The sequence below is a fragment of the Clostridia bacterium genome, from assembly GCA_026414765.1.
Classification (GTDB): Bacteria; Bacillota; Clostridia; order Acetivibrionales; family DSM-27016; genus SKW86.
Genome location: JAOAIJ010000014.1, coordinates 1 through 43,982, shown reverse-complemented (window position 1 = coordinate 43,982; position 43,982 = coordinate 1). Strand labels below are relative to the sequence as shown.

Below are 43,982 nucleotides of genomic sequence, written 5' to 3'. Positions count from 1 at the left end.
ACACCCGTTCCCATACCGAACACGGCAGTTAAGCTTCTCAGTGCCAATGATACTTGGGTGGAAGCGCCCCGGGAAAGTAGGTCTCTGCCAGATTTATATGAAAGCCTCATGGATATACCATGAGGCTTTCTTTTTATTTATTTAGGCATAAAATACCAGAATATAAATCAGTTGTCTTTTGGAATAGTAATATTGCAAATTGAGCGCAAATGTGGAAAGAGTTGATTATGAGTATTGAGGAGGCTCCAATGGCTGCTTTACAACTGGATATTAAGGGATTGTTAAAGAAAAATACAATAAGCTTTGTGGGTGATTACTTCTGGCACTATACACTTATCTCAATCTTTGTAAAAAGTGTATTCTTCATAGGAATAATATACAGTGAAAGCCGCGAAAAAATTGACTTGATAAGAGCGGTAAGACTAATCTGGTCTTTTCCCATATACCTGTCTTTCATTACAGCAATACTGTCGTTTGCATTTCTCTTCAGGTCCAGGCTTAAGATGATATTCAGCATGGCTGTAAATATCTTAGTTACATTTATTATTTTAGTAGACATATGGAACTACCGTGCCTTTGAAGCTTTTATCTCTATACACTCCAAAGATAACCTTGTAAATATAGGCAATCTGGGGGACAGTATATTATCTATGGTACGTTTTGCAGATGCTATATTTGTTGCAGATATTCTACTGATCCCTTTATTTGCTAAGATAATAAGAAAGAAAATAAATCTGGCGGACAATTCAAGAAGGAGTATACTGGCTTTTGTTCTACTGTTTGTTTTATCAACAGCATTCATTTCATATAGTCACTACAATGTCGATATTAAAAGAAAATACAAAGGGAAATTTCTTTTTACCGTATGCTGGACGCCCAGAACGACAATGTTGAACTTATCCCCTATCGGATATCATATTTTCGATATATATGTTTACTGGCGTGATTGCCAGCCGGTAAAGTTAAGTACAGCCGAAGTGGAAAGCATAGAAAAATGGTTTCGTGATAAACAAGAAGTCCTTCCGGATAACAAGTATAAGGGGATATTTGAAGGTAAAAATCTTATATTTATTGAAACGGAGTCACTTGAAAATTGTGTTGTAAACCAAAAGATCAACGGGCAGGAAATAACACCAGCTTTAAACAAACTGCTTGGAAACAGCATATACTTTCCCAATTTTTATGAACAGACACTAGGAGGTACAAGCTCGGATGCCATGCTTCTGGGAAATACTTCAGTCTATCCTATCAGGAGAGGGACTACATTTTTCAGGTATCCAAATAATACATACAATTCTCTTCCCAGTCTATTGGAAGCGAGAGGGTATTCAACGCTGGCAATAGAACCGGACAGGGGCTCCTACTGGAACTGGATGAATGCCTTAACTTCTTTCGGGTTTGATCAGTGCATGGATTCTTCTTATTTCTACTTGGATGAGAAAATCGGTCTTGGGCTAAGCGACGGTTCCTTTCTAAGACAGATCGGGCCTGTTGTTTTAAAGCAAAAGCAGCCATTCTATCTGTTTTTGGTAACCCAGACTACACATACACCATATGATTTACCTGGAAAATACAGGGAGCTGACGATAGATGAAAAGATAAACAATACAAAATTGGGGGGCTATCTCCAGAGCCTGCATTATACAGATAAGCACATAGGTGTGTTCCTAGCAAACCTGGACAAGAATGGAATTCTGGATGATACCGTGGTTGTCATATATGGAGATCATGGTGGTGTGCATAAATTTTACCCCAATGAAATACCTGATGCACAACTCCAGGAAAAATGGTGGTTAGAGAATAACTATAAAGTTCCTTTTGTTATTTATAGTAAGGGGATGAAGGGAGAGATAGTAAAAACCATAGGATCACAGATTGATATTCTGCCTACTGTTGCCTACCTGATGGGTGTTGATGAAAAAGAGTATATATATACTGCTTTGGGGCGCAATTTGTTAAAGACGAATAAAAGCTTTGCAGTACTATCGAATAAGAATTATATCGGAAAGGCCGGCAGTGAAAGCGAAAAGAATGAGGCTGTCAGAGGTGTTGATATATCTGATATTATAATAAAAAGTAATTACTTTAAGGTTTACAGAAAATGAACGGGTTATTAAGCTGTATTTAGGAGTTGTAAAAATCTTGACATTGACATTTTTTTATAATACGATATATAAGTGCCCGGAATATTGGAAATATTTTGACTATTTCTATATAGACACTAATCCGGTATATGGGTAAAATTATTCTATGCATATAATATATGCTGTACGAAGTGAGGCGACTTATTCTATGTTCGAAGACAAAACCCTGGTTTGCAAGGATTGCTCAAAAGATTTTATTTTTACTGCGCGTGAGCAGGAATTTTACGCATCAAAAGGTTTTCAGAATGAGCCTTTGAGATGTAAAGAATGCAGAGACCTGAAGAAATCCCAATTTAACAGGGATTCTGGTGCAAAAAGAAACAGAGAAATGTACGAAGCTGTTTGTGCTGAATGTGGAAAGGAAACAAAAGTACCCTTCAAGCCACACCTTGATAAGCCAGTATATTGCAGTGAGTGTTTCTCAAACGGTAAATAAGAATAATCTATTAATATCAGAAAGTCCTGTATGAATATACAGGGCTTTTATTAATATATACGAATTTATACATAAGGTACAAGCAGTATTGATAAACCACCTTGTGGATAGGTTATAGAAAAAAATACATATTACCATAAAATGTAAGTGGAATAAATGTTTAGGGTAATCAGCCCTGACTTAACTTTCCTATTAGACTCCAGAACCTGCCAATTTTACAGGATATATCAATAATATGAAGATAAGTATATTTTGTTTATCTAGTATACATAAAATAGTAATTTTGTACATTCATATTGTAATAATATCCACACCTGAAATTAGCCTGAATAAGTTATTCACAGATTTATCCACATTATCCACAGAATTTATATACACAAAACAGGTGTTTTGTGGAAGTAATGTGCATAATTTTGTTAATATAGTTACGGGTATATTTACTACAATTTACGAGGGTTCAACCTGGGTATAATGGAATAAAATATGCATTTTTTCGATAAGTTTGGTTTTTGAATAATAAAATAGAAGGATTTATTATCTGAATGTAGAATAATAATATAATAGAATATTCTTACTTGGAATCAAATATATCCTTGTTTAAAATGTCGCATAAGCAGTGTTTTATAATTTTTGTTTTGGGTAAGAATATTAAAGAATTCTACGAATTTTGTAAGTAGTATTCTCTAAATTGACAGTATTTATTTGTAACATGAAAGGGGCTGTGACGTATATGAAATTCATAGTAAGCGGAAAAAATATTGAAGTAACCGAGGCATTAAAGGAAAAAGTAATCTCAAAAATGGGGAAGCTGGAGAAATTTTTCAATCCGGGTACAGAAGTTCATGTAACAATGAGTGTTCAAAAAAACAGACAGATTTTAGAGGTTACCATCCCCTTCAATGGAGTTGTTTTAAGGGCTGAAGAAGCAAATGATGATATGTATGCTTCTATTGATAAAGTAATTGATGTTCTAGAAAGGCAAATAAGGAAAAACAAAACCAGGCTTGAGAAGAAACTCCACGAAACAGCTTTTGTGATTGATAACTTTGCTATTAAAGAGGATATAGCTGAAGAGCATGAATTCAAGGTTGTACGTTCAAAAAGGTTTGCAATAAAACCAATGGATGTAGAAGAAGCTGTTTTACAGATGAATCTTCTGGGGCATGAATTCTTTGTATTCTCAAATGCGGATACTAACGCAGTAAATGTTGTTTATAAGAGAAAAGACGGAAATTACGGTTTGATTGAGCCGGAATTCTAAACTGCCAAAAAAACTGCAACCTCGGTTGCAGTTTTTTTATCCCATTATAACGGAAGCCTTTAATGAGGAGAATAGACATATATGATTGAAATGTAAGGAGTATTGTGTGTGGACTTGAAGCAGAAAATCAAGAATTTACCGGAAGAACCCGGTGTTTACCTGATGAAAGATACTTCTAGCAATATTATTTATGTCGGTAAAGCAAAGAACTTAAAAAGAAGGGTTTCGCAATACTTTCAAAAGTCTAAAAACCATGCCCCTAAAATAAAGAATATGATTCCCAGAATATATGACTTTGATATAGTCGTCACAGATACAGAGCTGGAAGCGTTTTTGACAGAATGTAAACTTATTAAAGAATTTAAACCTGTTTATAACAGTCAGATGAAAAATGAAAAAAACTACAGGTACATTAAACTGAGTCTGAGCGAGGAGTTCCCCAGAATTTTTATCTCTACAGAGGTTTCTGATGACGGATCACAGTATTTCGGTCCTTACACGAGTGTATACCTGGTTGAGCAGGCTGTGGAGTTTATTAAGGAATATTTTCAGATACGAAAGTGCACTACTGCATCATTTGGGAAAAGGCTATCGGGGTGTATGAACCATGAATTAAAGCTTTGTCTCGGAGTTTGCTGTAATGGTGGCACATATGAGGAATACAAGGATTGCATAAAAAGGATCATATCCTTTCTGGAAGGCTATGATAAAAAGCCGGTGATCGATTTAGAACAGAAAATGAATGCTGCGGCTCAAAGACTTGATTTTGAAAAAGCAGCCAGGTACAGGGAATATATCAATGGTGTAAGGCATGTCCTGTATAAGCAAGGTTTGATTTATTCTTCACAAAGGGGCAGGAATGTAATTTGTGTGGAAAATATGGATAATATGTCTGTAAAGGTCTTTTTTATAAAAGGCAACAAAATGATGAGTATGGAAACTATAACGCTTGCGGATAGACAAGTAGGTGATATAAGTGAACTGCTTAAAAAATCGCTGCTTGCACACTTTCGTAATACCAATATAAAATCTTCCGGGAGGATTGGACAACAGGAAATGGATGAGGTACAAATAATCTACTCATATCTTAAAAAGAACAAGGAAAAAATCTATTGTTTCTGGATTCCGCAAAACTGGATTGAAAGTAATAGCTGCAAGTTGGGTAATGCCATTGCCAAAATAGCTGACAAGATAATAACCGGATAGGAAGAAGAATTAATTTTTTTCATTTGCGAAAAAGTAAATAATCTACTATAATGATAAATGCCGCGAACATATATTCCCGGTATTTAATTTTTACATTGGAGATGTATATATGGATTTGTTGAAGGGTTTAAATGAACCACAGCAGGAAGCTGTATTACATACAGAGGGTCCGCTTCTGATACTTGCAGGTGCCGGATCAGGCAAGACCCGTGTACTTACACACAGAATTGCTTATTTGATACGGGAAAAGGGTGTGCATCCTGCCAGTATTCTTGCAATCACTTTTACAAATAAAGCAGCAAGAGAGATGAAAGAAAGAATTGAAAAGCTGGTAGAGGATGCGGGTGACAGTATATGGGTAAGTACATTCCACTCCATGTGTGTCAGAATGCTAAGGCGTGATATAGATAAAATCGGCTTTGACAAGAGTTTTGTTATTTATGATTCAGCAGATCAGCAGACTGTTGTTAAAGATTGTCTTAAAGAACTTAACCTTAATGATAAAAATTTTCCGCCAAGGTCTGTTCTTGATATGATAGGTAGAGCAAAGGATGAACTGATAGAACCCAAAACCTATACTCAGATGTACGCATCAGACTTTAAAATGAGTAAGGTTGCTGCTATATATGAGCTCTATCAGAAGAAGCTGCGGCTGAATAATGCGTTGGATTTTGATGATATTATTATGTGTACAATAAAGCTTTTCCTGGACAACCCTGCTGTATTGGAATTTTATCAGAGAAAATTCAGATATGTACTTGTAGATGAGTATCAGGATACAAATACTGCCCAGTATTCTTTGGTCAGCCTTCTGGCACAGGGAAGCAAAAATCTTTGTGTCGTGGGAGATGATGATCAGTCCATCTACGGATGGAGAGGGGCTAACATACGGAATATTCTTGACTTTGAAAAGGAATTTAAAGGATGTAAAACCATAAAACTCGAGCAGAATTACCGTTCTACCCAGACTATACTTGATGCGGCAAATAGTGTGATAAAGAACAATACAGGCAGAAAGACCAAGAGTCTGTGGACTGATAATACCGAAGGAAACAAAATCCAGCTATACCAGGGAAATAACGAGCATGATGAAGCGTTCTTTGTAGGCAATGAGATCCAAAAACTCAGCAGGCTTGATAACAAGTCATATAAGGATTTTGCCATACTTTACAGGGTGAACGCCCAGTCCCGTGTTATAGAAGATACGCTTATGAAGGAAGGCATCCCTTACAAAATAGTCGGAGGCCTGAGATTCTATGATAGAAAAGAAATCAAGGATGTAATAGCATACCTCAGGGTAATACAAAATCCTGCGGATAACATAAGCCTGAAGAGAATCATCAATGTTCCAAAGAGGGGAATAGGTGATGCTACTCTGGGTAAAGCTGAGGATATAGCAAACAAACGTGGCTGCAGTATATTTGCAATTATTTCGTCTGCTGATGAAATTCCGGACTTACAGAGAGCGGCAGGAAAATTGCAGAACTTTGTATTGCTTATATCAAAATTCAGAGCTTTGAAAGAGAGTATGAAGGTATCGGAACTGATTAGTGAGGTGATTGGACAATCAGGCATACTGAAAGAATTGGAAGATGAAGATACACCTGAATCCCGTACGAGAATAGAAAACATTAAGGAATTAATTTCCGGAGCGCTGGAATTTGAGGCAAGAGGAGATATGGAAAACACCCTGGAGGGCTTCCTGGAAAATGTATCTCTTGTAGCAGATATTGATAATGTTGATCCGGATGCAGACAATGTAATCCTTATGACACTGCATAGTGCAAAAGGTCTTGAATTTCCTGTAGTATTCCTGGTCGGTCTTGAGGAAGGGGTTTTTCCCGGATATAGATCCATGCTGGACGAAAATGAAGTCGAAGAGGAGAGAAGACTTTGCTATGTGGGAATTACCCGTGCAAGGGAAAAGCTCTTTTTGACAAATGCATTCAGCAGGACTCTGTTTGGTAACACGACTTATAACAAGGCTTCCAGATTTCTGAAGGAAATTCCTGCTGAACTTGTAGATGACCTTAATAAAATAAAAGAAAACAGAGTAGAAACCGGCTTTGGCAGCAGGCCGGGAAGTAGCCAGATGGGTGGTTTGGGGGCTGCAAAGCCAGTCTTCGGAAGAAGTGTTGACAGCATAATCAATACAGGAGCTGGTATCGGTAATCAGGCTCAGATGAAATCCTTCAGACCTTCAATTGTAGCAAGCCCTGTTTCAAAGCCAACGCCGGCCGGTTTGAGTTTTGCTGCAGGGGATAAGGTTGAGCATAAAAAATTTGGTGTAGGAGAAATAACTTCAGTTGAAAAAGAAGGAGACGACTTCAAGCTTGAAATCCAATTTGAGAAGGCTGGAATGAAAAGGCTTATGGCTGCTTTTGCGAATTTAAACAAGATAGGTTGAGTAAGGGGTATAGATGCTCATGCAGTGGTAAATTGCATGAGCATTTATTGTATAAGTTTACAATTAATCCCAATGGTGATATAATGCTTAAGAATATTGATATGAACAAGATGACTATGAAGTTTGCTACCCAAGAAAAGAGAGATGGAAATGCTGGCTGGTTTTACTGGAAAAATATACTTTGACGGCTATAAAGCTTCTATAGACGATGCTAAAGTGCTGCTGCAGAACATGCATATGCCTGAAGGCTTATATACTGAACTGAAGATATGTGGTGCGCTTGCTCTTGCGGCAGCTATCCCTGTCAGTACAAAAAATGCAGGATTGGATATGATTACTATCGGGAGAGAGGATATGATTTTGGCAGGAGCCGGCTCGCTTTACAACAGGGAAGAGCTGATAGAAGAACTGGCTTGCAGTCATAATGCAACAGATTTGCAACTCATGTGGGCTGCCTGGCAGAAGTGGGGTGCAGATGCACCGGTGCGTATTGAAGGGGATTGGATGCTTGCAGCTTATGACAGCTCAAGCATGGAGCTGCTGCTGGCCAGATCATGGGGACATTCTTCCCTCTACTTTTTTCGTGGAGATGAGTTTCTGGCCTTTGCAACACACCCGGGCTCGCTTGCTGGGTTACCCGGCATACCGCATGAACCGGATATACAGGTTATTACCCAGATGTTATGCGCTGTACCGCTGGCTCCGGAGGCTACCTGCTGGAAGGGTATAAGCCAGCTCCTACCTGCTTCCCGAATTGATGTAAAACATAGAAGGATACATGAACATGTCTGGTGGAGGCCCTCACAAGTAAGGCAAATCAGGATAAAGGATAAAAGGGAAGCTGTTGATAGATTTTCAGTACTTTATAGCGAGGCTGTCAAAAAACGTTTGAGGAGTCAGTCGGAAGTTGGTGCTACGCTTAGTGCAGGATTGGATTCGTCTTCAGTATGTGTATTGGCGGCACGAGGACTAATTCCTTATGGAAAGGTTCTGCATACATGGACGGCGGCACCACGTTACCCTGATGAGGCATGCTCCTTTGGCTCCTGGCTTACTGATGAGAGAACTCTGGCTTCCAAAGCCATATCAGCGGAAGGAAATGTCCGGCATACAATAGTAGATGCTGCAGGCGTAAGTCCTATTGAGTCGATCAGGATGCAGATACTTCGTACTGGAAGACCTCAGGTGTCAGCTGCAAATCAATATTGGATAGATAAAATACTTACACTGGCTGCAGAATCTGGTTGCAGTGTACTACTGACAGGCCAGTTTGGAAATAGTACAGTTTCATGGTCTCCCCACAAAATAACACTTTTACCGAAGTGGAAGTACTATCCCCACACCCCGTGGAAGGATTATTTAAGACTTGTTAGGCAGAAGAGCGGAAGAACCATGAGAAAGATAAGGAAAACTATACACGACTGTAGATATAGTGTAAAACAGGAATATCCTCTTTTGAATCTCCAGTTTGTATCCAGTGAGTTATTCAGGTCTTGTACAGGCTGTGTACAGGATACAAACAGTGTTGATCACGCCAGTATAGCAGAGGTAAATATGAACCTCTTTGATATATGGTATCACAACAGTTACTGGAATGGAGTAGAGGTGCGTGATCCTACAATGGATATAAAGCTGACGGAATTTCTTCTTTCCCTGCCTGACAGTATGTTTTTTCAGGATGGTATGGACAGGCGTATGATGAGAATCGGAATGGAAGGGATATTGCCTGATGAGGTGAGGCTGAATAAGCACAGGGGACAGCAGTCTTCAGATATTGTTCCGAGGGTACGGAATTTCAGACACCATGTTTTGCAGGCGATAGCGTGTATAGAATCCTCCCTACTTGCATGCGGGCTGCTAAATATAGCTAACATGCGTCTTATACTTCAAAGGATAATAAAAGGAGAAACCGGATTTGATATAATGAAAGACTGCTCGAGAATCCTTCTCCCAGGATTGTCGGCAGGACTTTTTCTCGCTTCCTTTGATACAGACTTTGACATGACAGTTCCTTTGGAGTTTGGAAAAGTATATTACTAAGCTAAAACTGCATTCAGGAGCAGTTCCAAAAAGCTTTCCATCATGCAGTAATCGGCAGGTCTATAAATACGCATGGCAATCGCATTGGCTGAAACGGCAGAGCATTGACTGAATTGCAACGAAGGAGGCGCTATAAGCTTATAAATCAAAGGGCGGTAAATATGGCGGGATAATAATGAAAGGCGCTCGACGCCACTTACCTTCCGAATCGCCGGCTTATCCACAGCAGCTTCCAGAACACAAATCGCATGCAGAGGAGATGGCTTCATACAGCTTCCGAAGGAAACACCATACTTCTTCAATACAGGAGACAAGGGGGATTCAGCAGGCTCGTACCCTTTAATATGGGAGTAGCTGTCTATGGATAACTTTGCCCGTGAGAGGCCTGGGTAAAGAATAGGTTTACCGTCTTCTATATATACAGCGCATACATCGTCGGACATAAAATCCAGTCCCTTTGCATTTAAGGCAGCAGCTGTTGTAGACTTGCCTGCGCCTTTTTCACCCGTGAATATAACAGCACCTTTTGGAGTCAGGACAGCACTGCCATGAAAGGCTAATATTCCGCGTTGGTATAAAAGTGTACCCAAAGCGGAGCCGAAAGCAAAAGTCGCTACATCACCTTCCCTAGCATCAGGCTCAACTTGTATAATAATTTCTTTCCCATCACGAATAAGATAACGGGCAATCCCCTCTATTTTTAGCAGAATACACCCGCTAGATGCCGATATGAACTTGTCTTTATAAAATACATTTTCCAGATCAACAGGTACATCTGAAACACGTATGGTAACGTCAGGAACTGATTGTCCCGCACAGGCCATACCAAAGGTATGTGCTGATGGCAGTTCACATTGTATGTTGAGTCCGAATGCACGGTAGATAGGAATTTTATATCCATTTTTTTGCATAGTACCCCTCCATGGTTGGATATGTACAGCTTTCAAATCAGTATAGTGAGCTATATGTCCCGTTTTTAAGCACTTCCAGGTTGCAGCATTCCAGCCACGCATGGGCAGACAGATTGCCTTGTATGCGGCAGACCCCGATTCTGATAGTTGAATCTATACCATGTGCAGCCAGTGAATCATGTAATGCAATTGCTTTTCGCAAGCAAGTGGGAATCCATGGAAGGTTCCTGCATACCATGTCCAATAATCTTAAATGGCAGTTCAGAGTATGCAGCGGTTCAGGAGAAGAGGGGCGGCGTAAAGGCTTTTTTGTAAAGACAATTTTTTGCACAGTGGCATAAGGAATAAACCGGAGAATAAATTCAGCACGGATAATATACCATAAAAGCCTTAAAGCGACTAAACGTTGAGGATGTGAAAGTTTAAGGAAGCCTGTAATGGCTTTCAAGACAGCACCACCAGTTCTGCTTTCAACATTTGAGACATAATATTGTCAAAGTCGCGTCTTAATAGACTTTCGTCTATGCTATACTCATCAAGCATTATATTAATGACTTTTTCCGTCTCTCCGCATTCCTGCAGAAGTTCAAATATACGTATTCCGGTTTTGTTCAGACTGAAATACTTTCCATTCTTTTGGTTGAGTATTGCCATTTCATCATCCAAACGTGTCTTAATGATCTCCTTTTCGACAACAATCTTCATTTGTATACTCCTTTAACTGATTTCATTTATATAGCAGAAGCAGGGAAATAAATTATATTACTGCGCGTACTAGACAATGGGAATTCTCGTATATATAATATAACATATATGGAATTATTTGTAAATAATAGTGAATTCCAAGAAATAAGTAATTCCAAAAAGTTTAGGTGAAAGGAGTATTAGTATGCAAAAGAAAGAGTATGAAGTTCCGGTTCTGAAAGAATTGGGGAAATTCGAGGATTTTACCCAAAATGGGTGGGTTGGAGAGAATTTTGATGGGGCATACCCCGAATACGGACCGGAAATATACGGGTCGTGAAAATTGGAAAGGAGGCTTGTTCAGTGAGGTATAGGGCAATAAGAAAAATTTTGGTCAGTCTTTTGGTTTTTATTTTGATGACAACTGTTTTTTTACCCGGCAATATTTTGTTTGCCAGTGATTTGGGAATAGATTCAGATTCTGTTCCGAATATTCAACCTGAGCTTAATTTTTCATACTTTAGTGTGACTGGGAATAACGCCCCGTTCAATGGACCGACAGATTCGGCTGTCGACTCGAACGGAAACCTGTACATATCGGACTTTGGCAATAACCGTATTGTTAAGTTTGATAAGTCGGGTAAGTTTTTGACAGCTTACGGAACTTATGGCTCTGAAGTAGGGAAGTTTTACAAGCCAAGTGGTATAGCAACTGATGGACAAGACCGTGTTTATGTTGCTGATACGTACAACAACCGGGTTGTAAGGTTCAAGGATGATAATGCCAATGGAACCATAGAAGCAGATGAATGGCAGGTATGGGGCGGCATTTCAGGAAATGGTCCGCTTCAGTTCAACAAGCCGATGGGTGTGTACGTAAAAGGAAATGTAGTTTATGTAGCAGATACTTATAATCATCGTATTAGTGTGTTTGACAACTCTGATGCTTCTGCAACATGGAAAGCCTTTGGAATGAACGGATCAGCAGAAGGACAATTTAAAGCTCCCTATGATGTGGCTATTGATAATGAGGATAATATATGGGTAAGTGATACCTTCAATAACCGTGTACAGAGTTTTGATAAAGATTTTTCGTATTTAAGTAGTTTTTCTGCAAATTATCCGTATGGATTGGGTGTAGACAGCTTAGGAAATGTTTTTGCCGCTGAACGGCAATCAGGTTATATAAAGTGTGTAAACAATAATTTCACATTTGCTGGAAAAGGTACTACAGCAGGATTGTTTACAAGCCCTGTAGGGGTAAATATTGATAAATCGGATACAATATGGGTCGTTGATGCTACCGCAGCTAAAATCCAGTATGCAGCTGATACTCTGATACCGGTCACGGGAACAGCTACAGTTATCACTAAACTTCCTGATAATACCGTTCTGAACGGCTCAAGTGTTACACTCACGGTTGTAAGCACCGGGGCAACCTACCAGGGGACCACAAACGAATCAGGAGCTGTCATTTTTGATAACTTACCAGTAAACGAAAATTTCGTAATTACTGCAACTAATGAAAATTATTCAGGTTCAATAGACGGTTTTATCAATGAATCGGAGCTCAAAGCTGACTTTGTTTTAATTATGACCACTCCCGGTGCCGGAAATGTAACGGGAAATGTAAAATTTGATACGGGAGAAACAGCAGCCAATGTTGTAGTTACTCTCCAATTTGCAGAAAGCAATGCAAAGTCTACAACAACTACTAATGAAAATGGGGATTTCAGCCTCCTGGGACTGCCTACAGACGGTTCTTGCATGGTAACTGCATTTGACCCGGTTTCAGCTGCTTCCGGAACGGAGATATCCTATATCACTCCATATGTAACTCATAATTCTGTACAGATTACTATAAAAAAACCGATAGTTATCCAGGAAAAGCTGACAAATGGGGATTTCTCATCCGGGACTCTGGATGGTTGGGAAGCGTCAAGCAATGTTATCATCGTACCTAAAGAGCAGGTATTTCCGGAAGAGTATCCTCCTGTCATTGATGAAGATACTCCGCCGGAACCACAGGTAGATGAGAAACAGGAAGAAGTACCGGACCCTGCATTTTTTACAAGTGTAATACCGCAGGCTGAAAGCACTTCTGATGAAGGCACAATTACCAGGTCAGAATTTGCGGCTGAACAAAACGAAAGCTTTAAGGCAGCAGAATCTGTCCAGTCTTTTGCTGCTGCAGAAGAACCGGTCCAGGCGTTAGCTGCTGCCACTCCAGGGTATTCGGCCATAGTAACTACTGCAGGGAATTCTGTTGCTGACGGTACACTACAGCAGACTTTTAAGGTTGAAAAAGATGCAGCGAAGCTTGTAGGCAGGATAAAGTTTGTTTCCAATGAATGGCCTACATGGTACGGCTCACAGTTTAATGATTCTTACATAGTGAAGCTCATTACCCCCGGAGGCGCTAAAGTACTGGCTAAGGGCAATCTGAACACATCGGTATGGAAGGCTGGTGTAGCCGGGTTTAACGGATCCACAGATGAAATAAAGGTCGAAGTTGATGTTTCTGCCTATGAAGGTAAAGCTGTTACATTAAGCGTCCTTGTTTCTGATGTAGGAGATATGATCGTTGATTCAGGAGTAGTAGTTTCTGATTTCAAAATCATCAAGCAGCCTACGGTTGCAATATTGGTAGAGCAGCCCGTACCGGGAACCAGGACTGTTATTGATTTTAACAGTGCGCGTTCTGTAGGTCATACATTTATTCGGGTGGATTTTGGTGACGGACGTATATACTATAAGGGTTTCTGGCCTAAAAATGCTCTATCCCAAAAAGAAATTCTTTTAAAGACAGACGTGGATGGAGAAGTAAGAGATGATAATACAAGCTTGTGGGATATAGGCAAAAAGTATAAAATAACTACAGAAGAGGCAGAAAAAGTATACAATTTCATGATAAATTATAACGGCGACTATAATATGGTGACAAACAACTGTACGACAGTTGCGGTACAAGCTCTGCAGAGTATTGGTATTGCTTCGCCTACGTCGCAGCACAACTGGACACTGCCTCCAAACACCAAATCCATTGTTGAGAACGGACTGCCAAAGCTCGTACCGGGCAAGGGAACAATAGCAGATTATCTTTTGAAGGATCTGAACGGGTATACACCGGCTGATGCGGGTGAGGATATCAGAGCAACAGGTGACTTCATTACACCCGGCAGCGAATAAGATCCGCATAGCCTGGATTGAACGGAGATGTTAAGTTGAAAAAGAGAGTACTATTAGCTATAATCCTCATAGTTTCAATTGCCGGAGGTATTTTGTTTATGAATTTTAGTGGCTTGTTCAAGCCTAAAAACGAAATGAAAATTGGCAAGCACTTTCGCCTGGAGGTAAAAAGCGGTGAGACAGCAGATTATAGAACGGTCGAAAAAATTGATCTGCTGGATAAGAAAGAAAGGGAATCACTAGCGAAATATATGAAGGAAAACGGTTTGAAAATCAAAGCCGGCATATATGATCTAAACCAGGCAACTACTTTTAAAAGGGCATTGGAGATTTTGCAGTTTGAAAGTATAAAGTAAACGGCAATATCCAATAACTTTGATTGAATGTTTCTGTAACTCTACGATTAACAGCTGCACGTGCGGTTAAACCTGCATATGCAGTTGTTTTTTATTATTTTAAGGATGTAATAATTTCTTAACATGACTTTACGGAACAAATAGCCTTACTATAAGTCTAATAAACAAAGAGAATAAATAGAGAGAATTAAAGTACAGAATTCTCTTTAACCATTTAATATCAGGCGCGCTTAAAGATTTTAAATGATGAACTTGCTTTTAGAATAAAACACTGGTTTCTGATAACAAGATATGTGGTTTACTTATTGATTGGAGGTATTTATATGAAGAAAATTATTATCGCATTCATACTGATCTTAGCAGTTATTTCTTCCAGTACTTTAGCATTTGCAAAGGAAGCTGGGGACAGCAAGGCGACTGATAAGAAGTTTACCGACATCGACAAGCATTGGGCAGAGGAAGCAATAAACCAGGTAGCCGACAAAAGCATTTTTGCCGACAAAAGCGGTAAATTCACTCCAGGTAAAGCTATTACGAGAAGTGAATTCGTGATGATGCTTCATAAGGCGCTCGGAATCCAGATTATGTATTTTAAAGCTCCAGATGTCAAAGACTACTTCGAAGACGTGAAGAATGAGGATATTTACGCATCTGCACTGATTGACCTGGTAACAGCGAATATAATCGACTACAAGGGTAAGTTCAGGCCCAATGATACTTTGCCCCGAGATGAGATGGTTCACTACATTATTAATGCACTGGAGTATAAGACAGGAGGAAACTATTCGCTCATTAAAATGATGCCTGAGCCTTTTGCTGATGCAGATAAAATAAATCCTGCATATAAAAACGATTTTATTAAGGCTCAGCTACTGAAGCTTGTATTGGGAAAAGGAAAAAACATGTTCCATCCGGAACATAAAACTACAAGGTCTGAAGCTGTAATGGTAACTTACAGATTGCTAAACGTATTGAAGTCGCTCAGTGAGGAAGTACAGGTAGTACCTGTAGCAGAAAAAGGCGAGGACAGCTTAAAGCTGAAGCTTATGATTGTAAACAATTCAGAAACCCCTGTTACCATCAAGCATTCCTCGGGACAAAAGTTTGACTTTGCTTTGCTTGATTCAAATAAAGAGGTTCTATACAGATGGTCTTCAGATAAACTTTTCATAATGGCTTTGACGGAGACTGTCATTGAGCCGGGAAAATCAATAGAATTCAGTTGGGATGTCGAGGAGAGCATACTGGATAGTGTAAAGGGCAAGGCTGCATATATGAAAGGTTTCATAACAGGTGAATCCGATGATTTCAGAATTAATCCCGATGGGTATGAAGCGCAAATCAGGTGACAGTTTATAGCATTAAAGGATATTGCAGGTATAATTGCTGCCGGAAAGGACGCTTGCACCTGGAATAGTATTATAAAGAGGTTATGATATAAAAGATGATTCCTGTATCAAAACGGGGGTCATTTTTTTTATTCATTTTTGTGGTATATTATTGACAAGGGAAAAAAATCACATTATAATTATTTTAATTCATTAATTTACTACTTTAACATGATAAAGCGATAAAGTGAGGTGCTCGTTTTGGGTAAGTGGAAGATATATACGCCTGAGGGTGTACAGGATATATTGTTTGAAGAATGTTTTATAAAAAGGAATCTTGAGGAGAGCATCAGAAGATATTTCAGAAGCTGCGGATATTGTGAGGTGGAAACCCCCACGCTGGAGTTTTATGACGTTTTCTCTTCTGATACTGAACTTACGCCACAGGAAACAATGTTCAAATTTTTTGACCAGCAGGGCAGAATACTGGTACTGAGACCGGATATAACTGTTCCCATAGCAAGAATGGTTGCGACCAAATACAAAGAAGCGCAATTCCCCATGAAAATCTTCTATTTGGGTAATGCATTCAAATATAACGAGCTTGGAGGCGGTAAACAGAAGGAGTTTACACAAGCAGGGCTGGAAATATTAGGAGCAAGTAATCCGGAGGCTGACGCTGAGGTTATAGCTTCAGCCATAAAAGCCGTTAGGTCAACCGGACTCGAAAGCTTCCAGATAGACATCGGCCAGGTGGAATTCTTCAAGGGACTTATGGAAGAGACGGGGCTTTCCGCACAGGACATAGAGCAGATGAGAATTCTCATAGACAAGAAGGATTATCTCGGTATTGAAGAACTGGTAAAGGCGCATAATATCAGGGATGACCTCAAAGAGTTGATATTAAGCCTTCCGAGGTTGTTTGGTTCGATCGATGTCATTGACAGGGTTGAAAAGATAAACATAAATAAAAGATCGCTGGATGCTCTTGAAAATCTGAGGCAGGTATTGAAAATCCTTGATGATTATGGACTCAGTAAGTACGTATCTGTAGACCTGGGCATGGTTCAAAGTTTGAATTACTATACGGGCATTATTTTTAGAGGGTTCACCTATGGGGTAGGATTTCCTATCCTGAGCGGAGGAAGATATGACAGTCTTGTTGACAAATTTGGCATGAAATGTCCTGCAACAGGATTTTCATTAGGAATAAACATGGTTATGATGGCTATAGACAGGCAGAAGATTGAAACAGAGAGGCCTCAGATAGACAGTATGATAAGCTATAAGGAGGATGGAAGGAAAACTGCGTTTGAGGTTTGTGAAGAGCTTCGTGCACAAGGCCTGAAGGTAGAAATGAGCATAACAAATGGTGATATACTTAATGTGAAAGAATATGCAAAAAGTAAGGGAATAGGCGGGATAATATATATACTGGATAAAGACAACATCGAGGTACACAATATAGAAACCGGGGAAGTGGACCGTACAAGCGTAACCGAGCTGACAAGCAAATGACAGGCTGCGGTACAGTTTGGAAATAGAACTGGAGGGGAATCATGAGGTATTTAACTATTGCACTTTCTAAAGGAAGGCTGACTGACTTATCTATAGAGCTTTTCGAGGCCATAGGCATTGATTGTTCAGAACTGAAGGATTCATCAAGAAAGCTTATACTTACCGATGAAAAGAACAAGATCAAGTTTTTTCTCGCGAAACCTGCGGATGTACCTACATATGTAGAATACGGGGCTGCGGATATCGGTATAGTAGGAAAGGATACCTTGCTTGAAGAAGGAAGACATCTGTACGAGGTGCTAAACCTTGGTTTTGCTGCGTGCAGGATGGTGGTCGCAGGACCGGCAGCACTGCAGGGACGGCTGGATCAACTGAATAATAAAAGGGTCGCTACAAAATACCCCAGAATAGCGCGTGAGTATTTTGAACATAAAAGACGTGAATCCATTGAAGTTATCAAGCTTAACGGTTCTGTGGAGCTTGCGCCCCTTGTAGGGCTGTCAGAGGTAATTGTAGACCTTGTTGAAAGTGGAAGGACCCTAAAGGAAAACGGACTTGTCGTACTGGATACTATAGCCGACATAAGCGCAAGAATGGTTGTAAACAGGGTAAGCCTGAAGATGGAAAGCGAGAGAATAAACAGAATTATCGACGGCGTAAGAACGCAGCTGGAAAAGACGAAGGAACAGGCATAAAAACAGCGGCCCTACACACAGGATTTGTTCTACAGCTTGTGTCCTGAGAGTTATGAAAGGAATGGTAGTAATGATAGAGAAAATTGATTTGAGAAACAGCGATGGAAGCGTTTTATATAAAAAATTGAGTGAAAGAAGCCAGTTTGAGCTTGGAGATATACTAAAACGTGTTGAAGATATAGTAAACAATGTGAAGGCTAATGGAGACAAAGCTCTGCTTGACTACACCGGTATGTTTGATAAGGTTGATATGACACCGGATATGCTTAAGGTTACGGAACAGGAGATTGATGAGGCGTATAAGCGTGTAGATAAGGAGCTTATCGGAGTTATAAGAAGAGCTAAAGAGAATATCCGTAGTTTTCATGAAAAGCAGAAAGAAAACTCATGGTTTACAACTGAAGGTGATGGTGTCATACTGGGGCAGCTGTACAGACCTCTAAGTGTGGTGGGAGTATACGTGCCGGGAGGGACAGCAGCATATCCTTCCTCTGTTTTGATGAATATAGTTCCTGCCAAGGTCGCGGGTGTAGAGAAAATAGTAATGATTACACCTCCCAAGACAAACGGCATAAATCCTGCGGTACTGGTTGCCGCCAGGGAAGCAGGAGTAGATGAAATATACAAGGCAGGCGGAGCTCAGGGAATTGCAGCTTTGGCTTTTGGTACGGACACAGTTCCAAAGGTTGACAAAATAGTAGGTCCGGGGAATGCTTATGTTACTATGGCAAAAAGGATTGTTTACGGGTATTGCGATATTGATGCTATTGCAGGCCCAAGTGAAATAGCTGTAGTTGCAGATGAAAGTGCCAACCCTGCGTTTGTAGCGGCAGACCTTCTGTCACAGGCAGAGCATGATACACTGGCCTCTTCTATTCTTGTAACAACATCTGAGAAAACTGCAAATGAAGTGATTTACGAGCTGGAAAGACAGGTAGCGGTGCTTCCCAGAAAAGAGATTGCTATGCAATCTCTGAGAAAATATGGTGCCATAGTAATCGTTGAAAATCTTGATGAAGCGGCGGAAATAGTCAACGATATTGCACCCGAACATCTGGAGTTATGCGTAGAAGAACCTTTTAACATGCTTGGAAGTATAAAAAATGCAGGGGCTATCTTTCTGGGACATTATGCCTCAGAGCCTTTGGGAGATTATTTTGCAGGACCGAATCATGTATTGCCTACAAACGGGACAGCAAGATTCTTTTCACCGCTGAATGTAGGCGATTTTATTAAAAAGTCGAGTGTGATATCATATACAAGGAAAGCATTGGAAAAGGTAAGGGATGATGTAATACTGTTTGCGGAAGCTGAGGGGTTGACGGCACACGCCAACGCCATAAGAGTGAGGTTTGAAAAATAAATGGACGAACACACCCGTGAAACCCATTTGAAGGGTCCCAGAGGAGATGTCAGTGTAATACTTGGTAATATTTCACCAACTGATGTTAAGGACTGTATGGGCGCAATACTGATTCCTTATTATAAAGACGGCTTTATCTTGTCCTTTCATAAACGCCGGAAGTCATGGGAGTTTCCTGGCGGAAAGAGAGAAGCCGACGAAACACCAGAACAGTGCATTGAAAGAGAAGCATATGAGGAAGCAGGTATCATACTTGAGAAAATGAAGCTTATAGGGTACTATACTATAAAAAAACCAGGGAAGAAGAAGAAAGCAGCTATTTTTACCGCCAGAGTCGAAAACCTGGTTGAAAAGCCTGAGTGGAGTGAAATGGGAAAGGTTGAGTGTTTTAAACAACTGCCTGAAAACTTATCATATAAAGACAAAGTATACGAGACAATACTGGAGTATTTGAGTGAAAATCCCAATTGTTAAAATATATTGAGAAAATCAGTGAATTTGAGAGGTGATATACCTATGAGTAAATACTGGAGTGAGCTTGTAAAGCGTATAGAACCATATGTTCCCGGGGAACAGCCAAAGGATAAAAAATATATCAAGCTTAATACGAACGAAAATCCTTATCCGCCGTCACCAAAAGTCATCGAAAGTATAAAGAGAGCTGCGGATGAAAGTCTGCGCCTGTATCCTGATCCGGATTGCAACGGGCTGCGCGAAACAATAGCGGAGTATCATAAGCTGAAGAAAGAGCAGGTTTTTGTAGGCAATGGCTCCGATGAAGTGCTAGCATTTGCATATATGGCGTTTTTTAACCCAGGCAAGCCCATACTTTTTCCGGATATTACATATACTTTTTATCCTGTGTATTCGGACTTGTTCAATATAGATTATAAAACCGTGGAGTTGGATGAGGACTTTAGTATTCCGGAAGATAAATTCTTCCAGGATAACGGCGGCATAATAATATCCAACCCCAAATCCCCTACGGCACAGTGTATGGACATATCATCCATAAAGAATATACTGAATAGAAATACTGACAGGGTAGTCATTATAGATGAAGCATATATCGACTTCGGAGGGCAGTCAGCAGTAAGTATGATTGATGAATATCCTAACCTGCTGGTCGTACAGACACTGTCAAAATCACGTTCTCTTGCAGGACTCCGTATAGGATTTGCATTAGGACACAGAGACCTGATAGAAGCCCTTGACCGGATAAAGAACTCATTCAATTCCTATACTCTGGACCGCATAGCACTGATCGCAGCAACTGAGGCCTTCAGGGATGAGGAGTATTTCAGGAAGACGGTATCCAAAATAGTAAACACCAGGGAAAGGGTTTCTAAAGAACTTAATTCTATAGGATTCAGAGTAACGGATTCAAAGGCAAATTTTATTTTCATCAGTCATCCTGAGATACATGCTGGTGTTATTTTCAAGGAACTAAGGGATAAGGGAATACTAGTGAGACATTTTAAAAAACCCAGAATAGATAATTTCTTAAGAGTGAGTATAGGAACTGATGAAGATATGAATAAGGTGGTAGAAGCTTTAAAGGAAATAATCAAATAAATTTGTAGAATTGTGCAGGATATGTCTGGTATAATTAAAGCGGACAAAAAGCTGCAAAGCGCAATACAGGAGGTTGCTATGGGCAGAATTGCTGAGGTTGGACGAAAAACAGGAGAAACTGATATTGTATTATCGCTTAATATTGACGGCCGTGGAAAGACTGATATCGGAACAGGTGTAGGTTTCCTCGATCATATGCTGAACCTGTTTGCCAGGCACGGACTTTTTGACTTGAATGTCAAAGCTGCCGGTGATTTGTATGTGGATGCGCACCATACGGTGGAAGATGTAGGAATAGTACTGGGTCAGGCACTAAAAGAAGCTTTGGGCGATAAAAAATCCATTAAAAGGTATGGGACTGTTTTTGTACCTATGGATGAATCTCTGGCAATGGTTTCAATAGACCTCGGAGGAAGACCGTTTCTCGTATTTGATGCGCAATTTACCCAGGACAAGGTAGGGGACATGGATACAGAGCTTGTGGAGGAATTTTTTAGAGCAGTAGCATTTAATGCCGGACTAAACTTGCATATAAAGGTATTGTACGGTAGCAATAACCACCACATGATAGAAGCTGTTTATAAGGCTTTCGGCAGAGCTCTGGATGAGGCGACAAAGGTAGATGAGAGGATAGAAGGAGTCATGTCCACAAAAGGTGTAATATAAATTATATATAAAAACAATTTACGAAAGGATGAAAATGATGCTGATCAACGACACAAGCTTTATTAACCTTCCTTTGTTTATAAAAGGCAAGGTAAGGAATGTTTATGATCTGGAAGACAAACTGCTCGTTGTAGTGACGGACAGAATTTCTGCATTTGATGTTGTTTTCTCGAATCTTATCCCTAATAAAGGGAATGTACTTAACATGATTTCTGAGTTTTGGTTTGACTATACAAAGGATATAATCGGAAATCACGTTATTACTTCAGATGTAAGCCAGTATCCCGCGGGACTTTCGGAGTATAAGAAGGAGCTTCAGGGAAGATCAATGCTGGTTAAGAAGCTTGAGATGGTACCGGCTGAATGCATAGTGAGGGGGTATCTTGAGGGCTCAGGTCTGAAAGACTACCAGAAAAGCGGAAGTATCTGTGGAATAAAACTGCCTGAAGGACTCAAGCAGGGAGACAGGCTTCCTGAGCCTATATTTACGCCGTCAACTAAGGCTCTTGAGGGGCATGACGAAAATATCAGTTTTGACGAGCTGGTTAAGAAAATCGGAAGTGAGCTGGCCAACAAGCTTAAAGATATAAGCATTGCCTTATATAATAAGGCAAGTAAGCATGCTGAAAGCAAAGGCCTCATTTTGGCGGATACAAAGTTTGAATTCGGTATGCTGGATGGAGAGCTTGTAATAGCAGATGAAATATTTACACCTGACAATTCAAGGTTCTGGGCTATGGATGAGTATGAACCCGGAAGACCGCAAAAAAGCTTTGACAAGCAGTACTTAAGGGATTATCTTGAAGCTGTCAAATGGGATAAAAAGCCGCCTGCGCCTGAATTGCCTGAAGATGTGGTAAAGAAGACAGAGGCGAAGTATGTAGAGGCATATGAAAGGATAACCGGCAGGAAGCTGGATTAAATGGATGGAAGTAGGCAGAATGAGTGGAATGGGCTAAAACCTGTTCCACCTGTTCTGCCTATAACCATCGTGGCACAGGAGCGATATTTATGATAGCAATAATAGATTATGGTGTTGGTAATCTGAGAAGTGTTGAAAAGGCTTTCCACTTTATTGGTGCTGAGGCTGTAGTAACATCGGACAGGGAATATATTATGGCTGCGGATGCAGTTGTACTTCCGGGAGTAGGCGCTTTTGCAGATGCAATGGAGAGTCTTGAAAAGTATGGTATGGTTGATGTGGTAAGAAATGTTATAAACAGCAATAAGCCCTTCCTGGGAATATGCCTTGGCATGCAGCTGTTGTTTGACTATAGTGAGGAAGGCGGAGAAAGGGTTCCCGGACTGGGTGTACTAAGGGGCGCAATCCGGCAGCTTCCCCAGAATATGGGTCTAAAGGTTCCCCACATGGGATGGAATTCCATAAAGATTAATGGTGGATCTCCTTTGTTCAAAGAGTTACCTGAGAAATCTTATGTTTATTTTGTACACTCCTATTATCTGAAAGCAGAGGATAGGAGTATTGTGGCTGCAACTACCGATTATGGAATTCAATTTGATGTGGCAGTGGCTGAGGGAAATGTATTTGCAACCCAATTTCACCCGGAAAAAAGCGGGGATTTAGGTTTGCAGATTCTGAAAAATTGGATAACAAGGTTAGGGGACACGGCTTTTTAGAACACGAAGCATTTCTTTACGTTAAGGAATGTCCCTTTTAATTTACATAAAGTTAATAGTGCAAACATACTTTTGGGAGGAAGTTTATGATTATTTATCCTGCAATAGACATTAAGGATGGTAAATGTGTAAGACTGGCACAGGGGAAATTCACTGATGTTACTGTATATTCGGATAACCCTGTAGAAATGGCACTTAAATGGGAAAATCTTGGTGCTGAATACCTTCACATTATAGATTTGGACGGAGCCAGGACGGGAGAACCCCAGAATATTGCAACAATCAGTGAAATGGCTGTTAAGCTGGGAATTCCCGTGCAGGTAGGTGGTGGAATAAGGAGTATAGAAACAATAGAAATTATCCTCTGCAAGGGAATTCAACGGATAATACTCGGTACATCTGCCGTGAAAGACCCGGATCTGGTGAAGAAGGCTTTAAAAACTTTCGGAGAAAATATTGTTATAGGAATTGATGCAAAAGACGGGATGGTTGCCATAGAAGGATGGGCAAAAACCAGTGAATTCACTGCTGTAGGGTTTGCTAAGAAGATGGAAGACCTGGGGGCAAAAACAATTATATATACTGACATTTCACGGGATGGGATGCTTTCAGGCCCAAATCTTAAGGCAATGGAAGAGATGGTAAAGGCAGTAAACATAAATGTAATTGCTTCGGGTGGGGTTGGAAAAATCGAAGATATAAAAAATCTTAAAGATATAGGGATGCCTGGCGTAATTGTAGGCAAGGCCATTTATACAGGAGATGTGGATTTAGAGGAAGCAATAAAACTTGCTAAGGGTTAGTCTGAGGCTGGGGTCTTTATGAGGTGAAAAATATGCTAACTAAGAGAATTATACCTTGTCTCGATGTACATGCAGGCAGGGTTGTAAAGGGTGTAAACTTTGTAAATATAAGAGATGCCGGTGATCCTGTTGAAATTGCGGCTATATATGATAAAGCCGGTGCAGATGAGCTTACTTTCCTCGATATTACAGCTTCAAGTGATGCCCGTAGTATAATGCTTGATGTTGTAAGCAGGGTAGCTGAACAAGTATTCATACCCTTTACTGTAGGCGGCGGTATAAGAACAGTAGAAGATTTCAGGGAAATACTTAAAGCCGGAGCAGATAAGATATCGGTGAATTCTGCAGCTCTAAAAAGGCCGGAGTTGATATCCGAGGCTGCCTGGCGTTTTGGAAGCCAATGCGTGGTTGTTGCCATAGATGCTAAGAAAAGACAGGACGGCTCAGGGTGGGAAGTATACCTGAACGGGGGAAGAGTAAATACAGGCAAGGATGCTGTCTTATGGGCTATCGAAGCAGAAAAGCTTGGCGCAGGAGAGATACTTCTGACAAGTATGGACTGTGATGGTACTAAAAGCGGTTATGATATAGAATTAACCAGAAAAATATCTGAAAGTGTAAAAATACCTGTTATCGCTTCAGGCGGAGCAGGTACTATGGAACATTTCTATGATGCCCTGACTGAGGGAAAAGCTGATGCTGTGTTGGCTGCATCACTCTTTCATTTCAGGGAAATGGAAATACGCGATTTAAAGAAGTATCTGAGAGATAGGCAGATAGAGGTAAGGCTGTAATATGTATTATTTTGGAGGAGAAAATGGCAGATTTGTTTGATGAACTGAAATTTGATGATAGAGGTTTGATTCCTGTAGTCACTCAGGACGACAGAACAGATGAAGTTCTTATGGTTGCGTATATGAACAGGGAGGCCCTGGAAAAGTCCATTGAGACAGGTACAGTGCATTACTGGAGCAGAAGCAGAAATAAACTTTGGCTTAAAGGTGAAACTTCCGGGCATTTTCAATATATAAAATCCATAAGTTATGATTGTGACGGAGATACGCTGCTGATAAAAGCGGAACAGAAAGGCTCAGCCTGTCATACGGGACATCATTCCTGCTTTTTCAGGAAGATGGATATGGAGAGTATCAAAAATACAACAGGTAGTTCAGCAGTGGAAGAAAGCAAAGCAACTGAAAGTGTAGATACTGCCAAACATAGTTCTTCAGCAGATTTATCGGAAGTACTGCAGGAAGTTTACAATGTTGTTGCAGACAGAAAATTACACCCGAAAGAAGGATCTTATACAAACTATCTGTTTGAAAAGGGTATAGATAAGATCCTGAAAAAAGTGGGAGAAGAAACGGCTGAAGTTATTATAGCATCAAAGAATAAAGATGGCTCGGAAATCAAGGGCGAAATAGCAGACCTTATGTATCATCTTTGTGTACTGATGGTTGAAAGAGGCGTAAAGCTTGAGGATATATATAAGGAATTGGCCGGGAGAAGATAGAAGCGGCTGAATTAGTCTATTGTGCCAGTTGATTTTATTATGAGTTAACTTAATAAGCACAATACGTTTGTTTAGGGGGAAAAATGAATAATATATTAGTATCAGGATTGATCAATATCGAGGTCAATGCTAAAATCAAATCATTTCCCGTTGAATATTCACCCGTTGAGTATCCTTTCTGGGGAATAAATTCAGGTGTTTCCGGTGTGGGAGTCAATGTATGCAAAGCCCTGAACTGCCTTGGGACCAATTCTAAGCTGATATCGCTTGTAGGGAAAGACCTGAACGGTTTGAGCGCGCTCGAAGGATTGAAGCGTGAGAACATTAGTACCTGTAATGTTCTAGACATACTTAAGAGTACTCCCCAGTCTGTCATTCTATATGATGATGACGGTAGGAGAATGATAAATGTAGACCTTAAGGATGTGCAGGAGACGGAGTATCCTCTGGAACTGTTTGATGAAGCATCAAGGGATTGCCGGATTTTGGCTCTTTGCAACATTAACTTTTCCAGGCCTTTTCTGAAAAGAGCGAAAGAGGCAGGTAAAATAATAGCTACTGATGTACACGTGGTTTCCAACATACATGATGAGTATAATAAAGATTTTATGCAGTATGCCGACATTGTTTTTATGAGCAATGAGAAGCTACAGGAGCCATATGAAAGTTTTGCAGCAAGCGTAACAGCTGAATACCATAACGAGATACTGGTTATGGGGCTTGGAGCAGAAGGTGCACTGCTATACGTCAAAAAAGATAAATTTATGGGACGGTTTAATGCAGTAAAAACAAGAAAAATTGTAAATACTATAGGAGCAGGGGATTCACTTTTTTCAGCCTTCGTGCATTTCTACTCAATAAGTGGAGATCCATATGAATCACTTAAAAAGGCAATAGTTTTTTCATCATATAAAATTGGTGAAAATGGAGCGGCACAAGGTTTCTTAAGTGAGCCGGAACTTAACGCTCTTTATGAAGAGGTAAAAGTTCAATTTAAATAAACGAAAATAATCTGTCTTGTCGGCTGAATTATTCAAACCGGCATAGTGCGTGAATTTAATAATATAGCATATATTGAGGAAGTTTATCCAATCTCAATCACATAGTCTGGGGGATACCATGGATATCAACAAGCTTAAGCAATTACTGAAGCAGGAAGAAGGGCCCAAGTTGGATTTCAAAGCCAGCTTGACTCTTAATACTGAAAGTGAGAAAAAGGAGCTGACTAAGGATGTAATTGCTATTGCGAATTCCAGAGGTGGAAGGGGATATATTGTTTTCGGCATAGAGGATAAAACAAAAAGGGTATTGGGAATAGATCAGTGCAGCTTTAAAGAGGAACAAATCCAACAAATAATCTATAACAGATGTGACCCACCTGTACCGGTTTCTGCAGACTTTTTTCATATTGAAGATAAATGCGTAGCAGTACTTACCATTTTCAGGAGCAGTCAGCAGCCCCACCAGATGATACAGAACGGAGCTTTTTATATAAGAAGGGGTTCCACAACCGACACAGCAAGAAGAGGTGAGATAGCGAATCTGCTTCAGGAAAACGGTTTGATGACTTATGAAACCGTTATTCTTAAGAATGCTGAAATGGCAGAACTCAACAGTGATCTGATAAGGCAGTACTTTGCAAGCCTGAATGTAATCACAGAAAGACCCAGTGAGATCCTACTGGAGGCAATGGGCATAATCGGTGAAAAGGCGGATGGAGACGGATATCATCCAACCATTGGCGGACTTTTGCTTTTCGGGCACAACCCGTCCTTATTTCTTCCCCATGTATATATAAAAGTTGTAAACCAGGAGGAGGCCAGGTGTTTTTATGGAAACATACTGAATATGCTGGATAGTGCTTCAGCTCATTTAAAGGAGATCATAAAAGATTGTAATTATCCCCTGGAGGCAGTGGAAGAAGCTATAGCAAATGCTCTCGTACACAGGGACTATCTTGACAATTCAAGAGGAGTGACGGTTACTGTTACACCTAAGAATATAGAAATAAGTAATCCGGGTGCTTTGATAGCAAATAACAGCATATATAAGTTTGTTAAGGAAAATAATCCTGATCGCAGAAATCCATGGTTATATCAAAGATTATTGACGCTGGATACAAAAAGGAGATTTTTAAGGTCGGGAATTGGAATGAACCGTATGAGAAAGGCCTTTGAAGATTTGGGCGAGGTTAAGTTCCTGAACATCGGAGCTCAGAATTTGTTTAAGGTCATATTTCCCCGAGGGGGTAAATAGAGAGAAATAAAGTTGTAATAATGATGCCCACTGGCTCTAGTAGAGCCAGTGGGCATCATTATTCTTAGAAAAAAAAAGAAAAACGGAGAAATCGCATTAATTTGCCAGGAAAACAGTTCAAATTTGCTAAAAACTAATTAATTTGCTAAAAACACATATTTGATTCAAATTTGGATATTATATAATATAATTAATGTGATTAGCACTCAGTTTAAGTGAGTGCTAACAATGCGAGAATTAAGAGGAGGTAAAACTTATGAAAATAAAACCATTGGGCGACAGAGTCGTTATTAAAATGCTTGAAAGCGAAGAAACCACAAAAAGCGGTATAGTTTTGCCAGGTTCCGCTAAGGAGAAGCCACAGGTAGCTGAAATAGTTGCTGTTGGACCTGGTACAGTTACAGAAACAGGTAAGGAAATAAAGATGGAAGTTAAGGTTGGGGATAAAGTACTTATAAGCAAATATGCAGGTACAGAAGTTAAGTTTGACGGTCAGGAATATACAATCCTTAAACAGAGTGATATTCTGGCAGTAGTTGAATAATGCGGTTTTAGTTTTTTGGATTATGTCCCGGGATTAATGTTTAAAGATAAAAGCACTGGGACTTAAGCGGTACAGACCAAACGATTTTAATTTTACTTAAGGAGGTATATAATATGGCAAAGGAAATAAAATTCGGTGAAGAAGCTAGACGCGCTCTGGAAAGTGGAGTTAACCAGTTAGCTGACACTGTGAAAGTTACACTTGGACCAAAGGGAAGAAATGTGGTTCTTGATAAGAAGTTCGGTTCACCATTGATTACAAACGATGGTGTTACTATAGCTAAGGAAATCGAATTGGAAGATAAATTCGAAAACATGGGAGCACAGCTTGTAAAGGAAGTTGCTACAAAAACTAACGATGTAGCAGGTGACGGTACTACTACAGCAACCTTGCTTGCTCAGGCGATTATCAGAGAAGGAATGAAAAATGTAGCAGCCGGAGCAAACCCAATGATTATCAAAAAGGGTATCAGTAAGGCGGTTGATACGGCTGTTGATGGAATAAAGGAAATCAGTCAGAAGATCAAAGGTAAGGAAGATATCGCCAGAGTTGCTTCTATCTCTGCAAATGATGAAGTTATCGGAAACCTGATTGCAGATGCTATGGAAAAAGTAACTAATGACGGTGTTATAACTGTTGAAGAGTCAAAAACAATGGGTACTAACCTTGAAGTAGTTGAAGGTATGCAGTTTGACAGAGGTTATGTATCACCTTACATGATAACTGACACTGAGAAAATGGAAGCAGTACTTGATGATCCATACATTTTGATTACAGATAAAAAAATAGGAAATATCCAGGATATACTTCCTGTTCTTGAACAGATTGTTCAACAGGGTAAGAAACTGGTAATAATAGCTGAAGATATTGAAGGCGAAGCTCTTGCAACATTGGTTGTCAATAAGCTTAGAGGAACATTCACCTGTGTGGCTGTTAAGGCTCCCGGTTTTGGTGACAGAAGAAAAGCTATGCTGCAGGATATAGCAATTCTTACCGGCGGTGAAGTTATTACTGAAGAGTTAGGTTTAGACCTTAAGGAAACCAAGATTAACCAGCTTGGTAAAGCAAGACAGGTTAAAATACAGAAAGAAAATACAATCATTGTTGATGGTGCAGGAAGTCAGGATGATATCAAAAAGAGAATTGCCTCTATCAAAGCTCAGATTGAAGAAACTACTTCTGATTTCGATAAGGAAAAGCTTCAGGAAAGACTTGCAAAACTTTCTGGCGGGGTAGCTGTTATCCAGGTAGGTGCTGCAACTGAAACAGAAATGAAGGAAAAGAAATTAAGGATAGAAGATGCGCTTGCAGCTACAAAAGCAGCTGTTGAGGAAGGTATCGTATCAGGAGGAGGAACAGCACTTATCAATGTAATATCCAAAGTTTCCAAGCTCCTCGATAGTACTTCCGGTGATGAAAAAACAGGTGTTCAGATAATTGTTAAGGCTCTTGAAGAACCTGTAAGACAAATAGCAGCAAATGCAGGTCTTGAAGGCTCTGTTATAGTTGAAAAGGTTAAAAACAGCGAATTAGGCATAGGTTTTGATGCATTGAATGAAAAATATGTAAATATGATTGAAGTAGGTATAGTTGATCCGGCTAAGGTTACAAGATCAGCTCTCCAAAATGCTGCTTCAGTAGCATCAATGGTTCTTACTACAGAGAGCGTTGTTGCAGATCAGCCTGAAAAAGAAGCTCCAATGCCAGGAGGCGGAATGCCGGGCGGAATGGGCGGAATGTATTAATACACACTCCTGAAATAAAAAACCCGCAGATTACTGCGGGTTTTTTATGTTTATCCGATATGCAATTTATCATTTATACTTCACAACATAACAATTTAGGTATAAAATAAAATATATAAACTTTCAATATGCTCTGAGCTATAAACACATCTTAATCCATTTCCGGAAACTGATAAAAGCTTTTATTATTGGCTGGGGTCTGGTAGGTAGATGAGAAAGCAACTTTCATACATCTTATATTGTAATATGCTACAGTCTATGAAGATAATCATTCAGCAATTAAAGTGTCAATGAGGAGAGTTTGTATGAAGATTACTATAATAAAGCCTGATGAGTTATGTGAAGTAATGCAGCATTTGAATATCTTAAAGGTGAAATTCGGCCCGATGGATACATGGATTATTGCTCCAATGCTTTTTGCAACGGAAGAAAGTGTTGACATAGTTGTAAATCTGGATAGCACAAGTGTATTTAATATAGAAGATGAGGTCATTATTAAGTTCCAGAGGTTCGGATATGAGTATATAGTAAGCGGAAAGGTTGCATACAAGGGATCAGGCCAGCCTGTAGTAATTACCGTAAAGCTGATAATGGCGCAGCGGTATTTCAACTTGAGAAAGTATATGAGGTTTGATACAAATCTTAAAGTAACGCTGGAAGTTAAAGACCGGTTGATTGAAAGTATAGCAAAGAATATAAGCCGCGGCGGAGCAATGGTAGTATCCGGAGCGGATATCGAGCTGAATTCCCTTATAAGTATCAAAATAACCTTTACATCGCAAAACAGTTTTACTGCAACAGCAAGAGTTTTAAGAAAGTCTGTGGATGGAGAAAAGGGATTCAGCTATGGTATACAGTTCGTTGAGATATCCGAAGATAATAATAAAATTTTTAATAAAGAAATATTGAAGTATGAGAGAGAATATCTGAAGACACTTGATATATTAAAAGAGTATACGAATAAGAATGATTCATATTTTGATGCAAAGATTTCTATTCTTTGCTATGATGCAGATGAGAGCTATGAGATCAGGGAAATCCTTGTGAAAATAGGTGCAGAGAATTTTGAAATATTTCACAATTTTAAGTTTTATTCCGATTTCTTTTCAGAAGAAAAGCCAAAGGTTGTTGTGATTGATACGGATAACCTGAATGATGAAATAGCAGAAATGCTTCAGCAACTGACACTGGGCTTTCCGGACATACAAATCATGCTTCTGATACCTTTAGGAGACCAGGAAACAGAGGAGAGCGGAAACATAGTTCCAAAAGGAGTAAGTGTATTATACAAACCTCTTATTTACAATGAGTTTGAAAAGGAAATGCTAAAATACCTGTAGCTGTAATATTAGTCTAACATTATGTGATATCAGAGCTTATACAGAAACACCAGCATAGCATTATTTTTGAATAATATACAGATTGTTTAATCTGTTTTAGTATGGTAAAATCAATGCTATCAACTTAAGTTATTTTATAGAGTGGAGGCATGGAGGGTTAAGATGGATATATTTATAGAGAAAATTGTAGCAAGGAAAAAGGATATTAAGGATACTCTTTTTAATATAGGTATTGTTTTGGCAGTACTGATAATCAGTTTTATTTTGATGATGATACCATTTGTCCAGAACTTTATTCTGTTTTTGTTTGCCGGTATGGTTTTTGGTGCGTATTATCTGATAACTTCAAGAAATATTGAGTATGAATACATAGTTACCAATAGTGATATTGATATTGACAGGATTATTGCGCGAAGGAAACGTAAAAGAGTATTCAGCGGAAACTGCAAAGAGTTTGATATAGTTGCAAAGGTAAGCAGTGATAAGTACAGCAATGAAGTGAAAAGCATCAGGAAGAGAATGGAATTGGCAAGTTCCATAGATTCTCCGGATGTTTACTTCCTGACAACCAGCTATAAAGGAGAGAAAACAGTTGTTTTTTTTGAGCCTGACAAAAGAATGTTAAATGCTTTTAAGGCTTATATACCCAGAAAAGTATTTGAATAGTTTAGATTTTAAAAATCAAATGCGATACACTCCAGATTAATACTTGGGGTGTATTTTTTTTGCGGCCCTTTCCCCAAATTGTTGAGTTAATATTTATTTACATTTTTGTAATGAATTTTTATAAGTTTTATAGTATTTTTAGTAGTATAATTAATTGAAATCCGACTTTTTATTTATATTTGGGGGTCATGAATTGAAAAAAAACTTTGCTGCCAGTATTACAGGGATACTTATAGTATCTGCTGTTCTGTACATAATATTATACTCTGTCCTTCCGAACAACAGAGTTGTCCCTGCGTTTGATGAAGGGGATACACATCTTGTTATTGGAGGAGATTATATTGTTACAAGGAACGAGCCTAAAATATTAAGTGAGGAGATACTTTTACCTATTGATATAGTAAAAAAGCATATCGACCCCTATATATTCTGGGATGAAAAACTGAAAAAAGTGACAATAACTACGCAGGACAAGGTAATAAGGATGAAAACGGACAACTTAAGTGCAATGGTGAATAATAAGCCTGTAAAACTTAACATCCCTGTAAAGATAATAGATAGTACTGTATATATTCCCATTAAGTTTTTGAGTGACCTATATGGTGTAGAAATTATGTATATACCATCAACCGGTGTTGTAGTAATCGATGCTGTAACAAGCAGTAAGAAGCTGGCTGAGCCTGTAAAAGAGAATGCTGTTATAAGAAAAGGGCATTCTAAGCATAACCCGATTATCAAAAAACTTGATGCTGAATATGGTAAAAAAGAGAAACTGCAACTAAGGGTGTTCGGTGAGTATGATAAATGGTATAAAGTCAGAACTCCGGAGGGCCTGGTTGGGTATATAGAAAAGAGATTTACTGCAACACGGGATATTACAGTAGATATTCCAAAGAAACATGATAGCAGGAGAGAATTATGGAGTCCGGGCAGTGGCAGAATCAACCTGGTGTGGGAGATGATTTACCAGGGAAGCCCCGATCTTTCCAGACAGAAAAAGATAGAAGGTTTGGATGTACTGTCACCTACCTGGTTTCGGGTCATAAATGTGAAAGGAGAACTGAGTAATGGGGCAGACCCCGCATATGTAGAATGGGCGCACAAGAGCAACTATAAAGTATGGGCTCTTTTCAGCAACGGTTTTGGTGATATAGAGCTTACCAGCAAATTCTTAAACAATACTGATTCAAGAGATAATGCCATACGGCAGCTATTAGCTTATGCAGCTTTATACAAGCTGGATGGCATAAATATCGATTTTGAAAATATATATAAGAGAGACAAAGATGCGCTTACCCAGTTTGTGAGAGAGATTACCCCTCTACTAAAACAGCAGGGGCTGGTGGTCTCTATAGATATCAGTGTCCCCGATGGGAGCGAAACATACTCTCTCTGCTACGATAGGGAGGCATTGGGGGAGATTGTAGACTATGTTATACTTATGGCTTATGATCAGCACTGGAGGACAAGTCCGGTAGCAGGTTCTGTGGCAGAAGTATCATGGGTGGAAGAAAATATCAATAAAACTCTGAAATTTGTACCTGCTGAAAAGCTCATCCTGGGAATGCCGTTTTATACGCGGTTGTGGAAAGAAGAGAAAGGCACTGATGGGAAGGTAAAAGTATCGGGTTCGACAGGTTTATCGATGAAAAAAGCGAAAGCTTCAATAGATGACTATGCAGAAAAAGTGCTTTGGGATGAAAAAAGCGGACAATACTATGCCGAATATTCAAAAGATGGCGCAGTTTTCAAAATATGGTATGAAAACGAAGATTCTATTAACCTAAAATCCTCTCTTGTACTGAAATACAGGTTGGCAGGTGCAGCAGCATGGAGTAAAAACAACGAGACACCTGAGGTTTGGCAGGTGCTAAAAACCAATCTGAAAGAAATAAGTAGTTATGAACAATGGTCAAGTATAAACAGGGATAAAAAGTATGTATATAACCAGTTGGATTAAAAGTATTTGACAGAGGCATTTTGATAGTATAAAATGTTCTATAAATTATCGATTTTGGTATACATTATACAAATAGAATAGTACAATATACTAATAAGCAGCTGGACGTAAGACCAGGTGCATTTTTGTATTAAAATGCCTGTAAATAATTGACATTATATACAACCATTAAAATCAAAGTTTAAAAGGGAGGAATTGGAAAATGGCTTTTTACTATAATGAACCATCGAGAACATTTAACGAATATCTGCTAATACCAAATTTGACTAGAAAAGATTGTACTCCGGCGACAGTTTCTTTAAAAACTCCTATAGTAAAGTACAATAAGGGAGAAAAGTCACCTCTTGAGATCAATCTGCCATTTGCATCAGCAATAATGCAGTCGGTTTCTGATCATAACATGGCTATTGCATTGGCTAGGTGCGGGGGGGTTTCTTTTATTTACCAGTCTCAGGCTGTACAGCAGCAGGCAGAGATGGTGCGCAAGGTAAAAAAACATAAATCGGGATTTGTTGTCAGTGATTCAAATCTCAAGCCTGAAGATACTTTAAGGAGTGTCATTGAATTAAAAGAAAGAACCGGACATTCTACAATTGCTATTACCGAAAACGGTGCACCAACAGGAAAACTGCTGGGTATAGTTACAAGTAGAGACTACAGACTGAGCAGAACTCATACGGATACAAAGGTAAAAGAGTTTATGACGCCGTTTTCTTCACTTGTTTATGGGAAGGAAGGTATTACTCTCAAGGAAGCAAACGATATGATATGGGACCATAAACTTAACTGTCTGCCGATTATAGACAAGAACCAGAATCTGGTTTATATGGTTTTCCGAAAAGACTATGATAGCCATAAGGAAAATCCTCTTGAACTTCTGGACAGCAATAAGCAGTTAGTTGCAGGTGCGGGTATAAACACCAAGGATTATGCCGAAAGAGTACCTGCATTGGTTGAAGCAGGTGCAGATATACTTTGTGTTGATTCCTCCGACGGGTATACTGAATATCAGAGAGAAACAATTGAATGGATAAAGAGAGAATACAATGGATCTGTAAAAGTTGGCGGTGGAAATGTTGTTGATAAGGAAGGCTTCATATATCTTGTAGAAGGCGGTGCAGATTTCGTAAAGGTTGGTATCGGCGGTGGGTCCATCTGTATAACCAGAGAACAGAAAGGTATAGGAAGAGGCCAGGCAACGGCTATTATTGAAGTGGCAAAAGCAAGGGACGAATATTTTGAAAAAACCGGTGTATATGTACCTATATGCTCGGATGGAGGTATAGTACACGATTATCATATGGTACTGGCTTTAGCAATGGGAGCAAATTTCGTAATGCTGGGCAGGTATTTTGCAAGATTTGACGAGAGCCCTACTAGGAAACTGAAAATAGGCGGAAATTTCGTAAAGGAATACTGGGGAGAAGGGTCAAACAGAGCACGTAACTGGCAGAGGTATGATATGGGAGGAGATCAAAAGTTATCGTTTGAAGAAGGTGTTGATTCCTATGTTCCATATGCGGGTAAACTGAAAGATAACCTTGATATTTCTGTAAGTAAGATTAAGTCCACCATGTGTACATGTGGTGCAAGAACGATTGAACAATTACAGAAGGAAGCCAGAATGACCCTGGTGTCTGCAACAAGCATAATCGAGGGTGGTGCCCATGACGTTATTCTGAAAGAAAATGACCGTTCTTCATAACTATTAATAATTTGTACTAATTGAGGGAGTTGGATTAATCCGATTCCCTCTTTTTTATTTCGTGTAATATTTTATTTACCAGCTAAATATGTATTTATATATGAAAAACAACTGTATCGGCTGCATTTTTCTTTCGAAATGCATATTGGGAATAGGGTCAATGATATGAGTGATTTTGCATTGCTTATCTGTAAAAAAGAAGGAGTGGAGGGGGAAAAAGAAAAAAACTTTCTGAAGTACCTGTATACTCTTTTGCGTGATAGGGTAAAAGAACCACAAATCGGGGAATTACTTAAATCTTATGAGCTTTTTGATGAAGTAAAGGCTCATATTATGAGTTTGCCGTTCTCTGAAAGTGAAATCGGGCTTAAGACTGCAAAAGTGAAGCGAATACTATCACTGCTAAAAGAGGAATGCAAGGGTATATGCTGTATTGTTCCGGAAAAGGTTTCCGGCATGTATCCTTTTGAAGGGTTTATATCAGGTGTATTTACCGGAAAACATCTTTATAAATCACTCCTGATACAAATAATAGACGAAGTATATACAAAGAAAAATATTGAAGTCAGTGCATTAGATATAGCCATCATTCATAGCGGGAAATATGGAGATCTGCATACTGCTATCAGCCAGCTGTCCCCATATGTCAAGTTTTTGACTGTGGTCACTGAAGAAAAGGAGCAGGTTGAAGAAGAAGCAAACGAACTATTTTATGATACAGGATTGGCAGTTCGTGTAACTAATGAATACAGGAGTGGATTGAAAAGTGCCGATTTGATCATAAACTTTGCTGATTCTAAAGAATTTGTTTTTAACACAAGGATTAATCCAAGAGCTATTATATTAAATTATGGAAATATCAATTGCAGCAAAATCCTGACTGATAATACCATTATAAATGGCTTGGATATAGAGATTCCGCAGGCTATAAGTACCCGGTTGGGCGGTAATATATTTGATTATTATTCCAGAAGTGAAATAGCAGAGATAATCATTTGCTATAAAACTGAGGCATCGACTAATTTATTGGAAGGGATACAGGATTTTACATTATATAATAATATAAGCAAAGAGTTCAAAAAAATGGGTTTTAAAATTACTGGATTTATTGGCAGAAGAAATATTTTTAAAGCACGCGATATAGTACTCAATGGTGCTTAAGGATATGATTATTAAAGGTTGTGGGGATTTCGACAGATTCATTTTCAATTTATTTATGTAATAAAATGTAAAATAGGTAAATGGTTTTTTACATAGACACTTCTTGACAAGACATACTTTGTATTCTATAATAAATAAAAATAATCAGGCAATGAGCCTGCTTTTAAATGTCCAAGGCACTGTTCGGAATTATATCAGTGCTATTTGTATTTATATGTGGAATGAGATAAAATTTATAAAGTGTATAGAATAAATTAGGCGCTAATACATATATTATTAACCTTAGACAAGCAACAAAATCTTTTTTAAAATCTTTTAGGTAAAGGAGAGGCTCTAGATGACCAACAAAGAAGTGGTATTGACTTATGAGGGCTTAAAGAAATTAGAAGAAGAACTTGAGTTTTTAAAAGGGGTAAAAAGAAGGGAAGTCGCCGAAAGAATAAAGCAAGCTCTGTCATTTGGAGATATATCAGAAAATTCGGAATATGATGAAGCAAAGAATGAACAGGCTCAAGTAGAAGGAAGAATTGTCCAACTTGAAAATATGCTGAAAAATGCAAGAGTTATAGATGAAGACGAAGTAAGTACCGAGCAAGTGAGCCTTGGAGCCAAGGTTAAACTTTATGATATGGAATATGAAGAAGAAGTTGAATATCAGATTGTTGGTTCTACAGAAGCTGATCCCAGTAAGTTTAAGATTTCTAATGAATCCCCTGTAGGTAAGGCTCTGATGGGGAAAAGCGTAGGGGAGATTGCTGAGGTTGCAGCGCCGGATGGCACAATTAAGTTTAAAGTATTGACAATTCACAAATAATGAAAAAAACAGGCCATTGGCATATCTCAGGTATATTGCTTCAATGGTCTTTTTTTGTGTATTTAGAACTTGGTTTTCTGTAAAACATAATATATAATATCTTATGGTTGATTATGAAACGTAGGAGGACTTAAAATGGCAGAAAATATGGAAAACAATCAGGAATTGCAGGATCTAAACGAGATATTGAAAGTCAGAAGGCTTAAGCTACATGAACTTCAGGAAAATGGTAAGGACCCCTTTAAAACTGTTAAGTATGATGTGACACATTCCACTACATATATAATAGATAATTTCGAAAATATGGAAGGCCAATTTGTTTCTATCGCAGGCAGGCTGATGTCTAAGAGGGGTATGGGTAAAGCAAGTTTCTGCGATGTACAGGACAGAGATGGAAAAATTCAATTATATGTGAAAATTGATGAAATTGGTGAAAGTGTTTATGAAGACTTCAAAAAATTTGATATCGGCGATATTGTAGGGGTGAAGGGCGAAGTATTTAAAACACACAAGGGTGAGATTTCTCTGAAAGCAAAGGAAGTTACGTTACTCTCAAAATCATTGCAGCCTCTGCCTGAAAAATGGCATGGTCTTAAAGATACAGATTTGAGATACAGGCAAAGATATGTAGATTTGATAGTTAATCCTGATGTGCGCAAGACATTCATAGCGAGAAGCAAAATAATCAAATCAATAAGAAAATTTCTTGATGACAGGGGATTCCTGGAAGTGGATACACCCCTCCTGAATACAATACCAGGGGGTGCGACAGCCAGGCCTTTTATTACTCATCATAACACTCTTGATATAGATCTATATCTAAGAATTGCTCCAGAATTGTATTTAAAGCGTTTGATAGTCGGTGGTCTCGAAAGAGTATATGAAATGGGAAGAATGTTCAGAAATGAGGGTATGTCTATTAAGCATAACCCTGAGTTTACTATGATGGAGGTATACGAGGCCTATACTGACTATAAGGGAATGATGGAGCTGGCAGAAAACCTTGTATCTACAGTTGCTGAAGAAGTATTGGGTACTACAAAGATAATGTATCAGGGACAGGAAATAGATCTTACTCCGCCATGGAACAGGATGACTATGTCCGAAGCTGTCAAGCAGTACACAGGTATAGATTTTGATGCAGTTGCCTCGGATGAGGAAGCAAGAGATATTGCGAAGGATAAGAAAGTGCACCTGGAAGGCAAACCTACAAAGGGTGAAGTGCTAAACCTTATGTTTGAGGAATTTGTTGAGGAGCACCTCATACAACCAACTTTTATATACGATTATCCGGTTGAAGTTTCTCCTCTTACAAAAAGGAAGCCTGACAGGCCTGAATTGACAGAGCGGTTTGAGATATTCATTACCAGCAGGGAAATGGGGAACGCATACTCTGAGCTGAATGACCCTATTGACCAAAAAGAGAGGTTTGTAAATCAGGTTCAGAAAAGAGAAGCCGGAGATGAAGAAGCAAATATGATGGATGATGATTTTGTTACATCATTGGAATATGGAATGCCTCCAACCGGCGGACTTGGTATAGGTATAGACAGGCTCATAATGCTGTTGACCGACTCCTATTCAATAAGAGATGTATTGCTTTTCCCCACAATGAAACCAATGAAGTAATTTGAAGGCGGATTATTGACAATTACCGTGTATGTTTAGATCTAATCATTTCAAGTGGATATACCTTCTGTGAAATGGTATCATTAGTTATAGCTGAACTATGGTATTGGTGATTGCCAGTTAGCTTGGGGGGGTTAGTGATGGTTGATAAGAAAAATCCAGAATATACCCGAGACGCGTATGAAGTTCTCGGGCTGAGTAAAAATGCAGGTAAAGATGAAATAGAAAAAAGGTATACTTACCTCATAAAAAAATATAAGGCTTTTGTGCAATCCGATGATGAAGAAAAGATCGTAGAAGGTAAGCGGGTATTAGAAGAGATATCACAGGCATATAACAGTATAGTAGCAAAAGAACTGAAAGAGCTAGAAGATAAAGTATATGTTAAGCCAAACCCTGTATTTAAAAAAATGGGTGTTGACGAAAAACAAGCCAGAAATTTTATGCATTATCACAAGTATCACTTTGTATTTGGGCTTATCGCAGTGCTTGTCCTGGGATATATAGTATATGGCTTTGTTACTAAGGTGGATCCGGATTTCAATGTAACGGTGATGGGTGGATTTTATGCAGAGGATTTGAGCACTTTCCAACATGAAATAAAAGAAAAAATTGCAGGGATAAAAGAACCGGTAATAGATGTTATAAGTATCTCCAAGGGCGACAAGAGCCAAATGGGTTATGCCATGCAAATGAAGGAAATTACTGTCGTGGCTGCCGGAGGAATAGACATCTATATCGTTGAAAAAAGCATTTTCGACAAGTATGCAAACTCTGTAACATTTTTGAGTCTGGATAAGGTAGTTGAAAATCTTAATATCGATAACAGCAGGCGCATACGGGGAAAAAGTGGAAAACAGCAGGAAGAACATGTCTATGGCATTGATGTCAGCTCCAGTGGGTTTCTTAAAGGGATAAAAGGTGAAAGTAAGGAAAAGATTATTGCCATTGACAGTAGAACTAAAAATTTTGATAAGGCTGTCAAGTTTATAGAGCTGGCAGTAAAGTAAATTCTATCGCTGTTTGAGAGGAGATAATATCTCCTCTTATTATTTAGTAGTACTTTTTTTGTAGGTAATGATAATATATAATATGGTTAAGTACGCTTTAACTCACATTTTTCAGGGAGGAATTTTCTATGTCAAGTGAGCTGATAGTAAGAGAAGAACAGACTAATGATGCAGTTAATGTTTTTGTATCAGGTGAAGTGGATATATATACTTCGCAGAAGCTAAAAGAAAAGCTATATAGCATAGTGGACACTGCACAAAAGGATTTGAGAATTGATTGCGGAGAGCTAAACTATATAGACAGCACGGGTTTGGGAATATTTGTGGGCACACTAAAAAAGGCCAAACAGAATGATAAAAAGATATATATATGTAATTTGAAGGACAGCATAAAGAAATTATTCCTGATTACTGGTTTGGATAAGCTCTTTATTTTAGAATAACAGGGTTGTGAACGGTTTATCATATGGTTATCTCTGCAAACGAGTAATATAGTGCTTGTTTGTGTAATAACATCCATTAACGCGGAGACAGGAAGCATGGAGGAAATAATGAACAATAATTATGATAAGATAGAAATATCTCTGCCTTTTAAAGCTGAGTATGTAAGCATAGCAAGATTAACCTCTTCAGGTATAGCTAATAGATTAGGGTTTGATATAGAAGTCATTGAAGACATAAAAGTAGCTATAGCGGAAGTATGTAATAAACTGGTTAGTGCCGGAAGCACGGAAGCAGATTTTTTTACAATCGCATTCTATGTTTATGCAGATAAGCTCAAAGTAGTTTTTAATTGCGAGGACAAATCTCTAAAATGTATCTTTAATAGTGAGACTGATGAGCTGGGAATATCCATAATTAATGCATTGATGGATGAAGTTGAGTTGTGTACAAGCAATGCTTACCTGTTTTCCATGTCAAAAGCTCTTGAGGGGAATATCTGAATATGGCAGATAACAGAGAGACTCAGGTCATAATGAATTCTACTGAAGAGCATGAAGTATTATTTATAAACTATAAACAAAACCCTACTGTGGAAAATAGGAATGAGATCGTAAACAAGTACATTTATCTCGCAGATATAATATCGAAGAAGTTTGTAAACAGAGGCATTGATTACGAAGATATACACCAGATAGCTTGTATTGCTCTTATTAAGTCAGTTGAACGCTTTAGCCTTGATAGGGGGGTTAAGTTTGTAAGCTTTGCAACTCCCACTATAGTGGGCGAGATCAAGAGGTACTTCCGTGATAAAGGCTCTGTTATAAGAATCCCAAGAAGAATTTATGAAATTTACCAGAAGGTCAATTATGCAAAGGAAGTTTTATCCCATGAACTTCAAAGGGTTCCGAAAGTAGATGAAATAGCGAGGCATCTGAATATAAGTGAGGAAAGCGTTCTTGAGATTATCGAGTCATGGAATGCATATAATATCCAATCCTTTGAGCAGAACGTATATGCTGATGACGATCTTGAGCTGCATGAAACAATAGGAGCAGAAGACGTTACTTTTGAAAAAATAGAAAACAGAGATTTTCTTGAAAAAAGCTTAAACAAGTTTAATGAAGCAGAGATAGAATTTATCAAAATGAGATACTTTAATAATAAAACTCAAAAGCAGATTGCCGACAGGTTGGGGGTATCTCAGATGTATGTTTCCAGATTGGAAAAAAAGGTACTTGACAAATTCAGGACAATATTGGGTAAAGCGTGATATACGGTTGCTTTTTATACAATAATATTTCAACTATGTTTATAACATATCAAGGTGGGTATTAATAAATATAATAATATTATGAGGATGGGAAGACTTTGCTTAAGCTAAAAATATATAAAACAAAGATACCCAGCGATATAAATATTATGTGCGCTACTATCAATGAAATACTCCGCTATTTGCAGAGCGCCTGTGAAGTTATATCTGAAGACACACTGTTTGAAGTAAAAGTTATCTTGAATGAATTGATTCTTAATGCTATAAAGCATGGCAACCAGGAGATGGGGGATAGATTCGTAAAGATAGCAGCTGCTGTTACAAAAAGCGGCAGAATGTTTCTTGTTATAGAAGATGAGGGGCAAGGTTACGACTATAAATGTATTGCCAAAAATGCAGTAAATTCATTGGGTGATGAAGATTCATGTGAAATGAAAGTCTCAGGAAGAGGCCTTATAATAGTAGCTAACTTGAGTGAAAAGTTAAGACTAAATAAAAAAGGGAATAGAATTGTTATATTAAAAAGGTTATTGTATGAATGATATAAGTTGACTGAATTGCCTATAAAAAATTTATACTGATTTTATAAAAGCTAACCTTTTGTGTCAGTTAATATATTCGGATTTGATAAAACACTTCCAACGAGTGTTTTTTGTTTTATAGAAGATTAAGGATTAATTCCTTATATACAGGCTGGGTATAAATCTAGCTAAAAAGGATACGCTGGATGATCTGTATAAGATTGATGCACTGTGCTGTAAAAAGGGAAAGCAATTTTTAAAGAAGGAAAAGTATGGAGGCATTTGTTCTTTGTATAAAAAGACACACATACCAAGCTGCTTTCATACTATAGAAAAGGGTTTTTTGGATATATTACTAGTGTCTAAGGCGAAAAGTGAAAAGAAATAAAAAGTATTGACAAACCTAAAAGTGCATGTTAATATATAAAAGCTGTTGTCGCCGATAACACGGTGGCGGCCACTGGTAGACATTAAATTAATGTTGAAAACAGTTGGTAAAAAGAAACAACAAAAAAGTTGTTGACAAAAACAAGGCAGCGTGATAATATATAAAAGCTGTTTCGCAAGAGCAGCAATGGACTTTGAAAATTGAACAGTGTAAATTCATGATAATCATGAAAAGGAACTCGAACAATAAATTTGAGTAAAACATGCGAACTTTATTAAAAAAAGTCAGTAAGTTTTAAAATGAGCTAATTAAATTTTCAGATATTAATTTGAGAGTTTGATCCTGGCTCAGGACGAACGCTGGCGGCGTGCCTAACACATGCAAGTCGAGCGGTTCGATGTTCAACACTGAGTATTCATTAAAGTTGGAAAGACATAGCCAGCACAAACGCGGTTATGGAATGCGCTTCACGCATTAAAAAAAGCCAACACACGATGAGTGCTGAGTGTTGAACGTCGGATAGCGGCGGACGGGTGAGTAACGCGTGGATAACCTGCCTTGTACAGGGGGATAACACAGGGAAACTTGTGCTAATACCGCATAACCCGTAGCTGTCGCATGACAGCTCCGGCAAAGGAGCAATCCGGTACAAGATGGATCCGCGTCCGATTAGCTAGTTGGAGGTGTAACGGACCACCAAGGCGACGATCGGTAGCCGAACTGAGAGGTTGATCGGCCACATTGGGACTGAGACACGGCCCAGACTCCTACGGGAGGCAGCAGTGGGGAATATTGC

Annotated in this window: 40 protein-coding genes and 2 rRNA genes; 39 read left to right on the top strand and 3 right to left on the bottom strand. The window is 38.9% G+C overall.

The window, feature by feature from the left end; genetic code table 11:
- The 7 genes from rrf to N3I35_03760 all read left to right on the top strand — a co-directional run.
- Positions 1–93 (top strand): 5S ribosomal RNA (rrf, locus tag N3I35_03790); the annotation flags it as partial.
- 155 nt (positions 94–248) lie between these two features.
- Positions 249–2,105: an LTA synthase family protein gene (locus N3I35_03785; GenBank protein MCX8129206.1), complete on the top strand. Its 1,857-nt coding sequence runs from the start codon at positions 249–251 to the stop codon at positions 2,103–2,105.
- 187 nt (positions 2,106–2,292) lie between these two features.
- Positions 2,293–2,580 (top strand): zinc-ribbon domain containing protein, encoded by a 288-nt coding sequence (locus N3I35_03780; GenBank protein MCX8129205.1) that lies wholly within the window; start codon positions 2,293–2,295, stop codon positions 2,578–2,580.
- Between the two features lie 730 nt (positions 2,581–3,310).
- Positions 3,311–3,841, top strand: coding sequence for a ribosome-associated translation inhibitor RaiA (raiA, locus tag N3I35_03775; protein MCX8129204.1), 531 nt, complete (start codon positions 3,311–3,313; stop codon positions 3,839–3,841).
- Positions 3,842–3,949: 108 nt separating this feature from the next.
- Positions 3,950–5,047: a UvrB/UvrC motif-containing protein gene (locus tag N3I35_03770; protein ID MCX8129203.1), complete on the top strand. Its 1,098-nt coding sequence runs from the start codon at positions 3,950–3,952 to the stop codon at positions 5,045–5,047.
- A gap of 109 nt (positions 5,048–5,156) precedes the next feature.
- Complete coding sequence (gene pcrA / locus N3I35_03765) at positions 5,157–7,454, top strand: DNA helicase PcrA (protein MCX8129202.1); 2,298 nt, start codon at positions 5,157–5,159, stop codon at positions 7,452–7,454.
- A 150-nt stretch (positions 7,455–7,604) separates the two neighbouring features.
- On the top strand, positions 7,605–9,494 hold the full coding sequence (locus N3I35_03760; GenBank protein MCX8129201.1) for an asparagine synthase-related protein: 1,890 nt from the start codon (positions 7,605–7,607) through the stop codon (positions 9,492–9,494).
- Here N3I35_03760 and N3I35_03755 read toward each other — a convergent pair.
- From N3I35_03755 to N3I35_03745, 3 genes are read right to left on the bottom strand one after another with little or no spacing between them, the layout of a single operon-like run.
- Positions 9,491–10,405, bottom strand: a complete 915-nt coding sequence (locus tag N3I35_03755) for a hypothetical protein (protein MCX8129200.1) — start codon at positions 10,403–10,405, stop codon at positions 9,491–9,493. The genes N3I35_03760 and N3I35_03755 overlap by 4 nt on opposite strands.
- 37 nt (positions 10,406–10,442) lie before the next feature.
- Positions 10,443–10,853: a lasso peptide biosynthesis B2 protein gene (locus tag N3I35_03750; protein ID MCX8129199.1), complete on the bottom strand. Its 411-nt coding sequence runs from the start codon at positions 10,851–10,853 to the stop codon at positions 10,443–10,445.
- Positions 10,850–11,110, bottom strand: coding sequence for a PqqD family protein (locus N3I35_03745; GenBank protein MCX8129198.1), 261 nt, complete (start codon positions 11,108–11,110; stop codon positions 10,850–10,852). Before N3I35_03745 ends, N3I35_03750 begins: the two co-directional genes overlap by 4 nt.
- A gap of 184 nt (positions 11,111–11,294) precedes the next feature.
- Between N3I35_03745 and N3I35_03740 the strand changes: the two genes are divergently transcribed.
- From N3I35_03740 to N3I35_03585, 32 genes are all read left to right on the top strand, one after another.
- Positions 11,295–11,429: a hypothetical protein gene (locus N3I35_03740; GenBank protein ID MCX8129197.1), complete on the top strand. Its 135-nt coding sequence runs from the start codon at positions 11,295–11,297 to the stop codon at positions 11,427–11,429.
- A 23-nt stretch (positions 11,430–11,452) separates the two neighbouring features.
- Entirely contained in the window at positions 11,453–14,278 is a 2,826-nt protein-coding gene (locus tag N3I35_03735) for a carboxypeptidase regulatory-like domain-containing protein (protein MCX8129196.1), read from the top strand.
- 35 nt (positions 14,279–14,313) lie between these two features.
- Positions 14,314–14,634 (top strand): hypothetical protein, encoded by a 321-nt coding sequence (locus tag N3I35_03730; GenBank protein ID MCX8129195.1) that lies wholly within the window; start codon positions 14,314–14,316, stop codon positions 14,632–14,634.
- A gap of 323 nt (positions 14,635–14,957) precedes the next feature.
- The gene (locus N3I35_03725) at positions 14,958–15,983 is read left to right on the top strand and encodes an S-layer homology domain-containing protein (GenBank protein MCX8129194.1); all 1,026 of its coding nucleotides are present in this window, start codon (positions 14,958–14,960) and stop codon (positions 15,981–15,983) included.
- Positions 15,984–16,223: 240 nt separating this feature from the next.
- The gene (gene hisZ / locus N3I35_03720) at positions 16,224–17,480 is read left to right on the top strand and encodes an ATP phosphoribosyltransferase regulatory subunit (GenBank protein MCX8129193.1); all 1,257 of its coding nucleotides are present in this window, start codon (positions 16,224–16,226) and stop codon (positions 17,478–17,480) included.
- A gap of 41 nt (positions 17,481–17,521) precedes the next feature.
- The gene (hisG, locus tag N3I35_03715; GenBank protein MCX8129192.1) at positions 17,522–18,175 is read left to right on the top strand and encodes an ATP phosphoribosyltransferase; all 654 of its coding nucleotides are present in this window, start codon (positions 17,522–17,524) and stop codon (positions 18,173–18,175) included.
- 70 nt (positions 18,176–18,245) lie between these two features.
- Positions 18,246–19,538 carry a histidinol dehydrogenase gene (gene hisD, locus N3I35_03710; GenBank protein MCX8129191.1) on the top strand — a complete coding sequence of 431 codons (1,293 nt, stop codon included), beginning with the start codon at positions 18,246–18,248 and terminating at the stop codon, positions 19,536–19,538.
- Positions 19,539–20,012 (top strand): NUDIX domain-containing protein, encoded by a 474-nt coding sequence (locus tag N3I35_03705; GenBank protein ID MCX8129190.1) that lies wholly within the window; start codon positions 19,539–19,541, stop codon positions 20,010–20,012. It abuts the gene before it with no gap.
- 42 nt (positions 20,013–20,054) lie between these two features.
- Positions 20,055–21,113: a histidinol-phosphate transaminase gene (hisC, locus tag N3I35_03700; protein ID MCX8129189.1), complete on the top strand. Its 1,059-nt coding sequence runs from the start codon at positions 20,055–20,057 to the stop codon at positions 21,111–21,113.
- Between the two features lie 78 nt (positions 21,114–21,191).
- Complete coding sequence (gene hisB / locus N3I35_03695) at positions 21,192–21,779, top strand: imidazoleglycerol-phosphate dehydratase HisB (GenBank protein ID MCX8129188.1); 588 nt, start codon at positions 21,192–21,194, stop codon at positions 21,777–21,779.
- A gap of 37 nt (positions 21,780–21,816) precedes the next feature.
- Positions 21,817–22,701, top strand: a complete 885-nt coding sequence (locus N3I35_03690; protein MCX8129187.1) for a phosphoribosylaminoimidazolesuccinocarboxamide synthase — start codon at positions 21,817–21,819, stop codon at positions 22,699–22,701.
- 89 nt (positions 22,702–22,790) lie between these two features.
- A complete protein-coding gene (gene hisH / locus N3I35_03685; protein ID MCX8129186.1) occupies positions 22,791–23,417 on the top strand; it encodes an imidazole glycerol phosphate synthase subunit HisH in 627 nt (208 codons plus the stop codon).
- Between the two features lie 86 nt (positions 23,418–23,503).
- Positions 23,504–24,220 carry a 1-(5-phosphoribosyl)-5-[(5-phosphoribosylamino)methylideneamino]imidazole-4-carboxamide isomerase gene (gene hisA / locus N3I35_03680; protein MCX8129185.1) on the top strand — a complete coding sequence of 239 codons (717 nt, stop codon included), beginning with the start codon at positions 23,504–23,506 and terminating at the stop codon, positions 24,218–24,220.
- 32 nt (positions 24,221–24,252) lie between these two features.
- Positions 24,253–25,014: an imidazole glycerol phosphate synthase subunit HisF gene (gene hisF / locus N3I35_03675; GenBank protein ID MCX8129184.1), complete on the top strand. Its 762-nt coding sequence runs from the start codon at positions 24,253–24,255 to the stop codon at positions 25,012–25,014.
- 23 nt (positions 25,015–25,037) lie between these two features.
- Positions 25,038–25,733 carry a bifunctional phosphoribosyl-AMP cyclohydrolase/phosphoribosyl-ATP diphosphatase HisIE gene (hisIE, locus tag N3I35_03670; protein ID MCX8129183.1) on the top strand — a complete coding sequence of 232 codons (696 nt, stop codon included), beginning with the start codon at positions 25,038–25,040 and terminating at the stop codon, positions 25,731–25,733.
- A gap of 83 nt (positions 25,734–25,816) precedes the next feature.
- Entirely contained in the window at positions 25,817–26,734 is a 918-nt protein-coding gene (locus N3I35_03665; GenBank protein ID MCX8129182.1) for a carbohydrate kinase family protein, read from the top strand.
- 118 nt (positions 26,735–26,852) lie between these two features.
- Positions 26,853–27,989 (top strand): putative DNA binding domain-containing protein, encoded by a 1,137-nt coding sequence (locus tag N3I35_03660; protein ID MCX8129181.1) that lies wholly within the window; start codon positions 26,853–26,855, stop codon positions 27,987–27,989.
- Between the two features lie 256 nt (positions 27,990–28,245).
- Positions 28,246–28,533 carry a co-chaperone GroES gene (gene groES, locus N3I35_03655; protein ID MCX8129180.1) on the top strand — a complete coding sequence of 96 codons (288 nt, stop codon included), beginning with the start codon at positions 28,246–28,248 and terminating at the stop codon, positions 28,531–28,533.
- Between the two features lie 113 nt (positions 28,534–28,646).
- Positions 28,647–30,278, top strand: coding sequence for a chaperonin GroEL (gene groL / locus N3I35_03650; GenBank protein ID MCX8129179.1), 1,632 nt, complete (start codon positions 28,647–28,649; stop codon positions 30,276–30,278).
- Between the two features lie 305 nt (positions 30,279–30,583).
- Complete coding sequence (locus N3I35_03645; GenBank protein MCX8129178.1) at positions 30,584–31,618, top strand: PilZ domain-containing protein; 1,035 nt, start codon at positions 30,584–30,586, stop codon at positions 31,616–31,618.
- A 162-nt stretch (positions 31,619–31,780) separates the two neighbouring features.
- Positions 31,781–32,284, top strand: a complete 504-nt coding sequence (locus tag N3I35_03640; GenBank protein ID MCX8129177.1) for a DUF6106 family protein — start codon at positions 31,781–31,783, stop codon at positions 32,282–32,284.
- Between the two features lie 193 nt (positions 32,285–32,477).
- A complete protein-coding gene (locus N3I35_03635) occupies positions 32,478–34,244 on the top strand; it encodes a glycosyl hydrolase family 18 protein (protein ID MCX8129176.1) in 1,767 nt (588 codons plus the stop codon).
- A 202-nt stretch (positions 34,245–34,446) separates the two neighbouring features.
- Positions 34,447–35,949 (top strand): IMP dehydrogenase, encoded by a 1,503-nt coding sequence (locus tag N3I35_03630; protein MCX8129175.1) that lies wholly within the window; start codon positions 34,447–34,449, stop codon positions 35,947–35,949.
- 165 nt (positions 35,950–36,114) lie between these two features.
- A complete protein-coding gene (locus tag N3I35_03625) occupies positions 36,115–37,110 on the top strand; it encodes a hypothetical protein (protein ID MCX8129174.1) in 996 nt (331 codons plus the stop codon).
- A 337-nt stretch (positions 37,111–37,447) separates the two neighbouring features.
- Positions 37,448–37,924, top strand: a complete 477-nt coding sequence (greA, locus tag N3I35_03620) for a transcription elongation factor GreA (GenBank protein MCX8129173.1) — start codon at positions 37,448–37,450, stop codon at positions 37,922–37,924.
- 135 nt (positions 37,925–38,059) lie between these two features.
- A complete protein-coding gene (lysS, locus tag N3I35_03615) occupies positions 38,060–39,553 on the top strand; it encodes a lysine--tRNA ligase (protein MCX8129172.1) in 1,494 nt (497 codons plus the stop codon).
- 140 nt (positions 39,554–39,693) lie between these two features.
- Positions 39,694–40,563 carry a hypothetical protein gene (locus tag N3I35_03610; GenBank protein ID MCX8129171.1) on the top strand — a complete coding sequence of 290 codons (870 nt, stop codon included), beginning with the start codon at positions 39,694–39,696 and terminating at the stop codon, positions 40,561–40,563.
- Between the two features lie 128 nt (positions 40,564–40,691).
- Positions 40,692–41,006 (top strand): STAS domain-containing protein, encoded by a 315-nt coding sequence (locus N3I35_03605; protein ID MCX8129170.1) that lies wholly within the window; start codon positions 40,692–40,694, stop codon positions 41,004–41,006.
- A 108-nt stretch (positions 41,007–41,114) separates the two neighbouring features.
- Positions 41,115–41,507, top strand: a complete 393-nt coding sequence (locus tag N3I35_03600) for an anti-sigma regulatory factor (protein MCX8129169.1) — start codon at positions 41,115–41,117, stop codon at positions 41,505–41,507.
- A gap of 2 nt (positions 41,508–41,509) precedes the next feature.
- Positions 41,510–42,277 (top strand): SigB/SigF/SigG family RNA polymerase sigma factor, encoded by a 768-nt coding sequence (locus N3I35_03595; protein MCX8129168.1) that lies wholly within the window; start codon positions 41,510–41,512, stop codon positions 42,275–42,277.
- Positions 42,278–42,375: 98 nt separating this feature from the next.
- On the top strand, positions 42,376–42,819 hold the full coding sequence (locus N3I35_03590) for an ATP-binding protein (GenBank protein MCX8129167.1): 444 nt from the start codon (positions 42,376–42,378) through the stop codon (positions 42,817–42,819).
- 691 nt (positions 42,820–43,510) lie between these two features.
- Positions 43,511–43,982 (top strand): 16S ribosomal RNA (locus tag N3I35_03585); the annotation flags it as partial.

What these genes read in the sequence shown, in the direction of transcription:
- N3I35_03785 (MCX8129206.1), top strand. Translation starts at nt 249, where the DNA reads ATGGCTGCTTTACAACTGGATATTAAGGGATTGTTAAAGAAAAATACA.
- N3I35_03780 (MCX8129205.1), top strand. Translation starts at nt 2,293, where the DNA reads ATGTTCGAAGACAAAACCCTGGTTTGCAAGGATTGCTCAAAAGATTTT.
- raiA (MCX8129204.1), top strand. Translation starts at nt 3,311, where the DNA reads ATGAAATTCATAGTAAGCGGAAAAAATATTGAAGTAACCGAGGCATTA.
- pcrA (MCX8129202.1), top strand. Translation starts at nt 5,157, where the DNA reads ATGGATTTGTTGAAGGGTTTAAATGAACCACAGCAGGAAGCTGTATTA.
- N3I35_03760 (MCX8129201.1), top strand. Translation starts at nt 7,605, where the DNA reads ATGCTGGCTGGTTTTACTGGAAAAATATACTTTGACGGCTATAAAGCT.
- N3I35_03755 (MCX8129200.1), bottom strand. Translation starts at nt 10,405, where the DNA reads ATGCAAAAAAATGGATATAAAATTCCTATCTACCGTGCATTCGGACTC.
- N3I35_03745 (MCX8129198.1), bottom strand. Translation starts at nt 11,110, where the DNA reads ATGAAGATTGTTGTCGAAAAGGAGATCATTAAGACACGTTTGGATGAT.
- N3I35_03740 (MCX8129197.1), top strand. Translation starts at nt 11,295, where the DNA reads ATGCAAAAGAAAGAGTATGAAGTTCCGGTTCTGAAAGAATTGGGGAAA.
- N3I35_03725 (MCX8129194.1), top strand. Translation starts at nt 14,958, where the DNA reads ATGAAGAAAATTATTATCGCATTCATACTGATCTTAGCAGTTATTTCT.
- hisG (MCX8129192.1), top strand. Translation starts at nt 17,522, where the DNA reads ATGAGGTATTTAACTATTGCACTTTCTAAAGGAAGGCTGACTGACTTA.
- hisD (MCX8129191.1), top strand. Translation starts at nt 18,246, where the DNA reads ATGATAGAGAAAATTGATTTGAGAAACAGCGATGGAAGCGTTTTATAT.
- N3I35_03705 (MCX8129190.1), top strand. Translation starts at nt 19,539, where the DNA reads ATGGACGAACACACCCGTGAAACCCATTTGAAGGGTCCCAGAGGAGAT.
- hisC (MCX8129189.1), top strand. Translation starts at nt 20,055, where the DNA reads ATGAGTAAATACTGGAGTGAGCTTGTAAAGCGTATAGAACCATATGTT.
- hisB (MCX8129188.1), top strand. Translation starts at nt 21,192, where the DNA reads ATGGGCAGAATTGCTGAGGTTGGACGAAAAACAGGAGAAACTGATATT.
- N3I35_03690 (MCX8129187.1), top strand. Translation starts at nt 21,817, where the DNA reads ATGCTGATCAACGACACAAGCTTTATTAACCTTCCTTTGTTTATAAAA.
- hisH (MCX8129186.1), top strand. Translation starts at nt 22,791, where the DNA reads ATGATAGCAATAATAGATTATGGTGTTGGTAATCTGAGAAGTGTTGAA.
- hisA (MCX8129185.1), top strand. Translation starts at nt 23,504, where the DNA reads ATGATTATTTATCCTGCAATAGACATTAAGGATGGTAAATGTGTAAGA.
- hisF (MCX8129184.1), top strand. Translation starts at nt 24,253, where the DNA reads ATGCTAACTAAGAGAATTATACCTTGTCTCGATGTACATGCAGGCAGG.
- hisIE (MCX8129183.1), top strand. Translation starts at nt 25,038, where the DNA reads ATGGCAGATTTGTTTGATGAACTGAAATTTGATGATAGAGGTTTGATT.
- N3I35_03665 (MCX8129182.1), top strand. Translation starts at nt 25,817, where the DNA reads ATGAATAATATATTAGTATCAGGATTGATCAATATCGAGGTCAATGCT.
- N3I35_03660 (MCX8129181.1), top strand. Translation starts at nt 26,853, where the DNA reads ATGGATATCAACAAGCTTAAGCAATTACTGAAGCAGGAAGAAGGGCCC.
- groES (MCX8129180.1), top strand. Translation starts at nt 28,246, where the DNA reads ATGAAAATAAAACCATTGGGCGACAGAGTCGTTATTAAAATGCTTGAA.
- groL (MCX8129179.1), top strand. Translation starts at nt 28,647, where the DNA reads ATGGCAAAGGAAATAAAATTCGGTGAAGAAGCTAGACGCGCTCTGGAA.
- N3I35_03645 (MCX8129178.1), top strand. Translation starts at nt 30,584, where the DNA reads ATGAAGATTACTATAATAAAGCCTGATGAGTTATGTGAAGTAATGCAG.
- N3I35_03640 (MCX8129177.1), top strand. Translation starts at nt 31,781, where the DNA reads ATGGATATATTTATAGAGAAAATTGTAGCAAGGAAAAAGGATATTAAG.
- N3I35_03630 (MCX8129175.1), top strand. Translation starts at nt 34,447, where the DNA reads ATGGCTTTTTACTATAATGAACCATCGAGAACATTTAACGAATATCTG.
- N3I35_03625 (MCX8129174.1), top strand. Translation starts at nt 36,115, where the DNA reads ATGAGTGATTTTGCATTGCTTATCTGTAAAAAAGAAGGAGTGGAGGGG.
- greA (MCX8129173.1), top strand. Translation starts at nt 37,448, where the DNA reads ATGACCAACAAAGAAGTGGTATTGACTTATGAGGGCTTAAAGAAATTA.
- lysS (MCX8129172.1), top strand. Translation starts at nt 38,060, where the DNA reads ATGGCAGAAAATATGGAAAACAATCAGGAATTGCAGGATCTAAACGAG.
- N3I35_03610 (MCX8129171.1), top strand. Translation starts at nt 39,694, where the DNA reads ATGGTTGATAAGAAAAATCCAGAATATACCCGAGACGCGTATGAAGTT.
- N3I35_03605 (MCX8129170.1), top strand. Translation starts at nt 40,692, where the DNA reads ATGTCAAGTGAGCTGATAGTAAGAGAAGAACAGACTAATGATGCAGTT.
- N3I35_03600 (MCX8129169.1), top strand. Translation starts at nt 41,115, where the DNA reads ATGAACAATAATTATGATAAGATAGAAATATCTCTGCCTTTTAAAGCT.
- N3I35_03595 (MCX8129168.1), top strand. Translation starts at nt 41,510, where the DNA reads ATGGCAGATAACAGAGAGACTCAGGTCATAATGAATTCTACTGAAGAG.